At 37.8% G+C, this 57,671-nt stretch carries 53 protein-coding genes, 3 tRNA genes, 1 pseudogene and 1 riboswitch (2 of these 58 cut by a window edge); of the genes and pseudogenes, 42 read left to right on the top strand and 15 right to left on the bottom strand.

From position 1 onward, the window contains the following. Positions 1-362, top strand: partial view of a hypothetical protein gene (locus BVF91_RS01575; protein WP_085111780.1) — the 3' portion only. Its footprint begins 145 nt before the window's first position; the window shows 362 of its 507 coding nt (coding positions 146-507); the start codon falls outside the window, past its left edge; it ends in the stop codon at positions 360-362. Between the two features lie 3 nt (positions 363-365). Here the strand turns inward: BVF91_RS01575 and BVF91_RS01570 are convergent, their stop codons facing one another. Continuing rightward, the gene (locus BVF91_RS01570; RefSeq protein ID WP_085111779.1) at positions 366-1,451 is read right to left on the bottom strand and encodes a VIT1/CCC1 transporter family protein; all 1,086 of its coding nucleotides are present in this window, start codon (positions 1,449-1,451) and stop codon (positions 366-368) included. A 127-nt stretch (positions 1,452-1,578) separates the two neighbouring features. Further along, entirely contained in the window at positions 1,579-2,037 is a 459-nt protein-coding gene (locus BVF91_RS01565; RefSeq protein WP_085111778.1) for an FMN-binding protein, read from the bottom strand. Between the two features lie 216 nt (positions 2,038-2,253). On the opposite strand from BVF91_RS01565, the gene BVF91_RS01560 reads away from it, so the two are divergent. Beyond that, positions 2,254-2,814 carry a hypothetical protein gene (locus tag BVF91_RS01560; RefSeq protein WP_085111777.1) on the top strand — a complete coding sequence of 187 codons (561 nt, stop codon included), beginning with the start codon at positions 2,254-2,256 and terminating at the stop codon, positions 2,812-2,814. A gap of 24 nt (positions 2,815-2,838) precedes the next feature. Here the strand turns inward: BVF91_RS01560 and BVF91_RS01555 are convergent, their stop codons facing one another. From BVF91_RS01555 to nifJ, 3 genes are all read right to left on the bottom strand, one after another. Continuing rightward, on the bottom strand, positions 2,839-3,786 hold the full coding sequence (locus BVF91_RS01555) for an AEC family transporter (RefSeq protein ID WP_085111776.1): 948 nt from the start codon (positions 3,784-3,786) through the stop codon (positions 2,839-2,841). Positions 3,787-3,858: 72 nt separating this feature from the next. Continuing rightward, entirely contained in the window at positions 3,859-5,070 is a 1,212-nt protein-coding gene (locus tag BVF91_RS01550; protein WP_085111775.1) for an NADP-dependent isocitrate dehydrogenase, read from the bottom strand. Between the two features lie 145 nt (positions 5,071-5,215). Next, complete coding sequence (gene nifJ, locus BVF91_RS01545) at positions 5,216-8,743, bottom strand: pyruvate:ferredoxin (flavodoxin) oxidoreductase (RefSeq protein WP_085111774.1); 3,528 nt, start codon at positions 8,741-8,743, stop codon at positions 5,216-5,218. A 577-nt stretch (positions 8,744-9,320) separates the two neighbouring features. Here nifJ and BVF91_RS01540 point away from each other — a divergent pair. The 21 genes from BVF91_RS01540 (at position 9,321) to BVF91_RS01440 (ending at position 33,549) form a co-directional block, all read left to right on the top strand. Continuing rightward, complete coding sequence (locus BVF91_RS01540; RefSeq protein ID WP_085111773.1) at positions 9,321-11,189, top strand: DUF4914 family protein; 1,869 nt, start codon at positions 9,321-9,323, stop codon at positions 11,187-11,189. Positions 11,190-11,300: 111 nt separating this feature from the next. Continuing rightward, positions 11,301-12,197, top strand: coding sequence for a glutamate formimidoyltransferase (ftcD, locus tag BVF91_RS01535; RefSeq protein WP_085111772.1), 897 nt, complete (start codon positions 11,301-11,303; stop codon positions 12,195-12,197). Positions 12,198-12,255: 58 nt separating this feature from the next. After that, positions 12,256-12,891, top strand: a complete 636-nt coding sequence (locus tag BVF91_RS01530) for a cyclodeaminase/cyclohydrolase family protein (RefSeq protein ID WP_085111771.1) — start codon at positions 12,256-12,258, stop codon at positions 12,889-12,891. Between the two features lie 206 nt (positions 12,892-13,097). Next, entirely contained in the window at positions 13,098-14,156 is a 1,059-nt protein-coding gene (locus BVF91_RS01525) for a BMP family lipoprotein (protein WP_085111770.1), read from the top strand. 51 nt (positions 14,157-14,207) lie between these two features. Continuing rightward, the gene (locus tag BVF91_RS01520; protein ID WP_085111769.1) at positions 14,208-15,734 is read left to right on the top strand and encodes an ABC transporter ATP-binding protein; all 1,527 of its coding nucleotides are present in this window, start codon (positions 14,208-14,210) and stop codon (positions 15,732-15,734) included. Between the two features lie 2 nt (positions 15,735-15,736). Next, on the top strand, positions 15,737-16,792 hold the full coding sequence (locus BVF91_RS01515; RefSeq protein WP_085111768.1) for an ABC transporter permease: 1,056 nt from the start codon (positions 15,737-15,739) through the stop codon (positions 16,790-16,792). Continuing rightward, the gene (locus tag BVF91_RS01510) at positions 16,789-17,712 is read left to right on the top strand and encodes an ABC transporter permease (protein WP_085111767.1); all 924 of its coding nucleotides are present in this window, start codon (positions 16,789-16,791) and stop codon (positions 17,710-17,712) included. The genes BVF91_RS01515 and BVF91_RS01510 overlap by 4 nt, the downstream gene beginning before the upstream one ends. Before the next feature lie 8 nt (positions 17,713-17,720). Next, positions 17,721-18,443 carry a GntR family transcriptional regulator gene (locus tag BVF91_RS01505; RefSeq protein WP_085111766.1) on the top strand — a complete coding sequence of 241 codons (723 nt, stop codon included), beginning with the start codon at positions 17,721-17,723 and terminating at the stop codon, positions 18,441-18,443. A gap of 14 nt (positions 18,444-18,457) precedes the next feature. Continuing rightward, the gene (locus tag BVF91_RS01500) at positions 18,458-18,853 is read left to right on the top strand and encodes a cytidine deaminase (protein ID WP_085111859.1); all 396 of its coding nucleotides are present in this window, start codon (positions 18,458-18,460) and stop codon (positions 18,851-18,853) included. 58 nt (positions 18,854-18,911) lie between these two features. Continuing rightward, positions 18,912-20,081, top strand: coding sequence for a phosphopentomutase (locus BVF91_RS01495; protein WP_085111765.1), 1,170 nt, complete (start codon positions 18,912-18,914; stop codon positions 20,079-20,081). Between the two features lie 15 nt (positions 20,082-20,096). Further along, entirely contained in the window at positions 20,097-21,392 is a 1,296-nt protein-coding gene (locus BVF91_RS01490) for a pyrimidine-nucleoside phosphorylase (RefSeq protein WP_085111764.1), read from the top strand. A gap of 96 nt (positions 21,393-21,488) precedes the next feature. Next, positions 21,489-23,135: a methyl-accepting chemotaxis protein gene (locus BVF91_RS01485; RefSeq protein ID WP_085111763.1), complete on the top strand. Its 1,647-nt coding sequence runs from the start codon at positions 21,489-21,491 to the stop codon at positions 23,133-23,135. A gap of 129 nt (positions 23,136-23,264) precedes the next feature. Continuing rightward, on the top strand, positions 23,265-24,215 hold the full coding sequence (locus tag BVF91_RS01480) for a DUF7916 family protein (protein ID WP_085111762.1): 951 nt from the start codon (positions 23,265-23,267) through the stop codon (positions 24,213-24,215). Positions 24,216-24,368: 153 nt separating this feature from the next. Continuing rightward, positions 24,369-25,757 carry an N-acetylglucosamine-specific PTS transporter subunit IIBC gene (gene nagE, locus BVF91_RS01475; RefSeq protein ID WP_085111761.1) on the top strand — a complete coding sequence of 463 codons (1,389 nt, stop codon included), beginning with the start codon at positions 24,369-24,371 and terminating at the stop codon, positions 25,755-25,757. 100 nt (positions 25,758-25,857) lie between these two features. Beyond that, complete coding sequence (locus BVF91_RS01470) at positions 25,858-26,346, top strand: PTS sugar transporter subunit IIA (protein ID WP_085111760.1); 489 nt, start codon at positions 25,858-25,860, stop codon at positions 26,344-26,346. Between the two features lie 28 nt (positions 26,347-26,374). Continuing rightward, complete coding sequence (gene glcT / locus BVF91_RS01465; protein WP_085111759.1) at positions 26,375-27,211, top strand: glucose PTS transporter transcription antiterminator GlcT; 837 nt, start codon at positions 26,375-26,377, stop codon at positions 27,209-27,211. A gap of 120 nt (positions 27,212-27,331) precedes the next feature. Then, the gene (gene nifV, locus BVF91_RS01460) at positions 27,332-28,483 is read left to right on the top strand and encodes a homocitrate synthase (protein WP_014756991.1); all 1,152 of its coding nucleotides are present in this window, start codon (positions 27,332-27,334) and stop codon (positions 28,481-28,483) included. Positions 28,484-28,500: 17 nt separating this feature from the next. Beyond that, a complete protein-coding gene (locus tag BVF91_RS01455) occupies positions 28,501-30,423 on the top strand; it encodes an aconitate hydratase (RefSeq protein WP_085111758.1) in 1,923 nt (640 codons plus the stop codon). Positions 30,424-30,507: 84 nt separating this feature from the next. Next, positions 30,508-31,098 carry an HD domain-containing protein gene (locus BVF91_RS01450; RefSeq protein WP_085111757.1) on the top strand — a complete coding sequence of 197 codons (591 nt, stop codon included), beginning with the start codon at positions 30,508-30,510 and terminating at the stop codon, positions 31,096-31,098. A 43-nt stretch (positions 31,099-31,141) separates the two neighbouring features. Continuing rightward, complete coding sequence (tyrS, locus tag BVF91_RS01445) at positions 31,142-32,359, top strand: tyrosine--tRNA ligase (protein WP_085111756.1); 1,218 nt, start codon at positions 31,142-31,144, stop codon at positions 32,357-32,359. Positions 32,360-32,472: 113 nt separating this feature from the next. Further along, positions 32,473-33,549, top strand: a complete 1,077-nt coding sequence (locus BVF91_RS01440) for a CapA family protein (RefSeq protein ID WP_085111755.1) — start codon at positions 32,473-32,475, stop codon at positions 33,547-33,549. A gap of 40 nt (positions 33,550-33,589) precedes the next feature. On the opposite strand, the gene panD is transcribed toward BVF91_RS01440, so the two are convergent. The 4 genes from panD to BVF91_RS01420 are packed head-to-tail and all read right to left on the bottom strand — an operon-like array spanning position 33,590 to position 36,453. After that, positions 33,590-33,943: an aspartate 1-decarboxylase gene (gene panD / locus BVF91_RS01435; RefSeq protein WP_085111754.1), complete on the bottom strand. Its 354-nt coding sequence runs from the start codon at positions 33,941-33,943 to the stop codon at positions 33,590-33,592. Continuing rightward, positions 33,943-34,794 carry a pantoate--beta-alanine ligase gene (panC, locus tag BVF91_RS01430; RefSeq protein ID WP_085111753.1) on the bottom strand — a complete coding sequence of 284 codons (852 nt, stop codon included), beginning with the start codon at positions 34,792-34,794 and terminating at the stop codon, positions 33,943-33,945. The genes panD and panC overlap by 1 nt, the downstream gene beginning before the upstream one ends. Continuing rightward, on the bottom strand, positions 34,791-35,615 hold the full coding sequence (gene panB, locus BVF91_RS01425) for a 3-methyl-2-oxobutanoate hydroxymethyltransferase (protein ID WP_085111752.1): 825 nt from the start codon (positions 35,613-35,615) through the stop codon (positions 34,791-34,793). The genes panC and panB overlap by 4 nt, the downstream gene beginning before the upstream one ends. Next, on the bottom strand, positions 35,608-36,453 hold the full coding sequence (locus tag BVF91_RS01420; protein WP_085111751.1) for a Rossmann-like and DUF2520 domain-containing protein: 846 nt from the start codon (positions 36,451-36,453) through the stop codon (positions 35,608-35,610). The genes panB and BVF91_RS01420 overlap by 8 nt, the downstream gene beginning before the upstream one ends. A 350-nt stretch (positions 36,454-36,803) precedes the next feature. On the opposite strand from BVF91_RS01420, the gene mntA reads away from it, so the two are divergent. The 4 genes from mntA (at position 36,804) to BVF91_RS01400 (ending at position 39,582) form a co-directional block, all read left to right on the top strand. Further along, on the top strand, positions 36,804-37,232 hold the full coding sequence (mntA, locus tag BVF91_RS01415) for a type VII toxin-antitoxin system MntA family adenylyltransferase antitoxin (protein WP_240495761.1): 429 nt from the start codon (positions 36,804-36,806) through the stop codon (positions 37,230-37,232). A 1-nt stretch (position 37,233) separates the two neighbouring features. After that, positions 37,234-37,656, top strand: a complete 423-nt coding sequence (gene hepT / locus BVF91_RS01410) for a type VII toxin-antitoxin system HepT family RNase toxin (RefSeq protein WP_085111749.1) — start codon at positions 37,234-37,236, stop codon at positions 37,654-37,656. An 82-nt stretch (positions 37,657-37,738) separates the two neighbouring features. Next, positions 37,739-38,317, top strand: coding sequence for an HDIG domain-containing metalloprotein (locus BVF91_RS01405; protein WP_085111748.1), 579 nt, complete (start codon positions 37,739-37,741; stop codon positions 38,315-38,317). 95 nt (positions 38,318-38,412) lie between these two features. Next, positions 38,413-39,582 carry a DUF6612 family protein gene (locus BVF91_RS01400; RefSeq protein ID WP_085111747.1) on the top strand — a complete coding sequence of 390 codons (1,170 nt, stop codon included), beginning with the start codon at positions 38,413-38,415 and terminating at the stop codon, positions 39,580-39,582. A 35-nt stretch (positions 39,583-39,617) separates the two neighbouring features. Here BVF91_RS01400 and BVF91_RS01395 read toward each other — a convergent pair whose 3' ends face one another. After that, complete coding sequence (locus BVF91_RS01395; protein ID WP_085111746.1) at positions 39,618-40,001, bottom strand: DUF4363 family protein; 384 nt, start codon at positions 39,999-40,001, stop codon at positions 39,618-39,620. An 8-nt stretch (positions 40,002-40,009) separates the two neighbouring features. Continuing rightward, positions 40,010-40,681, bottom strand: a complete 672-nt coding sequence (locus tag BVF91_RS01390; RefSeq protein WP_085111745.1) for a YetF domain-containing protein — start codon at positions 40,679-40,681, stop codon at positions 40,010-40,012. Positions 40,682-40,882: 201 nt separating this feature from the next. Here BVF91_RS01390 and BVF91_RS01385 point away from each other — a divergent pair, with 201 nt between their 5' ends. The 3 genes and pseudogenes from BVF91_RS01385 to BVF91_RS01380 form a co-directional block, all read left to right on the top strand. Next, a complete protein-coding gene (locus tag BVF91_RS01385) occupies positions 40,883-41,704 on the top strand; it encodes a Cof-type HAD-IIB family hydrolase (protein WP_085111744.1) in 822 nt (273 codons plus the stop codon). A 62-nt stretch (positions 41,705-41,766) separates the two neighbouring features. Then, a complete protein-coding gene (locus BVF91_RS13560; protein ID WP_274893354.1) occupies positions 41,767-41,901 on the top strand; it encodes a hypothetical protein in 135 nt (44 codons plus the stop codon). 129 nt (positions 41,902-42,030) lie between these two features. Continuing rightward, positions 42,031-43,041, top strand: a pseudogene (locus BVF91_RS01380) (LacI family DNA-binding transcriptional regulator); the annotation flags it as partial. A 1-nt stretch (position 43,042) separates the two neighbouring features. Here BVF91_RS01380 and nagA read toward each other — a convergent pair. Further along, positions 43,043-44,191: an N-acetylglucosamine-6-phosphate deacetylase gene (gene nagA / locus BVF91_RS01375; RefSeq protein WP_085111743.1), complete on the bottom strand. Its 1,149-nt coding sequence runs from the start codon at positions 44,189-44,191 to the stop codon at positions 43,043-43,045. Positions 44,192-44,290: 99 nt separating this feature from the next. Here nagA and BVF91_RS01370 point away from each other — a divergent pair, with 99 nt between their 5' ends. The 3 genes from BVF91_RS01370 (at position 44,291) to BVF91_RS01360 (ending at position 47,908) form a co-directional block, all read left to right on the top strand. Further along, positions 44,291-44,968, top strand: a complete 678-nt coding sequence (locus BVF91_RS01370) for a response regulator transcription factor (protein ID WP_013788657.1) — start codon at positions 44,291-44,293, stop codon at positions 44,966-44,968. A 9-nt stretch (positions 44,969-44,977) separates the two neighbouring features. After that, entirely contained in the window at positions 44,978-46,372 is a 1,395-nt protein-coding gene (locus BVF91_RS01365) for a sensor histidine kinase (RefSeq protein ID WP_085111742.1), read from the top strand. 81 nt (positions 46,373-46,453) lie between these two features. Next, the gene (locus tag BVF91_RS01360; protein ID WP_085111741.1) at positions 46,454-47,908 is read left to right on the top strand and encodes a Gmad2 immunoglobulin-like domain-containing protein; all 1,455 of its coding nucleotides are present in this window, start codon (positions 46,454-46,456) and stop codon (positions 47,906-47,908) included. A gap of 6 nt (positions 47,909-47,914) precedes the next feature. Here the strand turns inward: BVF91_RS01360 and yyaC are convergent, their stop codons facing one another. After that, entirely contained in the window at positions 47,915-48,460 is a 546-nt protein-coding gene (gene yyaC / locus BVF91_RS01355) for a spore protease YyaC (RefSeq protein ID WP_085111740.1), read from the bottom strand. Between the two features lie 76 nt (positions 48,461-48,536). Between yyaC and BVF91_RS01350 the strand changes: the two genes are divergently transcribed. Next, positions 48,537-49,202 carry a hypothetical protein gene (locus tag BVF91_RS01350; RefSeq protein WP_085111739.1) on the top strand — a complete coding sequence of 222 codons (666 nt, stop codon included), beginning with the start codon at positions 48,537-48,539 and terminating at the stop codon, positions 49,200-49,202. Positions 49,203-49,225: 23 nt separating this feature from the next. Here BVF91_RS01350 and BVF91_RS01345 read toward each other — a convergent pair whose 3' ends face one another. Further along, positions 49,226-51,595 (bottom strand): phosphodiester glycosidase family protein, encoded by a 2,370-nt coding sequence (locus BVF91_RS01345; protein WP_143588956.1) that lies wholly within the window; start codon positions 51,593-51,595, stop codon positions 49,226-49,228. Between the two features lie 332 nt (positions 51,596-51,927). Here BVF91_RS01345 and BVF91_RS01340 point away from each other — a divergent pair. The 6 genes from BVF91_RS01340 (at position 51,928) to metK (ending at position 54,956) form a co-directional block, all read left to right on the top strand. Beyond that, positions 51,928-52,003 (top strand) — tRNA-Pro (locus BVF91_RS01340). Between the two features lie 5 nt (positions 52,004-52,008). Continuing rightward, positions 52,009-52,084, top strand: a tRNA-Val gene (locus BVF91_RS01335). Between the two features lie 44 nt (positions 52,085-52,128). Beyond that, a tRNA-Tyr gene (locus tag BVF91_RS01330) sits at positions 52,129-52,214 on the top strand. 225 nt (positions 52,215-52,439) lie between these two features. Continuing rightward, on the top strand, positions 52,440-52,940 hold the full coding sequence (locus BVF91_RS01325) for a peroxiredoxin (RefSeq protein ID WP_085111738.1): 501 nt from the start codon (positions 52,440-52,442) through the stop codon (positions 52,938-52,940). A 19-nt stretch (positions 52,941-52,959) separates the two neighbouring features. Next, positions 52,960-53,463, top strand: coding sequence for a rubrerythrin family protein (locus BVF91_RS01320; protein ID WP_014756965.1), 504 nt, complete (start codon positions 52,960-52,962; stop codon positions 53,461-53,463). 128 nt (positions 53,464-53,591) lie between these two features. Beyond that, positions 53,592-53,693: riboswitch (SAM riboswitch) on the top strand. 75 nt (positions 53,694-53,768) lie between these two features. Next, positions 53,769-54,956, top strand: a complete 1,188-nt coding sequence (gene metK, locus BVF91_RS01315) for a methionine adenosyltransferase (protein WP_085111737.1) — start codon at positions 53,769-53,771, stop codon at positions 54,954-54,956. A gap of 109 nt (positions 54,957-55,065) precedes the next feature. Here the strand turns inward: metK and BVF91_RS01310 are convergent, their stop codons facing one another. Next, positions 55,066-55,668, bottom strand: coding sequence for an HD-GYP domain-containing protein (locus BVF91_RS01310; RefSeq protein WP_085111736.1), 603 nt, complete (start codon positions 55,666-55,668; stop codon positions 55,066-55,068). 200 nt (positions 55,669-55,868) lie between these two features. Here BVF91_RS01310 and BVF91_RS01305 point away from each other — a divergent pair, with 200 nt between their 5' ends. Together BVF91_RS01305 and recD2 are read left to right on the top strand one after the other, a co-directional pair. Beyond that, on the top strand, positions 55,869-56,441 hold the full coding sequence (locus tag BVF91_RS01305; RefSeq protein WP_085111735.1) for a hypothetical protein: 573 nt from the start codon (positions 55,869-55,871) through the stop codon (positions 56,439-56,441). Between the two features lie 68 nt (positions 56,442-56,509). After that, a protein-coding gene (gene recD2, locus BVF91_RS01300; RefSeq protein ID WP_085111734.1) for an SF1B family DNA helicase RecD2 crosses the window boundary here: on the top strand, positions 56,510-57,671 show its 5' portion. Its footprint extends 1,055 nt past the window's final position; 1,162 of the gene's 2,217 nt are visible here — the first part of the coding sequence; its start codon is at positions 56,510-56,512; its stop codon lies off the right edge, out of view.

Here is a 57,671-nt window from a genome sequence, read left to right as displayed (position 1 = left end):
CAAATGCTAATGTAGGAGCAGCGTTTTATTTTGCTACATCGTTGTTGGCATTTATATTGATACCAAACAAGATTATAGCTTTTTATTATGCGTGCTTTTTTGGATTTTACGGAATCGTAAAATCGTACATAGAAAGGCTGTCATTAAATAGATTTTTTGAATACGTCTTAAAGCTTATTGTATTCAATCTATCTTTATCTATCATTTATGTGGTGTTTAAATACGTTTTTGCTGCAAATATATTTACAGGCTCTTATTCCACAGTGTTGGTTTTTGCATTGCTGCAAGTATCGTTTGTAATTTACGATTACGCATATACTGTTTTTGTGTCATTTTATCTGAAAAAGGTAAAAAGGCATTAATGACTACGCATTAATGCCAAATACAAACTGCACAAAAGTTCCGAATAGGTAAGACAATGCTGCCGCTCCTAAACCTGACAATACCATTTCGATTATTTTATTTTTTATGGATAGGCTTTCAGAGGCTATTGAGACTACCATACCTACGATAGAAAGTGCTATAGCGGCGAAAATCACAGAGAGAATCAATGCTAATACCGATGATGAAGTGATGAAGAAGTAGGGAATGACGGGAAAGAAAAGTCCTACCAAATACGCCAAGCCTGTGTACAAAGCTGATTTTATCTCATTTTCTTTTACTTCTTCCACCAGCAAATTTGCCATGGCATTTTCGTTGTCGCCTAATTTTTCTACGATTTCTTGACTTATATCGTCAGGTATGCCTGATTCACTTAACTTGTTTAGAAGTTCTTCTTTAGCTCTATTTTTTGATACGTTAAATAGAAGCTCCATCTTGCTTTTGATGCCTTCATTTACCTGTCTTTGAGATCTTACAGATGTATATGCGCCTATTGCCATAGACAATGCGCCTGCAATACCTACCACAAGGCCAGATGCACCGACGATAAGCGGTTTGCTTTGGTACACAGCCGAAAGACCTGTGACAGTTCCTAATATTTCTACCAATCCGTCGTTCATGCCAAGTATAAAGTCTCGTATATTGGAGAAATTCGCTTCTTTGTTTTGGTTGCCTAAATTTTTTTCATGTTCCAGTTCATCTTCTATAATAAAAGCGAGACCTTGACGCTCTGATTCTGTTAGAATGGGGTCCTTGTAGTATTCATAGTATTCATCAGTGCTGTTTGATTCCTGCATCTCTAAAAGTATTATAAAAAGGCGGCTTCCAAGGAGTGTCCGCAGAATTTTATAAAACCACAGACTGTTAGCGCGCACTTTTGGTTTTAGCTTTACACCTCTATCGCTTAAAAAGTCGTACCAAAACTTCGTATGATTTGCCTCAATCTTTGACAGTTCCTCAAATAACTCCTTTACTTCCTTTTTAGATTCTACTTTTGCAAGGTAAGAGTACAACTGCTTTGCATTTAATTCATCGTAGTAAAATTTTTTGGCCTTTTCGATTGCCTGCATTTCAACTCCTCCTCCCATATATTTCATTTTATATTATTTAACATAAACATACAAGGCATCATATAAAAAAGACATTAAAATGCGAATTACTATCACATTTTAATGCCTTTTTAATCATGTCTAAGTATTATTTTTTTGCCTTTTCTAAGGCGTTTTTGACGGCTATCTTCCAGTTTGTAGTCGTCTCTGTAGCACCTGCTATTGTGTCAACATTGTAAGTTTGCTTTTTGATCATCTCATTGGCCATATCGACTCTGAACTTTTTTAAATTAGGATATACTTTGCCTGTCTTTGGGTCTTTTTGACCTGTCCATTTGTCGTAATTTATTTCTTTTCCGCTTTTATCCAAGCGCCTTAATGTTATGCTTGTTATTTTTCCATTTTTTATTACGACTGTAGCGTCTTCACTGCCTTCAGACCATTTTGGACCGGCACCTGTGTATGTACCATCTTTGTAAGATACTTTAGGCGTAGTTTGAGGCTTTGGCTTTTGAGTCGATGGCTTTGTCATAGTTTTGCATGAAACAAGGCTTAAAGCCAAAACTGCAATTATAGCTATGGATATGATTTTTCTTAATGCTTTCATCTTATTCCTCCTAAACTCGTTATTTACTATTTATTTTTCTTCAAGAAGATGATATTATTCAAAAATTCACTAAAATTTAACATACAACTTTTACAATTTGTTAATCGATTTAACAAAATTCTGACACAACTTCAGGACATAATAGTAAATGAAAAAGGAGGTGCAGATTTTGTTTAGACAATTTTATGTAATATCAAAGAAGGAGGTAAATGAACGATGATAAAATACAAGAGATTGTTGGCGGCTACAATGCTTGGTGTGATGCTTTTTTCGATGGTGGCGTTGGCAGATGAAACTGCGCTACCACAGCAAAGCACCATTTCAACAGCCGCTCCAAATAAAGTAGATCCAATAAAAAAATTGGAGGATATAAAGGCGAAGGTTACTGAAAAGTACAACCAAGGTAAAATAAGCAAAGAGAAGTATGACAGCATGATTTCAAAGATAAATGAAAAAGAACAATATATAAAAGAGCTTAACAGTTTGACACTTTCTCAAAAGCGGCAGAAGCTTATCAGTGATTTTACTGCTGCTTTAAATAAGAAAGTGCAAAGCGGGAAGATTTCACAGGATAAGGCAAATGAGCTTATTAAAAAATACACTGACAAGGTAAACAAATGGGATGGAACAGGTTTTCCTCCTGGTATAAAAGGATTTAAAAGGGGAGATGGGTACAAAAAATTCAAAAATGCCCTTGAAAAAGCTGTAAAAGACAAGAAGATTACAGAAAGCCAGAAACAGGATATATTAAATTACTTAAATGAAGGCAGCAAATAGTCGAAAAGGGCAGATAACTGCCCTTTAAAATATATTGCTTATTATGTACATGTATATTGGCACCACGATTAAACTTAGAAGATTTGTTGCGGCTATCATTATGGATGGGTATTTCTGGTCGCTTTTGTAAGCATGGGCTACAATCGCTATTTGCGTCATCACAGGTAAAGCGCTTTGAATGACAAATACTTTTTCCATCAAAATGTTAAGTTTGAAAAGGTGCAGTACCAGTATCGTTATGATGGGTGCTATTATGATGCGACCTATAAGCAAAAATAAGACGTTTTTGTCCAGCTTAAAATCCTTCAAGTCTGTCATGTAGATGGATATTCCTATAAAGATCATAGAGAGAGGCGTTGTAAGCTGACCGATGTATTTTGCTGTGTCGACTAAAAATTGAGGCGTTTTTATTCCCAGCAATATGAAGATGATGCCTACAATGTATCCTAAAAGCGGCGCAGAAAATATCTTTTTTAATGCCTGGTACATTGAAAAATCTCCATTTGGGTCTTCTACATCTTTTCTTATGTTGTAAAGCCCTATCGTCCAAAACAGCGTTGTATTTGCAACGTAGTACAAAAGCACGTACGGGACGGCTTTATTGCCAAAAAGAGCTTGGTTGACAGGAAGACCTACAAATATCGTGTTGGAAAAGGCAAATATGGCAGAAAACAAGCCTGCTTTTTTCCTATCGAATTTCAGCAAGATTACAAGCATGTTAGCGATTAAATATGTTATCAAAATGCTTAGAAAAGCGGCGATTAAGCCAAATATCATGTGAGACAACTGATTTCTTTCAAGATTTTCGATGACGGTGTAAAACATTAGACATGGAAGGGATATTTTGACGACGATTCTTGAAAAAATCTCAGATGCGGATTCATCCAGCCACTTTTTATACGAAAGAATATAACCTAAGACGATGATGAGGACAATGGGTAAAATGCTTTCAATTCCATTTAATAATACCAATTTATATCCCTCGCAGAAATTTGTATTTGAAAAGGCAGAAATGCCCTTTAATGGCTAAAGAGCATTTCTTAATCAAAGCAACTTTTCAAGGTTGTTTTTGATTTCATTTAAGAATTCCTTGGTGTTTACAGCCTTTTTATGAGGAAGTTCTGATATTGCAGCTAAATCTTTAGTCATTATGCCATCTTCTATTGTTTTTAAAGATGCTTCCTCTAATTTTTCAGCAAACTTCATTAAGTGCTTGTTTCCGTCTAATTCACCCCGCTTTTTCAATGCGCCAGTCCATGCAAATATAGTAGCGATAGGGTTTGTAGATGTTTCTTCACCTTGTAAATACTTGTAATAATGGCGCGTCACCGTTCCATGGGCTGCTTCGTATTCAAAATCGCCATCAGGCGATACTAATACGGATGTCATCATTGCCAAACTTCCAAAGGCAGTAGCAACCATGTCTGACATTACATCTCCATCGTAATTTTTCAAAGCCCATATCATGCCGCCTTCTGATCTTATGACTCTTGCCACTGCGTCGTCTATCAATGTGTAGAAATACTCGATTCCAGCTTCTTTGAATTTATCTTTGTACTCGCTTTCGTACATATCATTGAATATGTCTTTAAAAGTGTGGTCGTATACTTTTGAGATGGTATCTTTTGTGGCAAACCATAAATCCTGTTTTTGACTTAATGCGTAGTTGAAACAGGCTTTTGCGAAGCTTTTTATAGACTTGTCTATGTTGTGCATACCTATTAAAATCCCTGGACCGTCAAACTGGTGTATAGTCTGCCTTTCGATGGAGTTATCGTCGTACGTCACTACTAATTCCGCTTTAGCTGCCTTTTCTACTCTGTATTCTACGTCTTTGTACACATCACCATAAGCGTGACGAGCAATCGTTATAGGCTTTGTCCAGCTTTTTACGAGAGGTTTGATTCCGTTTACCAGTATGGGTGTTCTAAAAACAGTGCCGTCTAATATAGCTCTTATGGTGCCATTGGGGCTTTTCCACATCTTTTTTAAGTTGTATTCTTCGACTCTCTGAGCATTAGGTGTTATAGTTGCACATTTGACGCCTACTTTGTGTTTTTTTATAGCATAAGCGGCATCTACAGTCACTTGATCATCTGTTAGATCTCTATTTTTAAGACCCAGATCGTAGTATTCTGTATTCAGTTCTACAAAAGGATGTATAAGGGTGTCTTTTATCATCTGCCAGATGATTCTGGTCATTTCATCGCCATCCAGCTCTACGATGGGATTTGCCATCTTTATCTTTTCTCTCATATCATCCGCTCCTTTTACGTAGTTTATAACATTAATTATATAAAACATTAAATAGATAAACAAGAGAAAAATTTAGAAGGAGGCAACTAAATCGATACATAAAAATTAATGAGCGAAAGTAATTTCGCTCATTAATTGTGTGAAGCTAATTTTGTTCAGCAAGCTTCTTGTATGTCTCGTATTTTTCTTTTGCAAGTTCTTCAGCTTTTTCAAACAAGGCTTCTGCTCTTTCTGGGAATGTCTTTGCCAATGAAGAATAGCGAACTTCTCCCATGATGAATTCTTTGTATGAAGCTGTTGGAGCCTTTGAGTCAAGGATAAATGGATTCTTGCCTTCAGCTTTAAGCATTGGGTTGTACCTGTATAGATGCCAGTAGCCAGCTTCAACTGCTTTCTTTTCTTCTATCTGACTGCAGCCCATTCCAAGCTTAATGCCGTGGTTGATACATGGAGCATATGCTATTATAAGCGATGGGCCAGGATAGCTTTCAGCCTCTTTCAAGGCTTTTATTGTCTGTGCTTGGTTGGCACCCATAGCTATCTGCGCAACATAGACATATCCATAGCTCATTGCGATGCGGCCTAAATCTTTCTTGCCGATTCCTTTACCTGCTGCAGCAAATTGTGCTATAGCGCCTACTGGTGTTGCTTTTGATGATTGACCACCTGTATTTGAATATACTTCTGTATCAAATACAAGAACATTTACGTCTTCGCCAGATGCCAGCACATGGTCAAGACCGCCAAAGCCTATATCGTATGCCCAACCGTCACCGCCAAATATCCATTGTGACTTCTTGACAAGATATTCTTTCCTATCAAGTATTTCATTTAAAAGTTCCTTGACTTTTCCGTCATCTGTCTTGTAGTCCTGTATCAATGAAACTATGATGTTAGCTGTCTTCTTTGTTATCTCTGAGCTATTGAAGTTGTCAAGCCATAACTTTAAGGCATTCTTTAGATCTTGAGTAAGATCTAATTCTAATGCTTCTTTTACTATATCAGCTAATTTTTCTCTTTGTTGTTTTACAGCCAATGCCATACCGAAGCCAAACTCAGCGTTGTCTTCAAATAGTGAGTTAGCCCAAGCTGGACCATGACCATCTTTGTTTACTGTGTACGGTGTAGATGGTGCACTGCCACCCCAAATGGACGAACAACCTGTAGCATTTGCGATAAGCATTCTGTCGCCAAATAATTGTGTTACAAGCCTTGCGTATGGTGTTTCACCGCATCCTGCGCAAGCACCAGAGAATTCAAGCAAAGGCTTCTCGAATTGGCTGCCTTTTACCGTATCTGTTCCTAATGGGTTCTCTTTGTGGGATAATGACATAGCATATTCCCAATTCTTTGCCTGATCCAACTGCGTCTCTAAAGGCTTCATTATTAAAGACTTTTCTTTTGAAGGACATGTGTTTGCGCATACGCCGCAACCTGTACAATCAAGCACGCTTACTTGAATCCTGAAGTTTAATCCTTCTAAGCCTTTACCGATAGCTTTTTTGGAAGTAAATCCTTCAGGAGCGTTTTTGACTTCTTCTTCATTTAAGAGGAATGGCCTAATTGCTGCATGTGGACATACATATGCACACTGGTTGCACTGTATGCAGTTGTCCATCTGCCATTCAGGCACATCTACAGCGATACCGCGTTTCTCATATGCTGCAGTGCCCATTGGGAATGTACCGTCTTCCATGCCTACAAAGGCACTTACAGGCAATTTGTCTCCTTCTTGTCTATTCATAACATCTGCTATATTCTTTATGAAATCAGGAACATTTCTTTCTACTTTAACTTCGTCTTCAGCATTTGCCCATGATGCAGGAACATCTACCTTAACAAGTGCATCTATTCCACGATCGACGGCTGCGTAGTTCATGTTGACTATCTTTTCGCCTTTATGACCGTAAGACTTTACAATAGCATCTTTCAAATGCTTAACTGCTTCATCAATAGGAATGATGTTTGCAAGCTTAAAGAATGCTGATTGCATTATCATGTTTATTCTTGCGCCAAGGCCTAATTCTTTTGCTATGTCAACTGCATTTATGATGTAGAAATTGATGTTGTTCTTAGCGATGTACCTCTTCATGGAAGCAGGCAGCTTTTCATCAAGTTCTTCTGGTTTCCATGTGCAGTTTAATAAGAATGTACCGCCTTTTTTGAGGCCTGCAAGCACATCGTAGTTGTACACGTAAGCTTGTTTATGGCATGCAACAAAATCGGCATTGTTTATAAGGTATGTTGACCTTATAGGCTTTTTGCCAAAGCGCAAGTGGGATATTGTTACACCGCCAGACTTCTTAGAGTCGTATGAGAAGTATGCTTGTGCATACATGCCAGTATTATCGCCGATAATCTGTATAGCACTCTTGTTTGCACCAACTGTACCGTCTGAACCAAAACCCCAGAATTTGCAGCTTATAGTGCCTTCTGGTGTTGTTTCGATTTCTTCACCGACAGGAAGTGATGTGTATGTCACATCATCTACTATGCCAATTGTGAAGTTGTTCTTTGGTGTATCTGATTTCAAGTTGTCAAATACTGCTACTATTTGAGCTGGTGTAGTGTCTTTAGATCCTAAGCCGTAACGTCCTCCTACGATAACAGGTTTCATTTCGCTGTCGTAGAAAGCTGCCCTTACATCTTCATAAAGTGGTTCGCCAAATGCGCCTGCTTCTTTCGTTCTGTCTAATACGGCTATCTTCTTTACTGTCTTTGGTATAGCATCCATAAAGTGTTTGAATGAGAAAGGCCTATAGAGATGTACTTTTACGACACCTACTTTTTCGCCTTTTTTCAGCAAGTAGTCGATTGTTTCCTCAATCGTCTCTGTAACTGAACCCATAGCGATTACAATGCGTTCAGCGTCTGGTGCACCATAGTAGTTAAATAGCTTGTACTCTCTGCCTGTAATCTTGCTTATTTCTTTCATGTACTCTTCTACTATTTCTGGCACAGCATTGTAGAATCTGTTGGATGCTTCTCTTTCTTGGAAGTATATATCAGGGTTTTGAGCTGTGCCTCTTGTGACAGGATGCTCTGGATTTAATGCTCTCTTTTTGAACTCCCTTACTGCATCCATGTCCAAAAGCTTTCTTAAATCTTCATAGTCCATTACTTCTATCTTCTGATACTCGTGAGATGTCCTAAAACCATCAAAGAAATGCAAAAATGGTACTCTACCTTTTATAGCTGCTAAATGTGCGACTGAGCCTAAGTCCATGACTTCTTGAACACTGCCTGATGCAAGAAGTGCAAATCCTGTCTGTCTGCATGCCATTACGTCTTGATGGTCACCAAATATTGATAATGCGTGTGATGCAAGCGCACGAGCACTAACGTGGAATACGCCTGGCAAAAGCTCACCAGCGATCTTGTACATGTTAGGAATCATCAATAGTAATCCTTGTGATGCTGTGAATGTTGTAGTTAAGGCACCAGCAGCAAGAGAACCGTGTACTGCACCAGCAGCACCTGCTTCTGACTGCATCTCGATGACTTTTACTTCTTGCCCAAAGAGATTTTTTCTGCCGTGGGCACTCCATTCATCAACATGTTCTGCCATAGGTGATGATGGAGTTATAGGATAGATGGCAGCTACTTCTGTAAAAGCGTATGCCACGTGTGCAGCGGCTGTATTGCCATCCATGGTCTTCATAACCTTCGACATTGTATTTCCCCTCTCTTTTTAAATTTATATTTAAATCTAAGGATTATATAAGCAAACTATTATAATACAGCATAAACAAATATGTACTGTTATACAACAGCTATTAAGCAATTATATAACAGTTTTCTGAAAATGCTTATATATATACCTTTAGACTTTATATAACAGTTCCACGATAATTATATCACAGATGATTAAAATATAAAAATATTTTTTTTGACAAAATTTTATTCATAAAATTATGAGCTGGTCATATTATGTGATATAATATTAATTAAAGTCCACAGCATCTATAATTTAATATTTCGGCTAATTGTGTATTTTGTTAAGCAGGGATTGACTTTAATGCTTGAAAATGATAAAATAAATTACATGAATTTTTTCTACATTGAAGGAAAGTAAATAGGGGGTTTCTATGAAAGGGTTGCTTTGCAAATTTACCGCTTAGCCAGTATTTATCTAATTTATAGATAGATAGTGGCTTTTATAAAATATTTCAAATATTAAAATTCTGCATAATATCACGTCTATTATTTCAAAAATTTTCATATCGTGTGAAAGGAATGAGATAGAAAAGATGGAAAATGGCATTTTAGATTACTTTATACTACCTGATGAAGTTTCTGATATTTTAAGAAGCGGAAGAGAAATAATTATTCCTGAAAGCAGAAAAGAACTATTAGATTTGACGATAGGTGGCAGTGGAAATGACACGTTTGAAGTGTCATACGAAGTACCAGGAAAAGGAAAAGTCGTGGAAGCTACTGTTGCAAAGTGTAAAAACGGCTTTGCAGTAAATTACCCTGAACCGTACATGAGGCGGAGAGAGCCAAACTGCATGGTTATAGCTGATGACAAAGACACTGATAAGGTTAGGTACAAAGACAGGTTTGGTGAGGACTTTGAACCTTTAAGGCTTGAGACTTTTAACTGGTTAAAGAAGCAGGATTTGATTGTAATGCCGTTTATGGCTGGCGATGAAAGATTAGGATATGCTTCATTGGTAATCGCACCAAAAAATGCTGGTTTTTTTGTCCTTGCTCTTGCAGACATCCAAGGTTTTATACCGAAGGAAAAAATCGGTGAGAACTTTAAACCATGCTCTATCATATTTGTAGCACCTCCTTTCAGACATACCCATTTCAACGGAAAGCAAGTGGTCGTTCATAACAGGCTTGAAGACATGCAAGAACTATTCTCCTACAATTTATATCCTGGTCCAAGTGCGAAAAAAGGAGTTTACAGCGTTCTTTTAGATGTGGGTGAAAAAGAAGGGTGGATAACAGCCCATGCATCCACTGTAAGAGTCATAACACCTTATGACAACATAATGACCATCATGCATGAAGGCGCCAGCGGTGGCGGAAAAAGTGAGATGACTGAGCAGCTTCCAAGGGAATTGGATGGAAGGATACATTTTGGCACTAACATCGTGACTAAGGAAAAATTCTACATGGAACTTAAAGAAAACAGCGAACTGCAGCCTGTTACAGACGATATGGCATTGTGTCATCCATCATATCAAGACACAAGCAAGAAGTTAGTCGTTAAAGATGCGGAAAATGGATGGTTTATAAGGCTTGACCATGTTACAGAGTATGGTTCAAGTCCTGATCTTGAAAAATTGTGTATCCATCCGAAAGAGCCACTTCTTTTCCTTAATATTGATGGTGTACCTAATTCTACATGTTTAATATGGGAGCACATAGAAGATAGCCCTGGTAAGCCTTGCACTAACCCGAGAGTCATAATGCCAAGGGGATTCATTGCAAATACGGTAGATGATGCAGTAGAAGTCGACATAAGAAGCTTTGGTGTGAGAACTCCTCCCTGCACTAAAGAAAATCCTTCTTATGGCATATTAGGTGTGCTTCACGTGCTGCCACCATCTATTGCTTGGCTTTGGAGGTTAGTGGCTCCAAGAGGCTATGCAAACCCCAGCATCATAGATACAGAAGGGCTAAGCAGTGAAGGCGTTGGTTCATACTGGCCATTTGCCACAGGAAAGATGGTACGACATGCAAATCTCATATTAGAACAAATACAGAATACGCCTGCCACAAGGTACGTGCTTATACCAAATCAACATATAGGCGCTTATAAAGTCGGATTCATGCCTCAATGGATTGCAAGGGAATATTTGTCAAGGCGCGGTGGCGCAAAATTCAGGCCTGATCAGTTGACAGAGTCAAAATGCCCTCTATTAGGGTATTCCCTGGAGTCCCTTAAAATAGATGGCGAATTTATGCCGAAGCATTTCTTACAGGTACACTTGCAGCCTGAAGTGGGTGAAGAAGCATTTATGAAAGGTGCGAAGATATTGACTGATTTCTTTAAACAAGAGCTTAAAAAATATTTGACGCCGGATTTGTCAAAACTGGGCAGAGATATTATAGAATGTTGCCTTGATGACGGTTCTTTTGATGACTATATCAATATTCTGTAAATGCGGATCTTTTGATCCGTATTTTTTTATCGCAATTGTTGAAAAAATAAGCGCTTTATTATATTCTCAATTCGAGAAATAATTATTAAATTTGTGATAGCGGAGGTAAATATGGATAAAATCGTAGAGTGTATTCCAAATTTCAGCGAAGGCAGAGACCAAAAGAAGATCGCAGCCCTTGTGGCAGAAGTGGCATCTGTAAATGGCGTTAAATTGTTAGACTATACCATGGATAAAGACCACAATAGGTCTGTTATAACATTTTGTGGAGATGTGGATGGAATAAAAGAGGCTGCCTTTAATGTGGCCAAAAAAGCTTCGGAATTAATCGACATGAGGTATCATAAAGGACAGCATCCAAGAGTTGGGGCTTTAGATGTTTTGCCATTTGTGCCTCTTAAGAATGTCACTATGGATGAATGTGTAGCGATAGCAAAAGATGTAGGAAGGCGCATAGGGGAAGAACTTAAGATACCTGTATATCTTTATGAAGAAGCTCAGGGAAACCCATTAAGGAGAAACCTTGAGGACATAAGGAGAGGTGGATATGAAGGCTTTTTTGAAAAAATAAAAATGCCTGATTGGGTTCCTGATTACGGACCGCATGTAATGAATGAAAAAAGCGGTGTCACTGTTGTAGGCGCAAGAAATTTTCTGATAGCTTTCAATGTAAATTTAGGAACAACTAACATAGATATCGCGAAGAAAATAGCAGAGGCAATAAGGCATTCTTCAGGTGGCTTCAGATATTTAAAGGCGATGGGGGTAGATTTGAAGGAGCGAAATGTCGTACAGGTTTCAATGAATTTTACAAACTATGAGAAGACGCCACTGTATAGGGTTTTTGAAGTCATTAAAAATGAAGCGTCAAGGTATGGAGTAAATATCGTTGGCAGCGAACTTATCGGCCTTATACCCGCTAAAGCGCTGTTTGATACTGCTGAGCACTATCTGATGATGGAGAACTTTAGCTATGATAAAGTCATAGAAAATAGAATTTACGAGTAGGTATTCAAGATAAGGGAAATAAGGTATAATTAAGAAAAAGGACAAAGGAGGCAAATTTATGTTGGTAAACGAAACTTTAGAAGAATATGTAAAAGATGTATCATCTTCAAAACCTGCGCCTGGTGGTGGAAGTGTATCTGCTTTAGTGGCAAGCTTAGGCGTGGCGTTGTCATCAATGGTTTATAATCTCACAATTGGCAGGAAGTTTTACGATGAGTACGACAGCGATATAAAGGATGAGATTGAAAACGGACTGAAAATATGCGAAAGGCTTATATCGGAGTTAATGCCTTTAGTAGATGAAGATAAAAATGCATACGAGGATGTCATAAAAGCCATCAAAATGCCTAAAAATAATGATGAAGAGAAGGCTTTAAGAAGTCAAAAATTAGATGAAGCTTATTTAAAAGCTATAAATGTGCCGCTTAAGTTAGCGAGACTTTTAAGCGAAGGGTTTGCACCTACTTTGCTTATTGCTCAGTATGGCAATCCAAATGCAATATCAGATGCGGCAGTTGGTGCGTTGCTTCTATTCGCAGGGCTTCAAAGTGCTTATATAAATGTAAAAGTAAATGCTAAATTTTTAAAAGACAAATCACTGGCAGATAGCGCCGTTGAAGAATGTGAGAGTTTGATAAAAAGGTATGAACCTGTAAAAGACGAGATACTGAGTATTTCTATTAAAAATTTGTGATAGATAAGTTTAAGTGTAAAAGTGTTAAAAGACAAGAAAAAGTGAGAAAGATAGAGAAAAGATGAGATAATTTTGTAATACAAGCTTAGAAATAATGTTGTGCATGAATGGTTTTAGAATTATAATGTTGTTAGATGTCAGACAACAGACGGAAATTGGAAAGCTAAATATTAGAAAAACGATATCAAAAATAGGAGGATGAAGTAATGAAAAAATTACGTGCAGTTCTTTCATTAATGCTGGCATTTGTTTTGACGTTATCACTTTTATCGGGATGTTCTTCAGCTACAAAACAACAACAGTCATCACAGTCAAACAATACGACTCAAAATGCGAAGAACAAAGACTTTAAAGTAGGTCTTGTAACAGACGTTGGCGGTATAAATGACCATAGCTTCAACCAGTTGGCATATCAAGGTCTTGAAAAAGCTAAAAGTGAGCTTGGTGTTACAGCTAACTTTATTCAATCAAAGCAACAGACAGATTACATTACAAACCTTACACAGTTCGCTCAGCAAAAGTACAACTTAGTAATAGCTGTAGGCTTCCTTATGAAAGATGCAGTTGAACAAGTATCAAAAGAATTTCCTGATACGAAGTTCTTGATCATCGATTCAGACATTACTGACAGGCCAAATGTTGCATCTGCTACATTTAAGACAGAGCAGTGCGGATACTTAGTAGGTGTGATGGCAGGTCTTATGGAAAAAGAAAAGAATTCAAAGCTTAATGATCAAAACGTTGTTGGCGTTGTAGGAGGAATGCAGATTCCACCTGTTGACAGCTACATTGCAGGTTTCCAACAAGGCGTAAAAGCTGTAAATCCTGATACAAAGGTACTTGTAAGCTACACAGGAAACTTCAATGATCCAGCATCAGGAAAGCAAATGGCTTTGACACAAATAAGCCAAGGAGCAGATATAGTATTCCATGTTGCAGGACAAACTGGCGATGGCGTTATAAATGCTGCTAAAGAAAAAAATGTATACGCAATAGGCGTTGACGCAGACCAAAATTACATGGCTCCTGATACAGTTATGACATCAGCACTTAAAAAAGTTGATGTTGCAACATTTGAGACTATAAAGAATGCTCTTAATAACAACTTCAAGAGTGGTCTCGTGTACTTCGACTTGGCAAATGATGGCGTTGGCTACGCTAAGCCGATAAAAGATGTTCCACAATCTATAATTGATAAAGTTAATGAATATGCTAATAAGATAAAAGACGGTACGATAAAAGTTTCAGATCAAGTACAGAAATAATGGCTAACTTAGGGGCTGACGGAGTTCAGCCCCTTTTTAGGAGGTATGTTAATGAGTGTATTATTAGAGGTTAAAAATATTACAAAAATATTTCCTAAGGTTAGGGCAAATGATGGTGTCAATCTGACTGTAGAAGAAGGAGAAATACATGCCATCTTAGGTGAAAATGGTGCAGGCAAATCTACTTTGATGAATATTATTTACGGATTATATAAGCCTGACTCTGGAGAATTAAAGCTAAGCGGCGAAACTTTAAATCTAAGCGGCCCTCATGAAGCCATAGAAAAAGGCATTGGGATGGTTCACCAGCATTTCATGTTGATACCGGTTTTGACGGTTGCAGAAAATATAGTTCTCGGTGCTGAACCTGGTGGCATTTCTTACAACAAGAAAAAAGCCAATGAATTGATTCGAGAGATATCAAAAAACTATCATCTTGAAATCGATCCAGATGCAAAGGTGAAAGATCTATCTGTTGGACTTCAACAGAGGGTAGAGATATTAAAGGCGTTTTACAGACATGCTAAGCTTCTCATTTTGGACGAACCTACTGCTATGCTTACTCCACAGGAGACGGAAGAATTGTTTGAGATAATGAGGAGATTAAAAGAGCAGGGCATTTCTATCATATTCATCAGCCACAAGCTGGATGAGGTTAAAGAGATTTCTGACAAAGTTACAGTAATGAGAAGGGGTAAGACGGTAGGTACTCTCAATACAAAAGATACAAACGAGCAAGAATTGGCTAATTTGATGGTGGGAAGGGAAGTCGTTTTAAGAGTAGAGAAATCAGAATACAAACCTGGTGATGTGGTTCTTTCAGTTAAAGATTTGACTGTTGCAGATGAACAAAACATTGAAAAGGTGAAAAACGTAAGCTTTGAAATAAGAAGCGGAGAAATCTTTGGATTGGCAGGCATTGATGGAAATGGCCAGACAGAGCTTATTGAGGCTTTGATGGGACTTAGGCAGATTAAATCAGGTATCATTAAGTACCAAAATAGCGATATTGAAAAACTTCCTACGAGGGAAAGGTACAAGCTGGGCATATCTTACATTCCTCAGGACAGACAGCAGGAAGGGCTTATCATGAAGTTTAGCGTCGCAGACAATCTGATTTTGAAGGAATACAAAGACAGCCATTATTCGAAGAATGGCGTAATACAGTATAAGAAAGTATTTGAAAATGCATCTAAGAAGGTTGAGGAATACGACATAAGGCCTACTGATTATACTCTTTTAGCAGGCAACCTTTCAGGTGGCAACCAGCAAAAGATAATCCTTGCAAGAGAAGTTGGTTCTAATCCAAAGCTTTTGATAGCTGTTCAACCTACGAGGGGAATGGATGTCGGTGCTATTGAGTACATCCACAAAAAGCTTTTAGAGCTTAGAGATGGAGGTTCAGCGATACTGCTTGTTTCATTAGAATTAGAGGAGATAATGTCGTTGTCTGACAGAATCGGAGTAATTCATAACGGTGTAATAATGGATGTATTAGATGGCAAATCTGCTACAAGGGAAAAAATTGGACTGCTTATGGCAGGTTCTCAAATTGACGCAAAGGAAGTTGAGGTGTGATCATGAGTAAAGTATTAAAAAGCATTTATATGCCAATATTAGCTGTTGTAATTGCAATCATTATTGGTTCTATAATAATGTTGGCTACAGGCTTTAATCCAGTAGCTGCCTATACATCGCTTTTCATAGGTGCGTTTGGAACATTACCTAATATAGCAAATACACTGGCAAATGCTGTTCCACTTATAATAACAGGTCTTGGCGTTGCGATAGCATTTAATGCAGGGCTTTTCAATATAGGTGCTGAAGGACAGTATTGGATTGGCGCTATTGTAGGTACATGGATAGGCTATTCCTTTAAAGGTCTTCCATGGTATATCCACATACCTTTTGCACTTATTGCTGCGATGATTGCCGGAGGATTGTGGGGAGGAATAGTTCCTGGATTTGCTAAAGCATATACTGGCGCACATGAGGTCATTACGACTATGATGATGAGTTATGTGGCAATTTATTTTAGCCATTACCTATTGGAGTTTGGTCCAATGATGGAAAAAGGTTCTGTGCCTCAATCACCGCTTATCAGAAATTCTGCTGTGATACCTACCATCGTTCCAAACACGCAATTGTCTTATGGCATAGTTATAGCTTTGGTTGCAGCCCTTTTTGTTTACTGGCTTATGTATAAGACTGTCTGGGGATATGAGATGAGAGCCGTTGGGTTTAATCAGAGAGCATCAAAATACGCTGGAATGAATGTGCCATTTAACATCGTTTTGTCATTAAGTTTAAGCGGTATATTTGCAGGTCTTGCAGGAGCAGTTCAAATTTTAGGCGTTCAACATAGGCTTTACGACAGCTTTACATCAGGATATGGATATACTGCAATAGTTGTGGCACTGTTGGCAAAAAACAATCCTATTGGCGTCGTATTTTCAGCCCTTCTGTTTGCTGCGCTTGGAACAGGGTCCCAATACATGCAGCTTAATGCACAGGTGCCTGGCCAGTTGACAGATGTCATAACAGGTCTCATCATATTCTTCGTTGCCGCAGACAAGATCATTGAATTGTTTAAAACCATGTTTAAGAAGCAGAAAAAGGAGGAGTTAGCATCATGAAAGAAATTTTATTAAATCCTCAGTTGTGGTCGGCAACCCTTGCTATGGCAACACCATTAGCGCTGCCAGCCCTTGGAGGAACTTTTTCTGAGAGATCTGGCGTCGTAAATATCGCTATGGAAGGTATAATGCTTATTGCGGCTTTTTTTGCGGTACTATTTGCGCATCTTACAGGCAGTGCATGGCTTGGCCTATTAGGTGCGATTATAGTTGGCATGATAGTTGCTGTGATATTTGCCTGGGCTGCAGTAACACTTACTGCTGATCAGGTTATTCTCGGTATGGCAATAAATATATTTGCATCGGGTTTTACAGCATACCTTTTGAATACAATTTTCGGGTTCAGTGGTACGCCTACAGATACACCCATGCTTCCAAATATAGATATACCTATTATTAAAAATATACCATTTATAGGGCAGATATTAAGCGGTAACAGCGTCATAGTGTATTTGATGATAATATTGATATTTGCTTCAGATTACTTCTTATTTCACACTAATCTGGGCTTAAGGATAAGAGCCGTTGGAGAAAATCCTGAAGCGGCTGAGACTGCGGGAATCAATGTAATAAAGTTAAGGTATTTAGGAGTTACTTTAAGTGGTCTTTTTTCAGCAATAGGCGGTGCATATCTGTCAATAGGTCTTTTAAACAGCTTTAGCACAGATATGTCCAGCGGAAGAGGTTATATCGCTTTGGCAGCTATGATATTCGGTAAATGGACGCCTTTCGGCTCTTTTGGTGCGGCTTTGCTTTTCGGCTTTGCTACTGCTTTAAGCATGCAGCTTCAAAACAGTGCCTTGTCCAAGAATATAATAATGATGCTTCCATATATTCTCACAGTTTTGGCTTTGGTAGGTGTTGGCGGCAAGAGTGTATCACCTGCGGCAGATGGTGTTCCGTATACTCCTAAGAAATGAGGATTAATATGTTAATTCCTGACAAAAAGCCACTTTATGAATTAGCATTGAATAAGATGGAGGAGCTTATTAAGACTGGTGTATGGAAGGAAGGAATGAAACTTCCTTCTGAAGCTTCTCTATCGAAAGAATTTGGCATAAGCAGGGCTACACTCAGGGAAGCTATGAGAATAATGGAAGATGAAGGCCTTATAACGAAGCAGCAAGGCGTCGGGACATTTGTCCGGAAAAAGCCGATAATAAGAAGTGGGCTTGAGGAGCTTTTCAGCGTCACGTCCCTTATTAAAAGGCAAGGGATGAAGCCTGGCACAAAGGATTTTACTTTCTACAGATTGCCTGCTTTAGAAAGTGAGGCAGAAAAATTAAAGCTAAATCCTGGTGAAGAAATTTACAAAGTTGAGAGGGTAAGGACTGCTGATGACATACCTGTTGTCTACTGTGTTGATAGATTGCCCTACAAAATTGTAGGAGATAATTTTAGCGGTTTCCAAGAATCTATGTTTACTTTCTTGGAAAAAGAGTACAACATAAAGATAACGTATGCTGTATCAAGCATTAAAGTCGTGAAGAATGATGTTATATTGGAGAAAAAGCTTAATATAGGGAAAAATGGTTCGGTTTTGCTTTTAGAGCAAATACATTACGATGAAAACAATAGGCCGATTCTTTTCTCATCAAATTATTTTAATGCTGATAAGTTCGACTTTTACGTCATCAGGAAGCGGGACTGATGGGAGGTATGATTATGGATTACGAAAAGCTGTTGGAGGTTGCAAAAGAGGCGAGGGAAAGTGCCTATGCACCATATTCTAAATTTAAAGTCGGTGCCTGCGTCATAACAAGTAATGGGAAGATATATAAAGGATGCAATATCGAAAATTCTTCATATGGACTTACTAATTGTGCTGAAAGGACTGCACTTTTTAGCGCTTATGCAAATGGTGATAGAGATATAGAGGCGATTGCAGTTGTAGCCGATACAGATGGACCTGTGTCACCTTGCGGCGCATGCAGACAAGTCATGTACGAGTTAGGTGGAGAAGACATGACTGTCATCTTGGGAAACATGAAAGGAGATTTTGTAATAAAAAAAGCGAAAGATCTTCTTCCGTATGCATTTTCTCTGAAAGATGAAAAATAATATTCGTGATATTTATTTAATATTATTTGTTGAGGGCATTATTGATAGAGGTGATTAAATGGTAAACAGAGTTTTACTTATTGTATTAGATAGCGTTGGAGCTGGTGAAGCGCCAGATGCGAATAAATATGGTGACGTAGGTTCAAATACTCTTGGACACATATGCGATGTGACAGGAGTAAAGCTTCCTAATTTAGGGAAATTGGGACTTGGCAACATACTGCCGCTAAAAAGTGTAGAGGCTGATAAGTCGGCTATAGGTGCTTATGGGAAGATGCAAGAACATTCTGCAGGCAAAGACACGACGACGGGACATTGGGAGATAGCAGGTCTTTGGATAGATAAGGCTTTTCCTACATTTCCAAATGGATTTCCTGATGAAGTGATAAATAAGTTTGAAGAAAGAATAGGAAGAAAAGTCATAGGAAATAAGCCTGCATCGGGGACAGAGATAATAGAAGAATTGGGAGAAGAACATGTAAAGACAGGTTATCCGATAGTTTACACATCGGCTGACAGCGTTTTTCAAATCGCTGCCCATGAAGGCGTTATACCTTTAAATGAGCTTTATGAGATGTGTGAGATAGCCAGAGAAATACTGACAGGCGATTATGCGGTAGGCAGAGTCATTGCAAGGCCTTTTATTGGGGAAGCGGGGAATTTTGTGAGAACGGAAAACAGAAGGGACTTTTCTTTAAAACCATTTAGCCCGACTATATTGGATAAGTTAAAAGACGCAGGGCATGAGGTTTTTGCGATAGGCAAGATTGAAGACATATTTGCAGGATGTGGCATAACGGGAAAAGACCATTCTACTAATAATAAGGATGGCATAATTGCGACTTTAAAAGCATTGGATAAAGTAAAAAATGGCCTTATATTCACAAATTTAGTGGATTTCGATATGCTTTACGGACATAGAAACAACCCTCAAGGATATGCAGATGCACTTAGATATTTTGATGACCACCTTCCTGAAATAATGTCAAAGCTTAACGATGATGATTTGCTCATTATTACAGCAGATCATGGAAATGATCCTACGACGGCCAGCACAGACCATTCAAGGGAGTATGTGCCGCTTTTGGTGTACAACCGCAAATTTACACATGGTACAGATTTAGGCGTAAGACAGACATTTTCTGATATTGCCGCAACCATTGCAGAAATATTTGACGTTGAGGGAACTGGCCATGGAACGTCATTTCTTAATGAATTGCCATTTTGATAAGGAGGATCTTTTATGAGAATGTACGACCTTATAATGAAGAAAAGAGATGGAGGCACCTTTACAAAAGACGAGATAGATTTCATCATATCTTCATACACAAAAGACTATATACCTGATTATCAGATGAGTGCTCTTTTGATGGCTATATACTTTAATGGCATGACGAACGAAGAGACAGCAAACATGACGATGGCTATGGCCCATTCTGGTGATGTGCTTGATTTATCGGAAATAAAAGGTATTAAGGTTGATAAACATTCTACTGGCGGTGTCGCAGATACTACTACTCTAGTTTTAGCGCCTCTTGTGGCAGCGTGTGGTGCTCCTGTTGCAAAGATGTCTGGAAGAGGATTGGGCCATACCGGTGGTACGATAGATAAGCTTGAATCAATACCGGGCATGAGGGTTGAACTAAGTGAACAAGAATTTATAGACAATGTGAATAAATACGGCATAGCTGTCGTAGGGCAATCCAGCAATCTGACACCAGCCGATAAGAAGCTTTACGCTTTAAGAGATGTAACCGCCACAGTCGATTCGATACCACTTATAGCAAGCTCTATAATGAGCAAGAAGATTGCGTCTGGTGCTGATGGAATTGTGCTGGATGTAAAGGTGGGCCGCGGTGCTTTTATGAAGGACATAGAAAGCGCCAAAAAGCTTGCAAATCTCATGGTTGAGATAGGCAATTCCGTTGGAAGAAAGACAATAGCACACGTTACAAATATGGATGAGCCATTGGGACTTGCTATTGGCAATTCATTGGAAGTAGTAGAAGCTATTGATGTTTTAAAAGGAAATGGTTCGAAGGACCTTATCGATGTGTGCATGGTTTTAGGTGCTGATATGCTTACAATTGCTGGTGTTGCAAAAGATACCGATGAAGCAAAGAAGATGATGGAAGAAGCATTGACAAGTGGAAAGGCCTTGGAAAAGTTTAGAGAGTTTATAAAAGCTCAAGGTGGAGATGAAAGGATAGTAGATGATCTTTCATTGCTGCCACAGGCTAAATACGTTGAATCGTGGATTGCTGATGAAGATTTGTATATAAAAGATTTGTATGCATTAGACTTAGGTCTTATCGCCATGAGATTAGGTGCTGGAAGATCTACAAAAGAAGACACAATAGATCTATCGGTTGGCATAATGTTAGGCGGGAAAATAGGTGACTTCATAAAGAAAGGCCAACCTATTGCTACAGTATATGCTAATGATAAAAATAAGCTGGATTGGGCGATGAATGAAATCAAAAAATATATATTAGTATCTGGTCAATATGTGGAGAGACCTCAACTGATTTACATGTAAAATTCCTCAATGAGGAATTTTTTTTTGCAATCATTTAACATTTTACTATTAATGCCGATATAGTAGTCAAAAGGTTTTATCTATGGAGGGGTGTAAATGACAAAAACATTAAGGGGCGAACTTATAAGAGCGTTTGTAGTAATCGGTATTTTGCTTTTGGTATTATCATTTACGGTAAATCTGGGAATGATAAACACAAAAAATAACATCAACAATTTAAAAAAGTTTGTCATTAACCAGGTGCTTTACATTTCAAATTCACAGGTGCAGTTGGCGCAGTACAGCAGTGTCCTTCTCAATGATGTAAATAATTACACGATGGGGCAAAGCACCAAAAGTGCTTTAAGGACAGATTTAAGCAATATATCCCAAAATGTAAACAATCTTGGAAACGCTTTAGACGATTTCAAAGGCACTAATATATACAATCAGCTAAAATCAGATGTTGATAGCATCAATGACAGCATAAAAAATATCAGTTCGGCCATAGACAGCTTAAATGAGAAGTACATACTCGATCAAGACAGCGATAAGACATTGAAGGTAAGCTATTACGCAACGCAGATACAAAACAGCATGACAGACTTTAGCAATAAATATTCGCAGGGATTTTTGCCAATGTTTAACGATATGATATCGCAAAACGACAGGACATTTAAGATGTCTGTCGCAATCAGCGCAGTAATCCTAATTGTGATAATCATTTACTCACTGATAACCGTAAGGAGATTGAGAAAGCTATCAAGGCTTATAAACAGCGAAGTAAGTAAGTCGATGGAGCATTCTGAAAAGGTTCTTGATTCTTCAATACATCTTAAGAAGATGGCAGAGGAGAATACTGGAAACATCAAAATGTCGAGAGACGGTATTGAGCAGCTTACCGAAAGCATCAACACTATTGCAGAAAATGCCAATGAAGTGGCTATGTCTATATCAAATGTTTCTGAAGTTAATGAAGAATTGGCAAGATCTTCTGATACTTTATTAAGTGATATGAATAGCGCTATATCAAAGATAAGAGAAATAGAGGAAAATGTAAAAAGTCAAGGCGATGTTGTAAGAAATCTTATAAATACCTTGAATCAAAGCCTTAAAAATTCAAAAGTCAATTCCAACGAACTGAAAGAGTTGGACAAGAAGATGGGTGGAATAAAAGAGATATTGTCAGCCATATCAGAGATAGCCGATCAGACGAATCTATTGTCCTTAAATGCTGCTATAGAAGCCGCAAGAGCTGGAGAATACGGAAAAGGCTTTGCGGTTGTGGCAGATGAGATAAGAAAATTGGCTAAACAGTCTACAGACAGCGTCGTAAAGATAAGCGAAATAATAGAGAACATAACCAGCTACACAGGTGTGACAATTGACAGCGTAATAAATGACATAGACAATTCAACTAAAGCAGCAATGGAAGTCAACAAAGTATTGGATATATTTAACGATGTAAAGAAGGCATTTGACGAGATTTCTATTGTTATTGGGAACATATCCAGCGTGACTTCTGAAACTGCGGCAAGCTCTGATAAGACTTTAAATGCTGTAAAGAGCGTCATGGGCGCATCACAAAACATATCAGCTCAAGTAGAGGAGCTTTTGGCGTCTTCTGAGCAACTTTTGGATATTATAAACAGAGTAGACGAAAACAACACAAAGAATTTAGATTATGTAAATAATCAGGTTGCGTTTACAGAAGAACAAAAGGCCAATATGGAAAGTATAACGAAAGTAGTCAAAAAGTTATGATGGTTTTACATTTTTAAAAAGATTTGGTATAATTGCATTAGATGGCGTGTAACTCTTAATGAGGCATTAGCCGGTGAGGTTTTATTACCTTGCCGGCTATTATTTTTTAGGAAGAAAGGATGGTAATTTATGAAGAGAATTTTTGAGCTAACATCAAGCGACATCATGAACATGACGGGCAGGAAATTGATTGAAACCATACGGCTATCTGAGGGAAGGACTGTCATGGCAGAGACGATAGTGACTTTTCCAACGCCGATTTATGGTGTATCAAATCCGGAGTTAGCGGCAGCATTTGGTGCAGATTTAATAACGCTAAACTTTTTTGATTTTAAAAGCCCTTTTATATTCGGAATTGATGATCTGGATGTAAATATCTCTAAAGGATTTGGAGAAATAGGAATGCTCGCAGAAAGAGCCTCAAAGAATTTAAACGATCCAAATTACATCAAGAAATTAAAAGAAATAACTGGTAGGGTAATTGGCGTCAACGTAGAACCTGTTCCTGATGATGTCCAATATGTAGAGGGCAGGAAATTAAACAGGGAAAACCTTGAAAAGGTTAAGTTTTATGGTTTTGACTACATCATGATAACAGGAAATCCAAATACGGGAGTAAGTGTTGAAACAATAGTTAATGGCATTGAAATGGCGCGAAGCTTATTAGGTGACGACATGATGATAATTGCTGGCAAGATGCATGGTGCAGGGTCAGGCAATATATACGATCCACAATTGCTTGAAAAGTTTGTCAAAGCTGGTGCTGACTGTATACTCATACCTGCACCGGGAACTGTACCGGGAATCGATTTGTCTGTAGCAAAAAAGATGATTGATGTTGTGCACGATGCAGGTGCGTTAGCGCTGACTGCTATTGGCACATCTCAAGAAGGATCGCAAAAAAGTATAATTGAGAACATTGCGCTGCAATCCAAGATGGCTGGCAGCGACATACAGCATATAGGCGACGCTGGATTCGCGCCTGGAATAGCAACACCAGAAAATATAATGGCTTTATCTATCGCCATAAGAGGTGTAAGACATACGTACAGAAGGATGGCTTATTCGATAAAGAAATAGGTATTGACAAGATAAAAAGTATAGAGTATAATGATATTGTAAACGAATAAATGATGATTTCAGCGTGTTACTGGTAAAGCAGGCATGAGCTGGTTAGGTTTTGATACCTTGCCAGCTCTTTTTTATGCCAAAAAATTTAAGGAGGTATAGTCAATGAAAGGATTAGGTAATTTACAAAAGCTCGGCAAAGCCTTGATGCTTCCAATAGCAGTTTTACCTGCTGCCGCGTTGCTTCTAAGGCTTGGCGCAAAGGATGTTTTCAACATTCCGTTTATCACAAATGCTGGCGGAGCCATATTTGACAACTTGCCACTTATCTTTGCGATAGGCATAGCAATAGGCTTCGCTGGTGGCGATGGAGTTGCTGGTCTGGCAGCTACTGTCGGATATTTGGTATTGACGAAAGGTGCAACGACGATAAATAAAGACATAAACATGGGCGTTTTAGGCGGTATCCTTATAGGTATCATAGCTGGTTATTTGTACAATAGGTACCACGACGTAAAATTGCCCGATTTCTTAGGTTTCTTTGGAGGCAAGAGATTTGTTCCTATAATTACATCATTGGCAGCTTTGGTATTGGCTTTTGCGGCAGGTTATGTATGGCCGCCAATACAAAATGTCATATACGCTTTAGGAAAGTGGATAATAAGTGCAGGCGCATTTGGCGTATTTATCTATGGAGTATTGAATAGGTTGCTTATTCCGGTTGGACTTCATCACGTGATTAATAGCCTCGTTTGGTTCGTATTTGGGTCGTTTAAATCTGCATCTGGTGCAGTTGTCACTGGTGATTTAAATAGATTTTATGCAGGAGACCCAACTGCCGGTAGATTTATGACAGGCTTCTACCCTATAATGATGTTTGCATTGCCTGCAGCAGCGCTTGCTATGGTGATGGCTGCTAAGCCAAAGAACAGAAAAGCAGTATCTGGTATCATGATTTCTGCGGCACTTACAGCTTTCCTCACAGGTATAACAGAACCAATTGAGTTTGCATTTATGTTTTTAGCACCTGTTTTGTACGTTGTACATGCGATTTTAACAGGTTTGTCGCTGGCAATAACGTATTTGCTTGGAATAAGGATGGGCTTTGGATTTTCTGCAGGTCTTATAGACTACATCCTAAGCTTTGGAATATCATCTAAACCGCTACTTTTATTGCTGATAGGAATAATTTACGCTGCAGTTTACTTCGTTGTTTTCTACTTCCTAATCGTAAAATTGAATTTGCCTACACCGGGAAGGCTTGATGAGGACACGGATGAGAGCAACGAGCAATTGTCAAGTTCTGATATAGGTGAGATGGCTCAGAACTACTTGGCGCTTTTAGGAGGAGTTGGTAACATCGTATCTTTGGAGTCTTGCATCACAAGGCTGCGCTTAAGCGTCAAAGATGACACTGTCATAAACGACGATGAACTTAAAAAAGCTGGAGCGAATGGCGTCATAAGGATGGGCAAAGGGGCACTACAGGTTATTGTTGGCACAAAAGCCGATTTAATAGCACAAGAGATGCAAAAGCGGATGAAGAAAAAATGATCATTAGCGGCCTTTACGGCCGCTTAAAATATATTTTACTATTAACAATAAATTATATATTATTATTTTATGCACAATATTATTGAAAGGATTGGTTCTTATGTTCAATATATTTAAGAAGAAGTTTATGGGCGAAACAATAGTATCACCATTTAACGGAAGATTGATAAATATTGAAGATGTTCCTGATCCAGTATTTTCAGGGAAAATGGTTGGTGATGGTGTCGCAGTTGAGCCTAAAGATGGTGTAGTGTACTCTCCTGTAGATGGTGAGGTAATTCAACTTTTTCCTACGAAACATGCCATAGGCATAAGATCGTCTGGTGGACTTGAAATACTTATTCACATTGGAATGGATACAGTTGAGATGAAAGGGGAGGGTTTTGAAAGTTTTGTCGAAGAAGGGCAGAAAGTTAAAACAGGCGATAAACTTATAGTGTTTGACATTGACAAGGTAAAAGAAAATCATCCTATCATAAGCCCTGTAATCATTACTAACATGGAACTTGTAGAAAAGATGAAGAAAAAAGAGAATGGAGTCACAGTTGAAGGGGGAAAAACTGAAATAATGAAAATAAACTTAAAATGATATATAAAAACTTTAGGAGGGGAGGGTAATGTTCACTGCTTTAAAGGTATTGAATAACAATGTTGTGATGGCCTGTGATGAAAAGAATGTAGAGTGTATAGTTGTAGGGAAAGGCATAGGGTTTTCTAAAAAGCCAGGCGATGTGATAAATGAAAGAATTGAGAAGGTCTACTATCTGCAAGAAAAAGCCAATGTTGTAAAGTTTTCAGAATTACTTAACAACATAAGAGATGAAGTTATTGGAATATCTGAGGAGCTTATAGCATACGCTGAAAATGTGAAAGGTCGGAAACTGAATGAACACATTCACATAGCGCTTCCTGATCATATAGCGTTTGCCATTGAAAGAATAAAAGGTGGGATAGACATAAAGAACCCTTTTAATCAAGAGATAAGTGCCCTTTATAAAGATGACTATAAAATAGCACTTAGAGCTATAGATTTAATAAAAGACAGGCTAAATGTAAGGCTTCCTGAGGATGAAGCAGGTTTTATTGCACTGCACCTTCATGCGGCATTCGAAAATTCTGGTGTGTCAGTCACCATGAAAAATACGAGGCTTGTTTCTGAACTTGTGAAAAGCATTGAAGATATGATAGGCAGGAAGATTGAAACAGATTCTATTGATTACCTGCGGCTTATTACGCACTTGAAATTTGCAGTAGACAGAATAGAAAGGGGTATGCCGATTTCAAATGAGCTTCTTCTTCCGATAAAGCGAAAATTTAAGAAGGCTTATAAAATAGCTGCAAGCATTGCCAAACACATCGGAAATTCATTAGGGACGAATGTGCCTGAAGATGAAATAGGTTATTTAGCCATACACATACAGAGATTGATGAATGATATGCAAAAGCCAGATTAGTACGTATAATCTGGCTTTTGCAATTTTAAATATAAAAAGTTGCAAAAACTATTGACTTTATTTCTTTATATGAATAAAATATATACATAAGTTTCTTTGATTTAAGAAGGGGGAAGTTCGATGAAATTCAAAAAAGAGGATGGTAAATTGTACCTCGTCGATACAACACTGAGAGATGGAGAACAAACAGCCGGTGTTGTTTTTGCTAATAGTGAGAAAATCAGAATTGCGAAAATGTTAGATGAAATTGGCGTGCATCAACTTGAAGTCGGAATTCCAACGATGGGCGGAGATGAGAAAGAGACGATTGCAAAAATTGCAAAACTTGGACTGAATGCCAGTATAATGGCATGGAACAGAGCTGTTGTAAATGATGTGAAAGAATCGTTAGAGTGCGGTGTTGATGCTGTTGCGATTTCAATCTCGACTTCAGATATACACATAGAACACAAGCTTAGAACTTCAAGGCAATGGGTTTTAGATCACATGACAAGTGCTGTTGAATTCGCCAAGAAAGACGGCGTCTACGTTTCTGTAAACGCAGAGGACGCATCCAGGACAGATATGGACTTTCTCATAGAGTTTGCAAGGTGTGCAAAACAAGCAGGTGCAGACAGATTGAGATTCTGCGATACTGTAGGCATATTGGATCCTTTTAAGACATACGACATCATAAAAAAGATTAAAGAAGCCATAGATATAGATATTGAGATGCATACACACAACGACTTTGGAATGGCTACGGCAAACGCTCTTGCCGGTTTTAAAGCTGGTGCTAATTTTATAGGAGTCACTGTAAATGGCCTCGGTGAAAGAGCCGGAAATGCAGCATTAGAGGAAGTCGTTATGGCACTAAAGCACGTGTATAAGTACGACATCAATATAGACACAAAAAGGTTTAGAGAGATTTCAGAGTACGTATCTACAGCATCTGGAAGGCAACTGCCGTCGTGGAAGGCAATTGTTGGTACAAATGTGTTTGCACATGAGTCGGGAATCCATGTTGATGGAGCTCTTAAAGATCCTCACACATATGAAATATTCGATCCAGATGAAGTAGGTCTTGAAAGACAGATTGTGATAGGCAAGCATTCAGGTACGGCAGCGTTAATAAATAAGTTCAAAGAGTACGGAAGAGTATTGCCTGAGGAGGAAGCAAAAGAACTTTTACCTTATGTGAGGAGTTTGTCTATTCAGCTTAAAAGACCGCTTTTTGATAAAGAATTGATATATCTTTATGAAGAGCACATATCTAAGATTAAGGCAATTTAATAAGAGGGGGATGACAAGTGAATTTAACGCAAAAAATTTTGAAGAAGCATTTGGTAGAAGGAGAACTTGTAAAAGGGCAGGAGATCGCTATTAAAATAGATCAGACACTGACGCAGGACTCTACAGGCACTATGGCTTATCTGGAACTGGAAGCTTTAGGAGTCGACAAAGTCAAGACAGAGCTTTCTGTCGCTTATGTTGACCATAATATGCTGCAGGAAGGCTTCGAAAACGCAGACGACCATAAGTACATCCAGACAGTTGCTGCGAAACATGGAATATACTTCTCAAGGCCAGGCAATGGTATTTGCCATCAAGTCCATCTTGAGAGGTTTGGAAAACCAGGTAAGACGCTATTAGGATCTGACAGTCATACGCCTACAGGTGGTGGCATAGGTATGCTGGCAATAGGCGCTGGAGGACTTGATGTGGCATTGGCTATGGCAGGTGAGCCCTATAGGCTGGTAATGCCAGAAGTGATTAACGTTAGACTCACTGGAAAATTAAAACCATGGGTATCATCGAAAGACATTATACTTGAGCTTTTAAGAAGGCTTACTGTAAAAGGTGGAGTCGGCAAGGTATTTGAGTACACAGGCGATGGCGTTGCAACACTGTCCGTTCCTGAAAGAGCTACTATAACAAATATGGGAGCAGAGTTGGGAGCGACTACATCTATCTTCCCATCTGATTTTCGCACGTATGAATTTTTAAAAGCCCAAAAGAGAGAAGATGACTTTGAGGCACTGTTGCCAGACGATGATGCTGAGTATGATGGCGTCATTGAAATCAATCTTGACGAATTAGAGCCTATGGTGGCACTGCCACACAGTCCTGACAATGTAATAAAAGTGAAAGATGCAGGAAAGTTAAAAGTCGATCAAGTGGCGATTGGATCTTGCACAAATTCGTCCTACATGGACATGATGAAGGTAGCGGCCATATTAAAAGGTGGTCTTATCGCAGAAGGAGTAAGCTTAGTCATATCTCCTGGCTCGAGGCAAGTTTTGAACATGCTTGCAAAAAATGGCGCATTATCAGACATGATTTCGGCTGGCGCCAGGATTTTAGAGACAGCCTGTGGTCCGTGTATAGGCATGGGTCAGGCTCCTGCTACAAATGCCATATCTCTTAGGACATTTAACAGGAACTTTTATGGAAGGTGTGGCACAAAATCAGCAAAAGTGTATTTGGTAAGTCCTGAAGTAGCTGCTGCATCCGCATTGGCTGGTTATCTCATAGATCCAAGGGAGTTAGGAGAAGAAATCAAGATAGAGATGCCCAGTGAATTTTTGGTGAATGACAATATGATAATAAAACCGCCTGTGAATGCGGATGAATTTGATGTTGTAAGAGGTCCAAACATAAAGCCTTTCCCTATCAATACTCCTCTTGCAGATATTGAAAAGGCCGTCTTGATAAAGGTAGGGGACGACATTACGACAGACCACATTATGCCATCTAATGCTAAGCTTTTACCACTCAGATCTAATATTCCAGAGCTTTCAAAGCATTGCTTTGAGACGATAGATCCTGATTTTTCTAAGAGAGCTTTAGAAAATGGCGGTGGCATAATAGTTGGCGGAAATAACTACGGTCAAGGTTCCAGCAGGGAGCACGCCGCGTTGGCGCCGCTTCAACTGGGAGTGAAAGCAGTAATTGCAAAGTCATTTGCAAGGATACACAAGGCAAACCTCATAAATAGCGGAATTCTTCCTTTAACATTTGTAAGTGAAGATGATTATGACAAGATCGATGAAGGCGATGTGCTCAAGATTGAAGGTGCTGTAAATCAAGTCAAGTCAAAAGGCAAGATTGTCGTCAAGAACGTGACGAAAGGGTATGAATTTGAAGTAGATCTTGACGTCAGCGACAGAAATCGGAAAATCCTAATAGAAGGTGGACTCATAAATTACGTGAGAAAAAAAGATAAGGTTTGATGAAAAAGCATGCTACGGCATGCTTTTTTTAGTAAGCTCTTTGGTATATAATAAAAATATATGCGAAAAGAGGGGTATTTACTTATGGAAAATGAAAGGCTTAAAAAACAGATAGAGTTTTTGAAAGAGATAGACAAATTAAAGCAAGTATTTAGGCAGACGCTTCTTATGGATGGCACACGCCATGAGAACGATGCTGAGCATTCTTGGCATCTTGCAATGATGGCGTTAGTCCTTTCTGAATACGCAAGCGAAAAAATCGATGTTAGTCATGTGATTAAGATGGTTCTTGTACATGATATTGTAGAGATTGATGCTGGTGACACATTTGTGTACGATGAGAAGGGATATGAAGACAAAGCAGAAAGAGAGAAAAAAGCGGCAGAGAGGCTATTTAATATTTTGCCTAAAGATCAGGCAGAGGAGATAAAGGCCTTGTGGGAAGAATTTGAAGAACGCAAAACTAAAGATGCAAAATTTGCATCTGCCCTTGATAGGATGCAGCCTATAATACATAATTACTATACGAATGGGCATTCGTGGAGAGAGCATGGGGTAAAAAGCCATCAAGTTCTTGAGAGAAACAAAATAGTCAGCGAGATAGCGCCAGAGCTATGGCAGTTTATCAATGATATATTGGAAGATGCAATAAACAAGGGATATATTGAAAGATAATTAAAATTTTTGATAAATATTAAGAATATAGGAGGTCAATTTGATGTCGGTTTTTGATGTATTGAAAGAGAGAAATTTTATACAGCAGATGACGCATGAAGATGAAATCAAAGAATTACTTGAGAAAGAAAAGGTTACTTTTTACATAGGTTTTGACCCGACGGCAGATAGCCTGCATGTTGGACATTTTTTGCAGCTTATGGTTATGGCTCACATGCAAAGGGCAGGACACAGGCCTATTGCTTTAATTGGCGGTGGCACTGCCATGATAGGCGATCCGACTGGCAAGACAGATATGAGAAAGATGCTGACGAAAGAGGAGATAACACACAATGCCGAAGCTTTTAAAAGACAAATGAGCCGCTTTATAGATTTTTCAGATGGCAAAGCGATACTTGCCAATAACGCTGACTGGCTTTTAAATCTTAACTATGTGGAGTTTCTAAGGGATATAGGAGTACATTTTTCTGTAAATAAGATGCTTACTGCCGAATGCTTCAAGACGAGGCTTGAAAGAGGACTTTCTTTTTTAGAGTTTAATTACATGCTTATGCAAGCGTACGATTTTCTTATGCTAAACAAAGAGTACGGCTGTGTGCTTCAGATGGGCGGAGACGATCAGTGGTCAAACATATTGGCAGGCGTCGATCTGATAAGGAGGAAAGAAGGAAAACAAGCTTACGGCATGACATTTACTCTGCTTACTACAAGTGAAGGGAAGAAGATGGGTAAGACTGAAAAGGGAGCTATTTGGCTTGATGCTGATAAGACGCCGCCGTATGATTTTTATCAGTATTGGCGGAATATAGATGATTCAGATGTTGAAAAGTGCCTCTCATTGTTGACATTTTTGCCTATGGATGAAGTCAGAAGACTTGGCTCTTTAAAGGATAAGGAGATAAATGAGGCCAAAAAAGTTCTGGCGTACGAAGTTACAAAACTTGTACATGGTGTGGATGAGGCTGAAAAAGCAAAAAAGGCAGCAGAAGCCTTGTTTGAGGGCAGAGGAGATTTAAGCAATGTGCCTACTTCCACGATTACAAGCGACATGTTAGGATCAAATTTGTTGGATGTTCTTGTAAAGACGGGCATAATTCCTTCAAAGAGCGAAGGAAGGAGGCTTATTACTCAAGGTGGCCTTTACGTAAATGATGAAAATGTAAAAGACGTAAATGCTGTAGTTACAGAAGACATGTTTAAGGAAGGTTACATGATTTTAAGACGAGGTAAAAAGTCTTACAACAAGATAATCCTTACATGATGTGTGGCGTACATAGTGTGCGCCATATTTTTTTATAAATTTTATAATTTATTAATTATTACTTATTTGTAAAATATTATATAATTATACATGGGATAAAAGGGGTGGGCATTGTGAAAAAATTTATAATTTCTGTACTTGTGATGATAGCTGCATTTTTTATATCGTATGAGGTGACAATGGGTAAAAACGGCATCATACAAGAAACCTCTAAAGTTGGCAATGATAATCTAAAGCAGATAGCATCGATAGATGATAAAAATGTAAATAATGCTCCGATAAAAATTACCATAAGCGCTGCAGGTGATACGACGCTGGGATCTGACGAAAGCTTTGGCAAAGAGTACACATTTGACGCAGAGTTTCAAAAGCACAGTGGCGATTACGGGTATTTTACTCAAAATGTGAAAAGCATCTTTACAAATGATGACATGACAATAGTCAATTTAGAAGGGACGTTGACAAATGCTTCAAAAGAGGCCGACAAAGAGTACAAGTTTAGAGGCAATCCCATTTATGTAAATATATTAAAAGATGGTGGTGTTGATGCTGTAAATTTGGCCAATAACCATTCTTTTGACTATGGAAGGCAAGGATTTGATGATACAGTTTATACCCTTAAAAAAGCAGGAATAGGCTATTTTGGATATGGGTATAAGTACATAAAGGAAATCAAAGGAATAAAAGTAGGAGTTTTAGGTTATACAGGTTGGAGCTTTCCTGAAGATTTGAAAAAGCAAATAAGAGAAGATATTCAGGATATGAAAAGGCAAACCAATTTAGTCATCGTATGCTTTCACTGGGGTGATGAGGGAAAGTACTATCCCAATAAGATACAGGTAGCATTAGGACATTATGCAGTTGATGAAGGAGCAGATCTTGTTTTGGGCACACACCCTCATGTGATAGAGGGCATAGAAAGATACAATGGCAAGTACATAGTCTATTCTTTAGGCAATTTCATCTTTGGCGGCAACAGAAACCCATCAGACAAAGATGCATTCATCTTTCAACAGTCTTTTACGTTTGATAATTCAAAAAGACTAATCAGTTTATCAAACATGAATTTAATACCTATATCGATTTCCTCTTTAAAAGATCGGAATGATTTTAGACCCGTCATATTAGAAGGCAGCGAAAAAGAAAGGGTATTGAAAAAGATTGCGGATTTATCAAATGAAATTAAATAAAAGAGCAATGTATTGAAATTACACTGCTCTTTTTAAATTTTTAATCTTTTAAAGGCCTATTTTTTTCGTCAACAAATACTACTTTCGGCTTATAAGTTTTAGCTTCTTCATCATCCATCATTGCATATGAAATTATGATCACAATATCACCGGGGACGCAAAGTCTTGCTGCAGCACCGTTTAAACATACAGTGCCTGAATCTTCTTCTCCTTCTATGACGTACGTTTCGAATCTTGCACCGTTGTTGTTATTAACGATCTGCACTTTTTCCCCGGGCAAAATGTCGGCAAGATCCATTAATCTCTTGTCAATAGTTATAGAGCCCATGTAGTTTAGGTTTGCATCTGTGACGGTTGCTCTGTGAATTTTAGATTTCATCATAAATCGCTGCATTATTCATCAACACCCCATAGTAGATTGTCAATCAATCTCGTATTTCCTATATAACATGCAATTGCAATCAATGCTTTATCACCTATAGTGTTTAGGTCATCCAACGTATCAGGGTCAACACATAAGACGTACTGTACTTTACATTGAGGCTCATCTTCTAAAGTTTTTCTCACAGCATCTAAGATTTTTTCTGCACTTCTTTCTCCAGATACAAGGAGTTTTTCTGCTTCTTTTAGTGACTTGTTTAAAATTAGTGCTGCACGTCTTTCCTCATCAGTTAAGTAAGTATTCCTTGAACTTAGTGCTAATCCGTCTTCATCCCTTACTATAGGCGATGCAATTATTTCGACTGGTATATTTAAGTCTTCCACCATTTTCTTTATTACAGCTACTTGCTGAGCGTCCTTTTGGCCGAATACTGCTATATCTGGCGTAAATATATTAAAAAGTTTTGCCACTACAGTGCATACGCCGTCGAAATGTCCTGGTCTATATGCACCGCAAAGCTTGTCTGTGATTTTCCTTACGGTTATTGTCGTAAGCCTTTCGTCTGGATACATTTCTTCTACCGATGGTATAAAAACAAGATCGCAACCTTGATTTTCCAACAGTTTAATGTCCCTTTCAACATCTCTTGGATATTTGTCATAATCTTCGTTTGGTCCAAATTGGATTGGATTTACAAATATGCTGGCACATACGAAGTCCGAATTTTCTTTAGCTTTTTTTATGAGGGAAAGGTGCCCATCATGAAGATAGCCCATGGTTGGCACAAGCCCTATCTTTTTATTTTGCTTCTTTTGCGACTTTATGATTTCTCTGACATCTTGTATCTTTTCAACGACCATCATTTTTCATCACTCTTTCTATTAGCAAATGAGTATTCATCAGTTGGGAAGGATTGATTTTGGACATCTGATATATAGCTTCCTACGGCATCTTTTATTATTTGGCTGATGTTTGCGTACTGCTTTACGAATTTTGGCTTATGCCCCTGTGTAAGCCCCAGCATATCGTGAAATACAAGTATCTGACCATCGCAGTATGGCCCTGCTCCGATGCCTATTGTAGGTATTGACAGAGATTCAGTGATTTCTTTTGCCAGATCCATCGGTACGCATTCTAAGACAAGAGCGCAGATACCGGCATCTTCTAATGATTTTGCATCGTTTTTTAACTTTGATGCTGTTTTATCATCCTTGCCTTGAACCTTGTATCCACCTAATTTGTTTACAGATTGAGGTGTGAGGCCTATGTGACCTACTACTGGAATGCCGGCATTCACGATTGCCTTTACTGTTTCAGCTATTTCGATGCCGCATTCCAGCTTTACGGCTTGTGCGCCTCCTTCAGACAAAAGGCGAGCAGCATTTTTAAGTGCATCTTCTTTAGATATGTTGTAAGACATGAAAGGCATATCAGCCACAACAAAAGCATTTTTTACTGCTTTTGTGACAGCCTTTGTGTGGTGTACCATGTCATCCATTGTGACAGGTATGGTACTATCATATCCTAATACTGTCATGCCGAGAGAATCGCCTACAAGTATAAAATGAATACCGCATTCATCCAATATCTTTGCTGTCGGATAATCATAGGCAGTCAATGCAGTTATCTTTATGCCATCTTTTTTTAATTTCTTTAGAGTAGAAACTGTTATTTTATCATTCATTAAATATCTCCTCCAATTCCGATATTTTCTCATCACTTGAGCCTTTAAAAAGTCTTATTGTGGTATTTCCCATGGCTTTGTATAGTTTTAAAATTTCATCATCGTTTATGTTTTCCACATGTTTTTTGACCGTTTCTATGTCGCATCTGGCAATAGGACCTGACAATGATGCATCACATCCTCTTTCACTTATGTTCTTCAAAGTTCCATTTATAAGCGGTAAAAGCAGATCTGGATGTTTGTCAAAAGGAAATCCAGAAGCTTTTAAAAGTTCATTGGCAGCTTTTACAAGTGTAACAAGGTAATTTGATGCTATGACACATGCTGCGTGATAAAGGGGTTTATTAATGCCATTAATTACTATTGGCTTTGCTCCTATTGCTTTAGTTATACTTATTCCGACATTTACAGCAATGTCATCTCCTTCAATTGTAAAGTAACTTTCGGGAAGCAGAGAGACGGCAGCTTTTATTGATGGGCATGTTTGAATCGGGTGTATGACCATCGTGTGTCCATATTTTTTAAGAGGCTTTAGTACATCAATAGATATTGAGCCGCTTAAGTGGACAAAGATTTTATTGTTTATAATAGATTTGTGTTTCAGGATTTCTTCCACGATAGATTTTATACAGTCGTCTTTTGTGCTTATTATGATTACATCTGATGCGTTTATAATGTCTTCATATTTTGAAAAAGCAGCAGAATTTGTAAGTGATGATGCGTTCAATGATGAATTTACATTTCGACTTAGATATCCAGAGACTTTTATTGAAGAATGTGACAATAAAATACCTAAACCTGTGCCTATTTTTCCTGCACCTATGAAACCTACTTTCATTTAAACAACACTCCCTTCAAATGTGGGAGATAACAAAAAAACCTTCCGCACGGAAGGCATAATACACCATCTTATCTCCCGTCCCGGTCATATGATCCTGGCGAGGTATAAACTTTTAAAATTTTAACATCATGTATGGTTCCACTCGGGATACCATCATAATAAAAATAGCACTTTGATTCGATAAAGTCAAGAAAATTTGCTTGTCTTAAGATTTGTATGGTAAAATTTCATCTAATATAGCAACGAATTTATTGATTGTATACATGGAAAATGGTAAGATTTAATTGTAAAAGATGGATTTAAAATTTAGAATATTACGAATGATTCTGCCGATAGGAAGTGTTAGTTTGGATAAAATAGATAAAAAATTACTTTTTGACAATAATGATGAGATTGAGGCAATAGCAAAAAAATTCAATTTAAAGCTTTTGATTTTGTTTGGCTCTTATGCAAAAGGCTTAAATCATGAAAACAGCGATATAGATCTGGCTTTTGAAAGCTATGAGCTATTATCGTACGATGAAGAGATGAATTTGCTTTTAAATTTATCTTTATATTTTAGAACTGAGAAAGTGGATCTCGTCAATATAAAAAAGGCCGATCCATTGCTTTTATATCAGATTGCAAAATATGGGAAGCCCCTTTACGGCTCATCAGATGATTTTGTGGAATTTAAGTGTTATGCATCTTTCAGATATGCTGATACTCAGTTTTTGAGAGAGCAAAGGAGACAGTATCTGAGAAAAGAAATAGATAAATTGTTGAGGGGTGAATAAAATGGGTGATACATTTCAAGTGATACAAGAAAAATTAGTTAGAATGTTAGAACATATAAATGAGTTAAAGCAGTTGTCTTCGTGTACATACGAGGAATATGTGCATGACATTAAACTGAAATATGCTATTGAAAGGTTATTGCAATTAATAGTAGATTTAGCTTTAGATATAAATAATATGATTCTTGCGTATTTAAAAAGACCGCCTGCTTCGGATTATTTCAATTCGTTTATTGATTTGAGCGAAATTGGAATTCTGGATGTGGACTTTGCGGTTAAGATAGCTCCAGCTTCTGGTTTGAGGAATAGACTAGTGCACCAGTATGAAAAAATTGATGATAAAATTGTGTACAACAGTGTCAAAATGGCAATAGAGGATTTTAGCAAATATGTGGATATAATAAGCAGGTACATTGGCGTATGATAAGCCATGCTGTTTTGATAACGTCCCTCATTGTGGTATAATTCTATTTAAAAATAATATCATACGAAAGAGGGTATTCATTATGGAGAATGCTTTAATTAATAGGGATGAAGCTTATAAGTTATTAAAGGAGTACAACAAAAGTGAAAGCCTTATCACACATGCGTTGGCTGTTGAGGCGGTTATGAGACATTTTGCTGAGCTTTTTGGTGAGGACCAAGAAAAGTGGGGCATCATAGGACTTTTGCATGACCTTGACTATGAGATGTATCCAAATGAGCATTGCAAGAAAGTAAGAGAAATATTAAAGGAGCATGGATGGCCTGAAGAATACATTCATGCAATAGAAAGCCATGGATGGAAATTGTGCTCGGATGTAGAACCGGTACATAAAATGGAAAAAGTTTTGTACACAATTGATGAGCTGACAGGACTTATTACAGCTACAGCGCTTATGCGCCCCAGCAAAAGCATACTTGATTTAGAGGTGAAATCTGTAAAGAAAAAGTGGAAGCAAAAAAGTTTTGCAGCAGGTGTCAACAGGGACGTCATAGAAGAAGGTGCAAAAATGCTTAACATGGACTTAGATAAAGTGATAGAAGAAACCATAATAGGAATGAGAAGTGTAGCGGATGAGATAGGGCTAAAAGGCAATCTGTGATTCAAAAATTTAGAAAATTTTTATTGATTAGAATATGGTAAAGTGGTAAAATATAACTGATTGAAAATTAACAAACAAGTCAAGGAGGGGTTATTGTGAAAAAGTTTGTTTCTTTCTTTTTATCAGTTATGCTGGTTGCAGCTATTCCAGTGTTTGGTTTAGCAGCGCAGCCGTCGCCATCATACATGACGAGACAGGAGTTTGTAAATGATCTTGTAAAGGGATATGGGATTGATTTATCTGGACAGGATATCTCTCAGTATGTGAAAAGCAACCATATATTAGAAGGCGATGGCAAAGGAAATTTGATGCTTTCAGATCCAATCACTTACCAGCAGGTTGCTACCATATTAAGCAGATTTTATGGACTATCGATGATAGATGCGCATCAGATAGAAGGGCCTGAATACGTATATGCCTTAGAAGAAGGCTTGATTCCTCAAGATGTTTCTCTAAATGATAAAGTAACAGAAGATGAAGGGCAGCAGTTATTGTCAAATATATTCGACAATTACGATAAAGTTAAAGATATGATAGATAGCAGCAAGAATTCTACAATGAAGAGTGGCAGCATAAGTGGCAATATGAAAATTGCCATCGGCTTTAACAATGGTGTTGCATTGCCATTTGATACAGTTTCTACACAAGTTTATGCTGATTTCAATTTAGACCAAGGAATCCATGAATCGATTAGCATGACTATTCCAAATGAAGGCTCAATGGATGTAGAAGAGTACATGATGGGCGATAAGGTTTATGTAAAATCACCTGATGGTCAGTGGAGCTATATGACGGTTCCAGGTATGTCAAACATCATGAACTTGGAAAAATTGCAACAACAAAATAATCTCTTCAGCAAAGACGTACTTTATAGATATGCTGGTACAAGCTATTTAAACGGAAAAGCGGTAGATGTGGTATATGCATACACTAAAATTACGGATATGTCAAAAATTGATGATTTAGTAAATGCTCTTGGCCTTGGAAGTATTTTGAATGGTATGAAGTACAGCGATTTAGTCGATGGAGCGTATGGAAGAAGTGTTTATTATATAGACGCAACTACAAATCAGGTGTCTAAGCTTGATATGATTGTAAAAATCGTTTATAAGCAAGGAGCAAAAATTGGAGGAGTCGAGATACCATTGAAATGGGAAATGGTAAGCGGCTCAATGGTTTACTCGAATATAAATGGAAATGTCAACGTGGTGTTGCCTGACGATGCTAAAAACGCGAAAGAGTTGACAGTTCCAGCACAAAATTAATTTGTAAACTATAAAGACCCGGGGAGTCCGGGTCTTTATAGTATGTTTTCAAGTGTCAGCTTCTCATTTGATGGTATGTGGCTATAAAGTTCTTTCAATGTTTTAAGCTCTGATAGGCTTAAATCTTTGTCTTTGGTTTCGATAAAGCTTTTAAGCTTTGAAAGACTCATATCAATGTCGTCTATTTCTCTGTGCTCAACCAAAATTGCCCATTTGTTGCTTACTTTTCCCCAAGTTTTTTCTAAATCATCAGCATTTGTTTTGGCACTCATCCATTTTTCACTCTTTATGTTTTGTTCTATAACTTCAAGCTTTTTTTCCATGCTGTTGGATGAAGTATATAAGTAGTTGTACGAAGCTACGTCTACAAGTATTATTAAGACAGTTATGGCTGCAATCAATGGAATCACGTGCTTCATTTCATGTATCACTCCTTCTTGTAAACTGTCAATACGTTATTGGGGTCAAGTGATGCCAGTATTACATTATCTACGCTGCTTATATTCCACATCTTCAATTGTTCATTAAGCCAATTCATATCCACATTTGCTATTTCCATGTTTTTTTCTATTATTTTTCCGTCTATTATTACAGGAAGAGGTAGTCCTTCGTATTGTGGTGTCAGATTTAAGTCATTAGGTGTTACAGGTCTTTTATCGACTTTTGGTATTACGCTTAAGCAGCCATTTGTCTCCAATATTGCATACTCTACATCTGCAATATTTGGATAGCCCATGACTCTAAGCTCTTCTAAAAGGTCATTTATATTGTATCTTTCTTTTTGAAGTTCTTTTGTCAGGATTTTTCCTTTGTCAATTAGAACTGTAGGCTTTCCACAGATGATTTCGCGACCGTGCAGGCTTTTCATCGACACATACGATAAAAAAAGCTGTGATATAAGCAAAGTAAAAATAGGTATTATGCCTGTTAAAAGTGGTATACCTTTGTTTTGCATAGGTACGGCAACCAGGTCTGCTATCATTATTGCAACAACCAATTCGTACGGCTGCAATTGCCCTATCTGCTGTTTTCCCATTATTCTCATGACGACGACTACCAAGAAATAAAGGATTAACGTGCGAAAAAATATAATAAGCATAAGCCCACCCTTCCATTTAATATGTTCAAATATATTTTGAGAGTATTGATGCAAAATATACACTGTAAAAAGTTTGTTAAATAAAAAATGAGAATGTAAAATTTTCAGTGTTAACGTTTTATGCTAAATTATGATATAGTATGTAAATTTACAAACTGTTATAATATAGATATAGAAAAATAAACGTAGGGGTTGAAATATATGTGTAAGTTATTTGTAACAGATGCCGATGGAAGCCTTTTAGATAGCAATAACAAAATATCTGAAGCAAATATTAACGCCATAAATGAGCTGAGAGAAAAGGGAGTCATTTATACCATTGCCACAGGTAGGATGTTTTCATCAATATTACCATATGCTTTAGAGCTTAGGGTAAATGCACCTGTCATTTGCTTTAACGGAGCTTTGATAAAAGATATTTACACGAAAAAAGTGTACTATTATAACCCGATTCAACCTGATGATGCCATAGCAGTCATCGATGTATTAAAAAGCAGTGGATATCAAGTAAATCTATATATCGATGATAAATTAGTGGTAGAAGAAATGAATGAAAGGGTTGAATGGTATTTGTCGTTTAATACGGTTGAAGTTGATGCTGTTGGTGATCTTGCTGAATACATCAAAAATACGGGAAAAGGCACTGCTAAAATATACGCAATAGGTGACATTAAAAATCCTGCCCCTGTAGATCCGGAAGTTTATGATAAGCTTTCAAAGATAGTTTCTGTTTCCACATCTGGCGGTGGCCATTTGGAGCTTAACGCTAAAGGTGTCAGCAAAGGCAATGCATTGAAGACTTTGGCAAATATGTACAACATTAAGAGGGAGCTTGTTGCTGCTGTAGGAGACAATCTCAACGACTTATCAATGATAGAGTACGCAGGTTTTGGTGTTGCAATGGCAAATGCGCCAGAGCTTGTAAAGATAAAGGCGGATTTCGTCACGAAGTCAAACAATGAAGATGGCATCGCATTTGCGATAAATAGGATTTTTGCAAGGCAACAAATTATAGCCGTTTAAAGACCATAAAACCACCTTTTGCATATAATGTAGTAGGCTTTTTAAATGCCGGAGGTGGTTTTGTGGAACAGTTGATCGTAAAGCTAAGCATTCTTGTGGTCTTAGTTGTAGGCATAATGTACATGGCCATGTCTTTTATACCTTTGTTTGTTTTAAAAGATAGAAAAAAAGATGTTGATGAGGATGAAGACAAGTGATCTTCGTCTTTTTTTGTTGATTTATGAAAAACAATGTAAAATTTTTTCGAAAATCTATTGACAAATTTTCATTAAAAAAGTAAAATATCCATAAGGTATGAGAAAACGATAACTTAGAGGTGGTAAAGAGTGAATGCTACTATTAAAGATGTGGCTAGGGAAGCGAAAGTTTCTATAGCTACAGTGTCGAGAGTTTTAAATAACAGCGCTGTTGTCACTGATGAGACAAAGCAAAGGGTGTTGGATGCCATAAAAAAGACAGGCTATAAGCCAAATGCCTTAGCCAGAAGCCTGAAGATACAGAAGACTCACACGATAGGGCTTATTGTGCCTGATATATCAAGTCCCTTTTATCCTGAAGTTGTAAGAGGCATAGAAGACATTGCCAGCATGTATTCTTACAATATATTTCTGTGCAATACAGACCAAAAAGAAGAAAAAGAGATGAATTATATAGAGATACTTAGCGAAAAGCAAGTTGATGGCATCATATACATGGGCGATATAATTAGAGATTCTGTAAAGCAGCAGCTAAAAGACATTGGTATACCGATTGTCTTAGCAGGTACAGAGGATGCCGAGTCGGAGTTTCCAAATGTAAATATAGACAACAAAAAAGCCTCTTATGATGCTGTCAAATATTTGATTTCTTTAGGGCACAAGAAGATAGGCATGATATCCGGACCTGCTGACGATCCTATTGGAGGCGTACAGAGGACAAATGGATACAAAGAAGCCTTATCTGAAGCGAAAATAAGATTTAAGCCGTCGTTTGTGGTAGAAGGCAGTTTCAAAGCAAGGCAAGCGTACCTTGCAATGTTAAAGCTTTTGGAAAACAATGTTGACGCTGTCTTTGCAGCATCAGACGAGATGGCTGCCGCTGCAATAAATGCCATATTTGACTCTGGATTTAGTGTGCCTGAAGACATTCACGTTATCGGATTTGATAACACGTATCTTTCGTATATGTTTAGGCCTACGATAACTACTATACAAAGGCCTGCATACGATATAGGTGCTGTAAGCATGAGGCTTATGACGAAACTGCTTGCTAAAGAGCCTATTGATGATATGCACGTGGTTTTGCCTCATCAGCTTATCGTCAGAGAATCAACAGGATATGGTGAAGAAAAAAATAGCCTTATTGGCTATTTTTTTCATAGACGATTTTCCCACCGACAATCGTCTTTTTTATCTCTATATTTTCGTCAAAGATTACTATATCTGCGTCATATCCTTCTTTTATAAGGCCCTTTCTGTCATCAACACCTATTACTTTTGCGCTGTTGTAAGACGCCAGTGCGACAGATTCAGGTAGTGATAAATCTGTATTGGATAAAATATTCTTGATAGCCTTGTCTAATGTAAGGGTGCTTCCTGCCAAGACACCGCTTTTTAGCCTTGCAGCACCGTCTTTGACGTATACGTCTTGACCGCCCAACTGATAAAGGCCGTCCCTTAAGTTTGCAGCCATCATTGCATCTGTTACAAGATTTACTTTTTCTTTTCCCTTTAACCTTATAAGCGCCCTTATGGCTGGGAAGACTGAGTGTATTCCGTCAGCGATCACTTCTGCGCTTATGTCGAGATCGAAGACTGCTCCTACTGTTCCTACTTCACGGTGGTGAAATCCTTTCATGGCGTTAAAGACGTGGGTGGCATGTGTTATACCTGCTTTGTATCCTAAAGCTACATCATCATAAGTAGAATCAGTATGTCCAACAGATGCGACGATGTTTTTTTCTTTTAAATAACGTATAAGCTCTAATGCTCCATCAACTTCAGGCGCTATTGTTACAAGTTTCACAATATTTACATATTCGCCGCAAATTTCAGTGAAATTTTCTACTGTAGGTTTTAAAATGAATTTATCATCTTGCGCTCCCTTTTGCTTTGGGTTTATGAAAGGCCCTTCCATGTGTACGCCTAAGATTTCAGCACCTTCAACACGGTCTTTGTTATCAAACACATTTTTTATAGCATTTTTGATTTTGCCTTTATCCTCAGTCATGGTTGTGGGGAGAAATGACGTGGTGCCGTGCATTGCCACAGACTTCGATATTGTATTTATTGCTTCAAAAGTTCCATCCATTGTATCAAATCCGGAAGAACCATGTATATGTATGTCTACAAAACCTGGCGATACGTAGTTTCCTCCAGCATCTATTATGTTGTCGCCATAAAGACCGTTTCCGATAGCGCTTATTTTATTTCCTTCAATCAATACATCTTTGTTACTTACTATATTTCCGCCAATTAATAATCTACCATTTACGATTAGCGTCTTCATATTATCACCTCAATTAAATTTTAGACTTATTTAAACATAAAATCAATTATATACAATTTTCACATAGAATATGATATACTAAAAATGGAGGTATCGGCTATGGAAAACATTTTAATTATCGATGATGAAGAAATGCTTGTAAAAGGGTTGAAGCTATCCCTCATTCAAGAAGGATACTACGTCGATTGTGCCTATGATGGTGAAGAAGGTTTGGAAAAAATAAAAAATGGCAATTATGATTTAGTCATATTAGATTTGATGTTGCCGAAAATCGACGGTCTTACACTTTGCAAAGAGGTAAGGTCATTTTCAAATATACCTATAATAATGCTTACAGCCAAAGGCGAAGATGTGGATAAGATAGTAGGCATTGAGATGGGAGCAGATGACTACCTTGCGAAGCCTTTCAATACGCGGGAATTGATTGCCAGAATCAGAGCCTTATTCAGACGGACAACGACACCTTATGTAAAAAAACACGATGTAATCAAGTTAGGTGATATTACGATAAATGTTCCTGACAAGATAGTCCAGAAGAATGGCAAAGACATCGACCTTACAAACAAAGAGTTTGAATTATTAGTTCTTTTAGCTTCCAATCCGGGAAAGCTTTATTCTAAGGACAAACTGATGGACTTAATATGGGGATTTGATTTCTATGGAGATACGAATACTGTAAATGTCCATATAAGAAAGCTTAGGGAGAAGATTGAAGACGATCCGGCAAATCCAAAGCACATTTTTACAAAGTGGGGCTCTGGCTACTACATGAAATAGGGTGATACGTTGAGTTTAAGGTGGAAGATATTTTCGATTTATTTTATTATCCTAATAGTTTCGCTGGCTTCTACAGGCATTTATCTTTTCAACAATATTTATGAAAGCTACCTTGCAAATGAAAGAGTCACTAATTTGACGCAGGCTAATATGATTGCAAACTTGGTTTCTAAATTTATAGGCGTCTCCTCGTATTTGATTGAGCCTACCATTGTTGACTATGCAAACCAGATTAACTCAAGGATCCTTTTTACTGATGTAAATGGAAAAGTGATAGTTGATTCTGCAGGAAATGGCGGCATTGAAGGTAAAGATATAAATAACTACAGTGATATTAAGTCAGCTTTAAAAGGGACAGGTTCTACAAGCATACACTATATCACAGGTTCTGGTTGGACCATGTATTCTGCTGTTCCTGTGACTATAAAAAATGAGATTGTAGGCAGTATCCTATTATCTACGTCTATTGACGATGTGATGAATTTTTTGTACTCAATTAAAATGCAGATGATATACACATTTACTGCCATAGGTTCTATCGTAAGCATATTAAGCCTCATAGTCGCTGCTTTTATAACTAAGCCTTTAAAAAGGCTTACAGATGCTACAAAGATAATATCTGAAGGCAAATTTGACTACAAAGTTGATGTAAAGGGAAATGATGAAATAGGCAAGCTGGCAGATGCATTTAACGATATGGGTACAAAGCTTATGAAGATAGACGAGGAGAGAAAAAGATTTGTTTCTGATGCATCCCATGAGCTTAAAACGCCGTTGGCGGCAATAAAAGCCCTCGTAGAACCGCTTATATCCAGCGATAATGTCGATATATCTGTGTATAAAGAGTTTTTAAAGGACATAAATTCTGAAGTTGATAGAATGACGAGGCTTGTAAATGAATTGTTGGTTTTGGCAAAGATTGACAAAATACGCTCAATCGAAAATAAAACGGAAAATATCACTGAGATTGCTTACAATGTCATTGAAAACCTTGAAGCTATAGCGGATCAAAAAGGTGTTTCACTGATATTTGAAAACGAGAAAAACATTTTTGCAGATGTTGATGCAGATAGATTTTACAGAATGATATACAACGTCGTGGAAAACGGCATAAAGTACACTCCAAGTGGCGGCTCGGTTAAACTGACTCTTGATTCAGACGATAAAAATGTCTACATCACCATATCTGATACAGGCATAGGAATAAGTCAGGAAACTCTACCTAAGGTGTTTGAAAGGTTTTCCAGAGGCGATACGGCAAGATCTCAAAAGACGGGAGGTTTTGGATTGGGTTTGGCCATAGTAAAGGAGATTGTGGATTTGCATAAAGGACACATAGACGTTAAAAGCACTGTCGGTGAAGGCACCGTTTTTTACATAACGATTCCGGTTAAAAACATTTAAATAAAAATTTATTAAATTTTAAGGTTCTGTTAATACAGGTGTAATAAAAATGTTGTATCATATTTTTAGGAGGGGATAACAATGAAGAAGGCGTTTTTAGTCTTGATATTGATCGCTGCAATTTCTTTGTCAGGTTGCTTTACAAACACGAAAACTAAGACGGAAAAAAATGCCCCTATAAGTCCGAAATCTACTGTTCAAGCTGTTAAAGAAGTTTCACTGTATTTTTTAAATAGCAAGATGTCAGGATTGAATATGGAAGTAAGAAGCGTATCCGAAAATGCGGACTTACTGAAACAGGTGATAAATGAGTTGATGAAAGGCCCTAAAGACCAATATTCAAAGCCGATAATTCCTGACAACACAAAGCTTTTATCGGTTCAGTTGAAGGATACTACGGCTTATGTCAATTTTTCTAAAGATTATACATCTTCAACAAGTATCGATGGGACTACGGCAAAGTACATGGTTGCTGCACTTGTAAATACACTTACTGGGCTTCCAAATGTAAACAGTGTCCAGATTTTAGTGGAAGGCAACAAGATAGATTCACTTTATGGTTACAAAATAGGCCTTGACCCATTGAGTAGGATTGTGCTTACAGGAGAAGTGTACATTGATAAGGACAGGGTAAAAAAGCTTCAGGAGAGTACGTCATTTGGAAAGGATTCATGGAGACTTGATCCGATGAAAGTGATACAAGAGGAAGGCGGTGTTGTTGGATTTTCGCCTGATGACGATTTTTCATTGGAATCTAAAAAGGGTGGAATTGCACTCATAAATGCTATCCATGACAATAAGTCTTATCTTGTGACACTTGTCCAACCAGAAGGCGATAGAGAAGGGAATATATGGGTTATAAGTGATGTTAAGCCGAAATTTACGAAGATACCTGAAGCAGACCCTACAAAAGGAGAGACATTCATATATGGCATCGTAAAAGCCATCAATTACGATACGAGAGTCGTTACGATAGAGCGGGAATACCAAGATACAAATGATATAAACAATGTAGCAGGTCCAGATATTAAGGTATTGCCAAATGCTATAATACACCGCCAGTCAAAGATCGGCTACGACAGTCAAGGTGGTTACCAGTATTCAGAGACAGACATGGATTTTACAGATATAAAAGTAGGTGATGAGCTTGGCATGATTTTGACGAAAAACAAAGAAGCGCGGGCTGTGATTGATTCTGACAAAAACACGATCACATCCTACAGCAGCCAAGAGGCAAACATAATCGTGCTGTCGCCTATGAGAAACAACAGCGTGACAAGCCCTATAAAAGTGGTAGGAAAGGCCAGAGTTTTTGAAGCTGTTGTGAATATAAGACTGTTAGATTCAAATGGCAATATATTGACGCAGACGTCTGTGCAGGCAAGTGCGGGTGCACCATCTTGGGGAGATTTTCAGGCAGACATACAGTACAATCCATTATCAACACCACAAGATGGCACATTACAGGTATTTTCATTAAGTCCAAAAGATGGCTCTGTTCAAGATCTTGTATCAATACCATTGTACCTAAAGTAAAAAAGATTAGCTCTGACTTACGTCAGAGTTATTTTTTATGGCTGCTTTCAAATAAAAAGCTCTATGTACGCTCATGGCGATGACTTCTGCCATCTCAAACACGAATCCAAGCCTTGTATTATGTACAGGTATTATGTCAAAGGCGTCAATCACGCCTATTATAGATATGTCGCCGACAGCAGGCAATACTTTTCCTACTCCTTTACCTGGATATATTGGCGATTTTTTTATGGATATTTTACCTATGTTGTCCTTATCTCCAAGACAAGCATCAACAGCAATGATGTTGCTGTATGGGTGCTTTCTTTTTATGTGTGCGATGTTTTCTTCAAGGTTCATTGCATGTATCGGATTTTTTAATGTTCCATATACGCTTATGCCGCTGGTCATTTTTGATAACATGTCTCCTACAATAGGGCCTAACGAATCTCCGATGCATTTATCGGTACCTATGCAAAGTATCACAGAATCAAAGTTTATCTGATCTGCTAAATACGCCGACATGAGATTGATGGCGTTTTTGTCGTCATATCTAACCCGCAATTCATCCATAAAATCTTCCTCCAAAATTTGTATTAAATGCAGTTAAGGATGAAATAATAAAAGTATTCGAAGGGAGTGTTTTTTGGTGAAGAAATCAATCTGTAGCATTGGGATCGTCGTCGCTATTACGGCTGCCAGTATTATATTTATGCTTGATGCTTTTATAAAAGAACAGCCACCTCCAAATGAAGTCTTAAAACCAGAGAATGAAAGTACATACTACTCATCTACGGATAAAATCAATCAAAATGAGTTGCAGGTACCTGTTTTCAATACCACTCCAAATTTGAAAGAAAATGAAGATAAATCGGCAGCAGATAATGAAAAAAGCGATAAGAAAAATTCGGATAAAAAGAACGGTGAGGAAAATGACATAAGAAAATTTGATGAAAAATCGCTGGATAAATTAATCCAAGAGAGGAACAGAAATTTTACAAATATAAACGGCAACAACAATTCAAAAGAAAGCAGTGAAAATTCAAACTTGAATAGAATAGTTGTGACGCCTGAAAAAATATTAAGTGTTCAAAGAGAGATGGATTTTGCAACAAAATCTAAGGCTATAGGCATATTGATGAAATTAGGCCCATCAGGTATAGGCGAGATCATGAAAATGTCTCAAGATGGTGTGACAGCAGAAGAAAGCTACGAGATGATGGATATACTTAAAAAGCACCTGTCAGAAAATGACATAGATTTTTTAAAGAGTGTGGTAGAAAAGTATTTTGATGAGAAAAATACATCAAAGTAAAAGATGCGCTAAAAGCGCATCTTTTACTTTGTAAACAAATTTTTATCTTGATAGTAAATGTCTTTTCCATTTACCATTATTGAAATGTATCTGGCGTCATTGTATATGTCCATACTACCACTGCCATTATTTGTTCCATAATTAGATATATACCTTATGTTGTCATTCAATGTCGTATAAAAAGGCGTATCTCCGTTGTATATTATCCATACGTTTTTACCTGTATCTTCTCTGAATTTTTGCAGTGTATCCTCAAACAGTTGAGCTTCTTTTGTATCTTTGAACCCATCGGAGCCCCATACAGGTTTTGGCAAAACTACAAATAGATTATCTCCTTTTACGCTGTTTAATGTGTTTAAAAACCAACTCCACTGATCCTTATTTGATGATAGCAAACCACCATTAGTATCATCTAACATGATAAATGTCGAATTTCTAAAGTCATATACTTCATAAGAATTACCTGCTTTTATATAAGGAATCGTAAGTGATTTTAAAACTTTGTCATTTACATCCCCTGTGAAAACTACTAAAGGATAGTCTTTATTGGCTATGCTGGCAGCTTTTAAGGAAATTTGAAGCTTCAAAAGCGTATTGTAATCTGTGTCCCCAAATACCATGAATTTAAACGAATCGTTAGTGTTGCTGACGCTTACTTCCTTATTTTTGCTGTCAATAGATTCAAAGTCCAATGGCTTTGGAAGCTGTGACGCATCAAAATCTGATCCTTGCCCCACTTTTACCATTAAATTTCCTACTTTTCCATTTATATTTGCCGATAAAGCACCAGATAGATCGCTATTGGCTGCTTTGAAGACTCCATTTGAGATGGTGCCTACATTGTTGTAGACAGTCCATCTTATGTCTCTGTCTTCTATAGGTGCTCTATAGCCGTTTATGTCTTTGCCTATCACAGATATTGATGTAGTCCCGCCTTTATCGACATTGACCGAATAAGGCGTAAATCTTATGTCTGCTATAGCATCTAAAGCCTTTATTTTCAATGTACCAGTCACATTGCCTACTCTTGCTATTATTACGCCATCACCCGCACTTTGAGGCATGAATTCATTTCCATCAAATTTTCCTGCTATGCCGCTTATTGAAAATGATACGGAGTTTTGATCGATTTTTACTGGTTGATAATTTGCATCATATCCTTTTACAATGATTGCTCTGTGGGTGCCTACAAAGACATTTGGGCTATCTGCTTCAACTTTTATAGCGTATAGATTTCCTGTTGGTGCTGTGTTAAATACTCCAACGCCGTTGGCTACATTTCTTTCGAAACCAGGAACTTCATTTTGGAGCTTTGCTTGACTATCTCCTAAAGGTCTTATGGCCATTTGAGTTGAGCCGCCGCCGTCTAAGTTCATAGCTTCATAAGCGCCTAAGCTTAGCATAAGCTGCGCTAATTCACTTTCTGTCATTCCTCTCGTGTTGGCGTTGTCAACTGTTGCTATTATTACATGCTTCTTATCTTCAGTATAGCCTATAGCTGTCCTTGCGTATATGCCGTCTACATTGTCGGTAAATTGCGACGGTATTGAACCGTTTTGTACCAAAATGGTTCCTCCGCTTACAGCCATCTTAAAGTTGTCAAATGGAGGGTCTGTAGAGATATTTTTGATGACTTTATCTCCTTGCTTTAGATTTAAAAGAATCTTTGCGACATCACCTGTTGCATCTATAGAATAGCCTCCATCGGGAATTGCTACAGGACCTTCACCCTGTCTTACCTCCAAGACGCTGTTGTTTTTGTCAACTAATACTTCAACAAGGTCTTTATAGCTATCGCTTAGACCCGGTGTCTCATCATTCCAGTCCTTTGTAAATATGACGCAAGATGTACCACTGCCTATGGAACCTACGTTGTTTAAAGCACTTACTGGAACTTGACTGCCGTCAGGTAGTGTTATGCTAAGAGAAGTGCTTTTCCAATATCCTATTGATGGAACATTGTTTTTATCTATGGCAAATGTGGCGTAATTCCCTTGATAGTATGGGACAGTTAAAAGATTTCCGTCTTTAACTGATGCTCCTACGATAAACCCTTGCTTCGTGTCAAAAAAATCGCCATTTACTGCGGCTATAGCACCGTTTCCATTTGCCATGTCTTCTACATCCATTCTGTCTTTAAAACCAGATGGATTAAAAATGGTGGATATTGATGTGTTACTGTCGCTTAAGTCCACATCCAAAACATTGATATTGATGAAACCATCTGTCGTAAAATATGTAATGTTTTTTTCTGTAACACCTTTACTTAATATTTGCTGGCTTTCATTTGAAGTTATTACGGTGTAAGCATCTGCAGCAATACCATTCATAAAAACCGATGAAAAAATGATTATTGAAGATATACACATGCTTATAGCTTTTCGGTACTTCACGAAAATCCCTCCTATGTACTTACTATGTACTTAGCAATTGTTCTTTAAAACTTATCTTCGGCAATTTAGCGCGGTTGATAAATTTTCCATACCTATACAACCATATTGTACCTTTTGTATATTACAGCCGTGTTACAATTTCATAAAATAAAAATAAAAACTAATATTATTATTGCCTAAATTGTGTATAATGATTATAAAAGATAAATGGAGCATAAGCGAAAGATATTGAAAAAATGCCAAATTAACTGATGGAAACCGGCTAAAATGAGGAATAATAAATCTTGTGAAATTGATAGATTTCAACTATAATCAAATATGTCGCGAGACGCCGGGGTGTAGCGCAGTTGGTAGCGCACGTGCTTTGGGAGCATGGGGTCGGGGGTTCGAGTCCCTCCACCCCGACCATTATTGGTCGTATAGCTCAGCTGGGAGAGCACCTGCCTTACAAGCAGGGGGTCATAGGTTCGAGCCCTATTGCGACCACCATTTCTATTTGTGAATATTTTTTCTCATTAAAATAAAATAATCATGGAGGGATACCCAAGTGGCTAAAGGGGGCAGACTGTAAATCTGTTGGCTGGTGCCTTCGATGGTTCGAATCCATCTCCCTCCACCATGAATACAAGGCTAAAGGGCCTTTTTTTATTTTGCCTTTCAAGATTTCCTTATCATAATGATTTTTAAAGACATCGATAAAAAATTTCCCAAATCCTATTGACATAAAAAATAATTGATGTATAATAATACTTGTGAAGGGAAAATAGTTATTAATAGAAATAAAATATTAATAGCTTATCCAATGTATGATTGACTAAGAAGAATAGATGAGAGGTGTGTACATATGTCGTTGGTAGGTAAGAAAGCTCCTGAATTTAAGTTAGACAGCACAAAAGGTCAAATATCCTTAAGCGATTATAAAGGTAAATGGGTAGTGCTTTTCTTTTATCCACTTGACTTTTCGTCAGTATGTTCGACAGAAATACCTGAGTTTAACAGGATGAAACCTGAGTTTGACAAGCTCAATGCTGAGCTATTAGGTATCAACACAGATAGCGTTTATTCACACAAGGCATGGATAGATAGCCTCGGTGGTGTTGATTTTCCGCTTTTATCTGATTACAACAAAGAAGTCACGAAGCAGTATGGAATACTTATTGAAGATGCTGGCATAGCATTAAGAGCTGCATTCATCATTAACCCTGAGGGAATTGTTGATTACGAAGTTGTACATGAGCCAGTAATCGGCAGAAATGTCGATGAAATATTGAGAGTGCTTAATGCACTTCAAACAGGTCATGCTTGTCCTGTAGGTTGGAAACCAGGGGACAAAGTATTAGATTAAAAAAGGAGGAGATTTTTAAATGAGAGAAATGACGACAAAAAATCTAAGCGATGCATACGCAGGTGAAAGCCAGGCTCACATGAGGTATCAAATTTTTGCTGATGTGGCTGAAAAGGAGGGTAAGCCAAACATAGCAAAGCTTTTTAGAGCCATATCTTATGCCGAATTAGTCCATGCTACAAATCACTATAAGACATTGGGAGAAGTAAAAGACACAGTATCAAACCTTGACAAGGCTATAGCAGGTGAGACATTTGAAGTAGAAGAAATGTATCCAGCATATAAAGCCGTAGCAGATTTGCAGGAGGAGAAATCTGCAGATAAAAGCTTCAACTATGCTCTTGAAGCTGAAAAGTTACATGCTAAGATGTATACAGATGCAAAAGCAGCGGCACTTAAAAATGAAGACATAGCTATTTCTAAAGTGTACATTTGTCCTGTTTGCGGATATACGGCAATTGATACGGCTCCAGAAAAATGTCCAGTTTGTGGAGCTCCAAGAGATAAGTTTGTTGTTTTCTAAAAGGCATAAAACCCCTTCATTATCATATATTAACTTTAAAGTGCTTGACAGTCGTCAAGCACTTTTTCACTTTCTAATTGACTTATTAGTTGTACTGTGATATTATATTTTAAGTTAAATAAGTGAAACTCTTATCAAGAGAGGTGGAGGGAAGAGCCCTGTGAAGCCCGGCAACCTGTCTTACGACAAGGTGCTAATTCTCGCAGAAGTTTACTTCTGAAAGATGAGGGTGGATGTGCCTCTTCTTTTGGAGAGGTTTTATTTTGTTTTAGGTCTTTTATGTGATTTAAAAAAGGAGGATACAGATGAAAAAGTATTTTACTTCAGAATCAGTTACTGAAGGACATCCAGATAAAATTTGCGATCAGATATCTGATGCTATTGTAGATGAGATCTTAAAAAATGATCCATATGCGAGGATAGCCTGCGAGACTGCTGTTACAACAGGTATGGTATTGGTGATGGGAGAAATATCCACAAAGTGTTACGTTGACATACCTAAAATCGCAAGAAAAGTCATAGAGGAAATAGGATACACTCGTGCAAAATACGGCTTTGATGCAGATACATGCTCTGTGCTTACATCAATAGATGAACAGTCTCCAGATATAGCATTGGGAGTTGATAAGGCTCTAGAAGTTAAAAAAGGCATCTCCTACGATGAGCTGGAAGAACAAGGCGCTGGAGACCAAGGCATGATGTTTGGATACGCATGTACAGAGACGCCTGAGCTTATGCCTCTTCCAATATCATTAGCACATAGGCTTGCTCGCAGATTAGCAGAGGTAAGGAAAAATGGCACTTTAGATTACCTAAGACCTGATGGCAAGACACAGGTGACGATTGAGTACGTTGATGACGTGCCAAAGAGAGTTGATTCAATCGTCGTATCTACACAGCATTCACCAGATGTGGATCATGATAAGATTGAAAATGATGTAAAAGAGTATGTAATAAAACCTATCGTTCCACCAGAGCTTATTGATGATGATACGAAGATATATGTAAATCCGACAGGAAGATTCGTAGTTGGCGGACCGCAAGGAGACAGTGGTCTTACAGGAAGGAAGATAATAGTCGACACTTATGGTGGATATGCAAGACATGGCGGCGGTGCTTTTTCTGGCAAAGATCCATCGAAAGTAGACAGATCTGCTGCGTACGCTGCAAGGTATGTAGCGAAAAACATCGTAGCTGCTGGGCTTGCTGAAAGGTGTGAAGTTCAATTGGCGTACGCTATAGGCGTAGCTACACCATTAGAAGTCAATGTAGATACTTTTGGCAGTGGGAAAATATCTGATGAAGAGATATCAGAAATAGTTAAAAAAGTATTTGATTTGAGACCTGCTGCTATCATAAGAGATCTTGATTTAAGAAGGCCTATTTATAGACAAGTTGCAGCATATGGACATTTTGGACGTACAGATCTTGACCTTACATGGGAGAGAACTGACAGAGTTGAGATACTGAAAAAACTTGCTTTCAATAAATAATAATTTTAAAGCCCGGAGTTTCCTCCGGGCTTTGCGGCTTGTATATTTATATTTATAGCCGCGATTTTTATAAAAATTGTACGCTCCGCTACTTTTATTATAGCATAAATTAGATGGCGATTCCATTGCTTTCTCTATTTTCTTTTTCGAGAATTTGTGTCTTTGTTTTAACCAAATTTTCTAATGCTGAAACAAGCATTTGGTTGTACTTTGCATCGCACTCTTTCAAATCTTGTATTGCTTCAATAGCATTTTTAGCTTTTCTATACTGTCTATCGTTTGTCATTGCGTCGAAAGAATCACACACTGCTACAATCTGTGCGCCAAACGGAATGATTTTTAAACCATAAGGATAGCCTGTCCCATCAAGCCTTTCATGATGATATAGCACAGTAGATGTCAAATATGCAAGTGGTGTTAAGGCTTCCAGTATATCGGCGCCGTATTTGGGATGCAATTTCATGACGTCGTATTCCAATTCTGTAAGTTTATCTGGTTTTGCAAGAATACTAATCGGAATCATCACTTTGCCTATATCGTGCAGCAATGCACCCTTGTATATCGTTATTTTTTCCTTTATATTAAGCCGCATCATGTTTGCTACATTGTATGATAACTTTGCGACTCTTATGCTGTGCTTGTACGTCTCGTAATGGTAGTTTTTTAGCGACATCAGAAGATGCGACATCAGTTTTTCTTCATCATAATTCATCTCATTTTTCCCCTTTTTTCGACAATTAATATTATATTATAATTTTTTGCACCAGTCAATAATTTCATACATTGTAATAAAATTCAAAAAAAAAAAAAAAAAAAATTCGGAAAATTTTTAAACACATATCCATATATTGACTTTGAAGTTGTTATTTTATATAATAAGTACAAACATAAGTTCGTAAAGGAGTAATGGAGATGAAGGATTTTGATATACCTGATGTCTACATTGCCATATTGCCTTGCTATCTTGATGATTACGGAGATGGGACGGAATTAATAGACTTAAATGGCAATGTATTGCGTATAAAATCCAGTGTCAAAAGTTGTCTAAAGAGGACTTTGAAAAAGTATGCTGTAGATTTAAGTGCCATAAAAGAAAAGTACGCCAAAAGCCTTGGCATTAAAAATACTTTTCCAATTCCTATAGCTTCTAACTTTACGCTTGTGCAATTAAAAGTTAGAATTCCAAAGGTGGCAAAGGATGTATCTTACGGATATGTATGCTATGAGAAGATAAAAGAGATAGAGGAGCATTCTACGTATTGCATTGTAAATGTTGGTGACGCTAAGATAAAAGTATATCAAAAGAAGATTACGATCGAGAAGCACTTGAGAGATGCTGCCATGATAAAGACTTTTTTTGCTAATTTAAGTCCATTAAACTTTGAAAGTAACAGCTCTATGTATAATCTACCAGCAACGAAAGCAGACATAGCTCTTTTGTATGAAGAAATCGTGAAGATAAAGTACAAAATTGAAAAAATATGATGCGCGCTTCAAATATCTATGAAAATAATATACAATTGTAGATAGAAAATAAAAAAGTAGGGATAACTATGGTTGAAATAATAGGTACTGTTGAGGAAATAATTTTTAAAAACGAACAAAATGGGTACGCTGTGTTAGAACTTAATTCGAAAAAGGATACTATTACAGTAGTAGGATATATGCCTTTTGTTGGGATAGGTGAGACGCTTAAAGTTGAAGGCGAGTGGATGGTACATCCTGACTATGGGGAACAGGTGAAGGTCTCAAAGTACGAGACGATAGCGCCGTCGACATTGTATGGGATGGAGAGATTCTTGTCATCTGGACTCATAAGAGGTATAGGTCCTGTCATGGCGAAAAAAATCGTCTCAAAATTCGGCGTCGATTCTCTAAACATCATAGAATCTCATCCGGAAAAGTTGTTGGATATACCTGGAATAGGCGAAGAAAGAGTAAAGATGATATCAGAATCTTATGAGCAGCAGAAGACATTGAGGGACGTGATGGTTTTTTTACAAGGTTATGGCATCTCCACTACGAATGCAATTAAGATATACAGGCAATACGGCGATGATTCTATAGAACTCATAAAGCAAAATCCGTACAGATTATCGGATGAAATTTTTGGGATTGGCTTTAGGACGGCTGATAAGATAGCTCGAGCAATGGGCGTTGACTTGCATTCCAGCTATAGGATTTCATCTGGCACAAAGTATGTTTTGATACAATATGCATCAAATGGTCATACGTATGTGCCACTTGAACTTTTGCTTAAAGAAACAGCAAGGCTTCTTGAAGTATCAGAAGAAGAAGTTTACGATTCATTGGTTCTTTTGGCACAAAGCGAAAAAGTGAAGTTTGAGACATTTGAAGATGGTTCTCACGGTGTATATTATATACCGTATTTTGTAGCTGAAAACAACACTGCAGATAAGATTTTAAACATGACGCTGACAGATGTAAAGCCTGAGGATATTGATATTGAAAATGAAATATGGAAGATAGAATCAGATATGGGGATTCACCTTGCAGACAATCAGCGGATTGCAGTTTTAGAATCTGTCAAGAACTCAATTCTCGTCATAACAGGTGGACCTGGAACGGGAAAGACTACAATAATAAATTTCATAATAAAGCTTTTTAAAAAATTTAAAAAATCGGTAGCGTTAGCTGCGCCTACAGGGAGAGCTGCAAAGAGGATGACCGAAGCTACAGGGTTTGAAGCGAAGA

The organism is Thermoanaerobacterium sp. PSU-2 (assembly GCF_002102475.1).
Classification (GTDB): Bacteria; Bacillota; Thermoanaerobacteria; order Thermoanaerobacterales; family Thermoanaerobacteraceae; genus Thermoanaerobacterium.
The sequence above is the reverse complement of the archived record's forward strand: the minus strand, read 5'-3'. Positions and strand labels throughout refer to the sequence as shown.

Coding starts and splice junctions, on each gene's coding strand:
- BVF91_RS01570 (WP_085111779.1), bottom strand. CDS start 1,451: ATGCAGGCAATCGAAAAGGCCAAAAAATTTTACTACGATGAATTAAAT.
- BVF91_RS01565 (WP_085111778.1), bottom strand. CDS start 2,037: ATGAAAGCATTAAGAAAAATCATATCCATAGCTATAATTGCAGTTTTG.
- BVF91_RS01560 (WP_085111777.1), top strand. CDS start 2,254: ATGATAAAATACAAGAGATTGTTGGCGGCTACAATGCTTGGTGTGATG.
- BVF91_RS01550 (WP_085111775.1), bottom strand. CDS start 5,070: ATGAGAGAAAAGATAAAGATGGCAAATCCCATCGTAGAGCTGGATGGC.
- nifJ (WP_085111774.1), bottom strand. CDS start 8,743: ATGTCGAAGGTTATGAAGACCATGGATGGCAATACAGCCGCTGCACAC.
- BVF91_RS01540 (WP_085111773.1), top strand. CDS start 9,321: ATGGAAAATGGCATTTTAGATTACTTTATACTACCTGATGAAGTTTCT.
- ftcD (WP_085111772.1), top strand. CDS start 11,301: ATGGATAAAATCGTAGAGTGTATTCCAAATTTCAGCGAAGGCAGAGAC.
- BVF91_RS01530 (WP_085111771.1), top strand. CDS start 12,256: ATGTTGGTAAACGAAACTTTAGAAGAATATGTAAAAGATGTATCATCT.
- BVF91_RS01525 (WP_085111770.1), top strand. CDS start 13,098: ATGAAAAAATTACGTGCAGTTCTTTCATTAATGCTGGCATTTGTTTTG.
- BVF91_RS01520 (WP_085111769.1), top strand. CDS start 14,208: ATGAGTGTATTATTAGAGGTTAAAAATATTACAAAAATATTTCCTAAG.
- BVF91_RS01515 (WP_085111768.1), top strand. CDS start 15,737: ATGAGTAAAGTATTAAAAAGCATTTATATGCCAATATTAGCTGTTGTA.
- BVF91_RS01510 (WP_085111767.1), top strand. CDS start 16,789: ATGAAAGAAATTTTATTAAATCCTCAGTTGTGGTCGGCAACCCTTGCT.
- BVF91_RS01505 (WP_085111766.1), top strand. CDS start 17,721: ATGTTAATTCCTGACAAAAAGCCACTTTATGAATTAGCATTGAATAAG.
- BVF91_RS01500 (WP_085111859.1), top strand. CDS start 18,458: ATGGATTACGAAAAGCTGTTGGAGGTTGCAAAAGAGGCGAGGGAAAGT.
- BVF91_RS01495 (WP_085111765.1), top strand. CDS start 18,912: ATGGTAAACAGAGTTTTACTTATTGTATTAGATAGCGTTGGAGCTGGT.
- BVF91_RS01490 (WP_085111764.1), top strand. CDS start 20,097: ATGAGAATGTACGACCTTATAATGAAGAAAAGAGATGGAGGCACCTTT.
- BVF91_RS01485 (WP_085111763.1), top strand. CDS start 21,489: ATGACAAAAACATTAAGGGGCGAACTTATAAGAGCGTTTGTAGTAATC.
- BVF91_RS01480 (WP_085111762.1), top strand. CDS start 23,265: ATGAAGAGAATTTTTGAGCTAACATCAAGCGACATCATGAACATGACG.
- nagE (WP_085111761.1), top strand. CDS start 24,369: ATGAAAGGATTAGGTAATTTACAAAAGCTCGGCAAAGCCTTGATGCTT.
- BVF91_RS01470 (WP_085111760.1), top strand. CDS start 25,858: ATGTTCAATATATTTAAGAAGAAGTTTATGGGCGAAACAATAGTATCA.
- glcT (WP_085111759.1), top strand. CDS start 26,375: ATGTTCACTGCTTTAAAGGTATTGAATAACAATGTTGTGATGGCCTGT.
- nifV (WP_014756991.1), top strand. CDS start 27,332: ATGAAATTCAAAAAAGAGGATGGTAAATTGTACCTCGTCGATACAACA.
- BVF91_RS01450 (WP_085111757.1), top strand. CDS start 30,508: ATGGAAAATGAAAGGCTTAAAAAACAGATAGAGTTTTTGAAAGAGATA.
- tyrS (WP_085111756.1), top strand. CDS start 31,142: ATGTCGGTTTTTGATGTATTGAAAGAGAGAAATTTTATACAGCAGATG.
- panD (WP_085111754.1), bottom strand. CDS start 33,943: ATGCAGCGATTTATGATGAAATCTAAAATTCACAGAGCAACCGTCACA.
- panC (WP_085111753.1), bottom strand. CDS start 34,794: ATGATGGTCGTTGAAAAGATACAAGATGTCAGAGAAATCATAAAGTCG.
- panB (WP_085111752.1), bottom strand. CDS start 35,615: ATGAATGATAAAATAACAGTTTCTACTCTAAAGAAATTAAAAAAAGAT.
- BVF91_RS01420 (WP_085111751.1), bottom strand. CDS start 36,453: ATGAAAGTAGGTTTCATAGGTGCAGGAAAAATAGGCACAGGTTTAGGT.
- hepT (WP_085111749.1), top strand. CDS start 37,234: ATGGGTGATACATTTCAAGTGATACAAGAAAAATTAGTTAGAATGTTA.
- BVF91_RS01405 (WP_085111748.1), top strand. CDS start 37,739: ATGGAGAATGCTTTAATTAATAGGGATGAAGCTTATAAGTTATTAAAG.
- BVF91_RS01395 (WP_085111746.1), bottom strand. CDS start 40,001: ATGAAGCACGTGATTCCATTGATTGCAGCCATAACTGTCTTAATAATA.
- BVF91_RS01390 (WP_085111745.1), bottom strand. CDS start 40,681: ATGCTTATTATATTTTTTCGCACGTTAATCCTTTATTTCTTGGTAGTC.
- BVF91_RS01385 (WP_085111744.1), top strand. CDS start 40,883: ATGTGTAAGTTATTTGTAACAGATGCCGATGGAAGCCTTTTAGATAGC.
- nagA (WP_085111743.1), bottom strand. CDS start 44,191: ATGAAGACGCTAATCGTAAATGGTAGATTATTAATTGGCGGAAATATA.
- BVF91_RS01370 (WP_013788657.1), top strand. CDS start 44,291: ATGGAAAACATTTTAATTATCGATGATGAAGAAATGCTTGTAAAAGGG.
- BVF91_RS01360 (WP_085111741.1), top strand. CDS start 46,454: ATGAAGAAGGCGTTTTTAGTCTTGATATTGATCGCTGCAATTTCTTTG.
- yyaC (WP_085111740.1), bottom strand. CDS start 48,460: ATGGATGAATTGCGGGTTAGATATGACGACAAAAACGCCATCAATCTC.
- BVF91_RS01325 (WP_085111738.1), top strand. CDS start 52,440: ATGTCGTTGGTAGGTAAGAAAGCTCCTGAATTTAAGTTAGACAGCACA.
- BVF91_RS01320 (WP_014756965.1), top strand. CDS start 52,960: ATGAGAGAAATGACGACAAAAAATCTAAGCGATGCATACGCAGGTGAA.
- metK (WP_085111737.1), top strand. CDS start 53,769: ATGAAAAAGTATTTTACTTCAGAATCAGTTACTGAAGGACATCCAGAT.
- BVF91_RS01310 (WP_085111736.1), bottom strand. CDS start 55,668: ATGAATTATGATGAAGAAAAACTGATGTCGCATCTTCTGATGTCGCTA.
- BVF91_RS01305 (WP_085111735.1), top strand. CDS start 55,869: ATGAAGGATTTTGATATACCTGATGTCTACATTGCCATATTGCCTTGC.